Source organism: Raoultella sp. (assembly GCF_039594335.1).
Taxonomy (GTDB): domain Bacteria; phylum Pseudomonadota; class Gammaproteobacteria; order Enterobacterales; family Enterobacteriaceae; genus Klebsiella.
Genome location: NZ_JBCNNS010000031.1, coordinates 1 through 41,722, shown reverse-complemented (window position 1 = coordinate 41,722; position 41,722 = coordinate 1). Strand labels below are relative to the sequence as shown.

General features: G+C 57.4%; 39 protein-coding genes. 18 read left to right on the top strand and 21 right to left on the bottom strand.

Features of this window, described 5'->3' with window-relative positions; genetic code table 11:
* The 8 genes from ACZAHD_RS07920 to hpxU form a co-directional block, all read right to left on the bottom strand.
* Positions 1–721 (bottom strand): GGDEF domain-containing protein (locus ACZAHD_RS07920; RefSeq protein WP_462456286.1); only part of this gene is annotated, 721 nt, incomplete at its 3' end.
* A 332-nt stretch (positions 722–1,053) separates the two neighbouring features.
* Complete coding sequence (gene hpxK / locus ACZAHD_RS07915; protein ID WP_462456282.1) at positions 1,054–2,316, bottom strand: allantoate amidohydrolase; 1,263 nt, start codon at positions 2,314–2,316, stop codon at positions 1,054–1,056.
* A complete protein-coding gene (locus ACZAHD_RS07910; protein ID WP_462456281.1) occupies positions 2,313–3,554 on the bottom strand; it encodes a pyridoxal-phosphate-dependent aminotransferase family protein in 1,242 nt (413 codons plus the stop codon). Before ACZAHD_RS07910 ends, hpxK begins: the two co-directional genes overlap by 4 nt.
* A gap of 15 nt (positions 3,555–3,569) precedes the next feature.
* Complete coding sequence (locus ACZAHD_RS07905; RefSeq protein WP_462456280.1) at positions 3,570–4,307, bottom strand: amino acid ABC transporter ATP-binding protein; 738 nt, start codon at positions 4,305–4,307, stop codon at positions 3,570–3,572.
* Positions 4,288–4,944 (bottom strand): amino acid ABC transporter permease, encoded by a 657-nt coding sequence (locus ACZAHD_RS07900; protein WP_462456285.1) that lies wholly within the window; start codon positions 4,942–4,944, stop codon positions 4,288–4,290. The genes ACZAHD_RS07905 and ACZAHD_RS07900 overlap by 20 nt, the downstream gene beginning before the upstream one ends.
* Positions 4,944–5,609, bottom strand: a complete 666-nt coding sequence (locus tag ACZAHD_RS07895) for an amino acid ABC transporter permease (RefSeq protein ID WP_462456279.1) — start codon at positions 5,607–5,609, stop codon at positions 4,944–4,946. Before ACZAHD_RS07895 ends, ACZAHD_RS07900 begins: the two co-directional genes overlap by 1 nt.
* Before the next feature lie 9 nt (positions 5,610–5,618).
* Entirely contained in the window at positions 5,619–6,404 is a 786-nt protein-coding gene (locus tag ACZAHD_RS07890) for a transporter substrate-binding domain-containing protein (RefSeq protein WP_462456278.1), read from the bottom strand.
* A 214-nt stretch (positions 6,405–6,618) separates the two neighbouring features.
* Entirely contained in the window at positions 6,619–7,458 is an 840-nt protein-coding gene (gene hpxU, locus ACZAHD_RS07885) for a MurR/RpiR family transcriptional regulator HpxU (protein ID WP_462456277.1), read from the bottom strand.
* A gap of 166 nt (positions 7,459–7,624) precedes the next feature.
* On the opposite strand from hpxU, the gene hpxW reads away from it, so the two are divergent.
* Genes hpxW through hpxZ form a run of 4 tightly spaced genes read left to right on the top strand, consistent with a single transcriptional unit; the run spans position 7,625 to position 11,183 of the window.
* Entirely contained in the window at positions 7,625–9,208 is a 1,584-nt protein-coding gene (hpxW, locus tag ACZAHD_RS07880; RefSeq protein ID WP_462456276.1) for an oxamate amidohydrolase, read from the top strand.
* 9 nt (positions 9,209–9,217) lie between these two features.
* A complete protein-coding gene (gene hpxX, locus ACZAHD_RS07875) occupies positions 9,218–9,406 on the top strand; it encodes an oxalurate catabolism protein HpxX (RefSeq protein ID WP_462456275.1) in 189 nt (62 codons plus the stop codon).
* Positions 9,403–10,800, top strand: a complete 1,398-nt coding sequence (locus ACZAHD_RS07870) for an AtzE family amidohydrolase (RefSeq protein WP_462456274.1) — start codon at positions 9,403–9,405, stop codon at positions 10,798–10,800. Before hpxX ends, ACZAHD_RS07870 begins: the two co-directional genes overlap by 4 nt.
* Positions 10,797–11,183, top strand: a complete 387-nt coding sequence (gene hpxZ / locus ACZAHD_RS07865) for an oxalurate catabolism protein HpxZ (protein ID WP_462456273.1) — start codon at positions 10,797–10,799, stop codon at positions 11,181–11,183. The genes ACZAHD_RS07870 and hpxZ overlap by 4 nt, the downstream gene beginning before the upstream one ends.
* A gap of 34 nt (positions 11,184–11,217) precedes the next feature.
* Here hpxZ and puuE read toward each other — a convergent pair whose 3' ends face one another.
* From puuE to ACZAHD_RS07850, 3 genes are read right to left on the bottom strand one after another with little or no spacing between them, the layout of a single operon-like run.
* Positions 11,218–12,150 carry an allantoinase PuuE gene (puuE, locus tag ACZAHD_RS07860; protein WP_462456272.1) on the bottom strand — a complete coding sequence of 311 codons (933 nt, stop codon included), beginning with the start codon at positions 12,148–12,150 and terminating at the stop codon, positions 11,218–11,220.
* Positions 12,151–12,160: 10 nt separating this feature from the next.
* Positions 12,161–12,910, bottom strand: a complete 750-nt coding sequence (gene hpxA, locus ACZAHD_RS07855) for an allantoin racemase (RefSeq protein ID WP_462456284.1) — start codon at positions 12,908–12,910, stop codon at positions 12,161–12,163.
* Entirely contained in the window at positions 12,910–13,626 is a 717-nt protein-coding gene (locus ACZAHD_RS07850) for a GntR family transcriptional regulator (RefSeq protein ID WP_462456271.1), read from the bottom strand. Before ACZAHD_RS07850 ends, hpxA begins: the two co-directional genes overlap by 1 nt.
* Before the next feature lie 146 nt (positions 13,627–13,772).
* Here ACZAHD_RS07850 and ACZAHD_RS07845 point away from each other — a divergent pair, with 146 nt between their 5' ends.
* Together ACZAHD_RS07845 and guaD are read left to right on the top strand one after the other, a co-directional pair.
* Positions 13,773–15,269: an NCS1 family nucleobase:cation symporter-1 gene (locus ACZAHD_RS07845; protein ID WP_462456270.1), complete on the top strand. Its 1,497-nt coding sequence runs from the start codon at positions 13,773–13,775 to the stop codon at positions 15,267–15,269.
* Positions 15,270–15,378: 109 nt separating this feature from the next.
* Positions 15,379–16,695, top strand: a complete 1,317-nt coding sequence (gene guaD, locus ACZAHD_RS07840; RefSeq protein ID WP_462456269.1) for a guanine deaminase — start codon at positions 15,379–15,381, stop codon at positions 16,693–16,695.
* Between the two features lie 33 nt (positions 16,696–16,728).
* On the opposite strand, the gene uraH is transcribed toward guaD, so the two are convergent.
* Entirely contained in the window at positions 16,729–17,055 is a 327-nt protein-coding gene (gene uraH, locus ACZAHD_RS07835) for a hydroxyisourate hydrolase (protein WP_462456268.1), read from the bottom strand.
* Positions 17,052–17,552: a 2-oxo-4-hydroxy-4-carboxy-5-ureidoimidazoline decarboxylase gene (gene uraD / locus ACZAHD_RS07830; RefSeq protein ID WP_462456267.1), complete on the bottom strand. Its 501-nt coding sequence runs from the start codon at positions 17,550–17,552 to the stop codon at positions 17,052–17,054. Before uraD ends, uraH begins: the two co-directional genes overlap by 4 nt.
* A gap of 500 nt (positions 17,553–18,052) precedes the next feature.
* Between uraD and hpxO the strand changes: the two genes are divergently transcribed.
* Entirely contained in the window at positions 18,053–19,207 is a 1,155-nt protein-coding gene (gene hpxO / locus ACZAHD_RS07825; protein ID WP_462456266.1) for an FAD-dependent urate hydroxylase HpxO, read from the top strand.
* Here the strand turns inward: hpxO and hpxR are convergent.
* Positions 19,204–20,121 (bottom strand): LysR family hpxDE operon transcriptional regulator HpxR, encoded by a 918-nt coding sequence (gene hpxR, locus ACZAHD_RS07820; RefSeq protein ID WP_462456265.1) that lies wholly within the window; start codon positions 20,119–20,121, stop codon positions 19,204–19,206. The genes hpxO and hpxR overlap by 4 nt on opposite strands.
* 126 nt (positions 20,122–20,247) lie before the next feature.
* Here hpxR and hpxD point away from each other — a divergent pair, with 126 nt between their 5' ends.
* The 3 genes from hpxD (at position 20,248) to ACZAHD_RS07805 (ending at position 22,841) form a co-directional block, all read left to right on the top strand.
* A complete protein-coding gene (hpxD, locus tag ACZAHD_RS07815) occupies positions 20,248–21,285 on the top strand; it encodes a molybdenum cofactor-independent xanthine hydroxylase subunit HpxD (protein WP_462456264.1) in 1,038 nt (345 codons plus the stop codon).
* 13 nt (positions 21,286–21,298) lie between these two features.
* The gene (locus ACZAHD_RS07810; protein ID WP_462456263.1) at positions 21,299–22,270 is read left to right on the top strand and encodes a PDR/VanB family oxidoreductase; all 972 of its coding nucleotides are present in this window, start codon (positions 21,299–21,301) and stop codon (positions 22,268–22,270) included.
* A 229-nt stretch (positions 22,271–22,499) separates the two neighbouring features.
* A complete protein-coding gene (locus ACZAHD_RS07805) occupies positions 22,500–22,841 on the top strand; it encodes a hypothetical protein (protein WP_462456262.1) in 342 nt (113 codons plus the stop codon).
* A gap of 201 nt (positions 22,842–23,042) precedes the next feature.
* Here the strand turns inward: ACZAHD_RS07805 and ACZAHD_RS07800 are convergent, their stop codons facing one another.
* From ACZAHD_RS07800 to ACZAHD_RS07785, 4 genes are all read right to left on the bottom strand, one after another.
* Positions 23,043–23,378, bottom strand: a complete 336-nt coding sequence (locus ACZAHD_RS07800) for a hypothetical protein (RefSeq protein ID WP_462456261.1) — start codon at positions 23,376–23,378, stop codon at positions 23,043–23,045.
* Positions 23,379–23,545: 167 nt separating this feature from the next.
* On the bottom strand, positions 23,546–24,568 hold the full coding sequence (locus tag ACZAHD_RS07795; RefSeq protein ID WP_462456260.1) for an ABC transporter ATP-binding protein: 1,023 nt from the start codon (positions 24,566–24,568) through the stop codon (positions 23,546–23,548).
* Positions 24,569–26,143 carry an ABC transporter permease gene (locus ACZAHD_RS07790; RefSeq protein ID WP_462456259.1) on the bottom strand — a complete coding sequence of 525 codons (1,575 nt, stop codon included), beginning with the start codon at positions 26,141–26,143 and terminating at the stop codon, positions 24,569–24,571. It lies immediately after the preceding gene.
* Between the two features lie 24 nt (positions 26,144–26,167).
* Entirely contained in the window at positions 26,168–27,184 is a 1,017-nt protein-coding gene (locus ACZAHD_RS07785) for an iron ABC transporter substrate-binding protein (protein ID WP_462456258.1), read from the bottom strand.
* A gap of 475 nt (positions 27,185–27,659) precedes the next feature.
* On the opposite strand from ACZAHD_RS07785, the gene ACZAHD_RS07780 reads away from it, so the two are divergent.
* Positions 27,660–28,106: a GNAT family N-acetyltransferase gene (locus ACZAHD_RS07780; RefSeq protein ID WP_462456257.1), complete on the top strand. Its 447-nt coding sequence runs from the start codon at positions 27,660–27,662 to the stop codon at positions 28,104–28,106.
* An 817-nt stretch (positions 28,107–28,923) separates the two neighbouring features.
* On the opposite strand, the gene ACZAHD_RS07775 is transcribed toward ACZAHD_RS07780, so the two are convergent.
* Positions 28,924–29,532: a riboflavin synthase subunit alpha gene (locus tag ACZAHD_RS07775; protein ID WP_462456256.1), complete on the bottom strand. Its 609-nt coding sequence runs from the start codon at positions 29,530–29,532 to the stop codon at positions 28,924–28,926.
* A 78-nt stretch (positions 29,533–29,610) separates the two neighbouring features.
* Positions 29,611–33,126, bottom strand: coding sequence for a pyruvate:ferredoxin (flavodoxin) oxidoreductase (nifJ, locus tag ACZAHD_RS07770; protein ID WP_462456255.1), 3,516 nt, complete (start codon positions 33,124–33,126; stop codon positions 29,611–29,613).
* 403 nt (positions 33,127–33,529) lie between these two features.
* Between nifJ and nifH the strand changes: the two genes are divergently transcribed.
* Genes nifH through ACZAHD_RS07745 form a run of 5 tightly spaced genes read left to right on the top strand, consistent with a single transcriptional unit; the run spans position 33,530 to position 38,425 of the window.
* Positions 33,530–34,411: a nitrogenase iron protein gene (nifH, locus tag ACZAHD_RS07765; RefSeq protein WP_462456254.1), complete on the top strand. Its 882-nt coding sequence runs from the start codon at positions 33,530–33,532 to the stop codon at positions 34,409–34,411.
* Between the two features lie 16 nt (positions 34,412–34,427).
* Positions 34,428–35,876 (top strand): nitrogenase molybdenum-iron protein alpha chain, encoded by a 1,449-nt coding sequence (gene nifD / locus ACZAHD_RS07760; protein ID WP_462456283.1) that lies wholly within the window; start codon positions 34,428–34,430, stop codon positions 35,874–35,876.
* Between the two features lie 55 nt (positions 35,877–35,931).
* Complete coding sequence (gene nifK, locus ACZAHD_RS07755) at positions 35,932–37,494, top strand: nitrogenase molybdenum-iron protein subunit beta (protein WP_462456253.1); 1,563 nt, start codon at positions 35,932–35,934, stop codon at positions 37,492–37,494.
* 39 nt (positions 37,495–37,533) lie between these two features.
* A complete protein-coding gene (gene nifT / locus ACZAHD_RS07750; protein ID WP_462456252.1) occupies positions 37,534–37,752 on the top strand; it encodes a putative nitrogen fixation protein NifT in 219 nt (72 codons plus the stop codon).
* Between the two features lie 10 nt (positions 37,753–37,762).
* The gene (locus ACZAHD_RS07745; RefSeq protein WP_462456251.1) at positions 37,763–38,425 is read left to right on the top strand and encodes a NifB/NifX family molybdenum-iron cluster-binding protein; all 663 of its coding nucleotides are present in this window, start codon (positions 37,763–37,765) and stop codon (positions 38,423–38,425) included.
* A 263-nt stretch (positions 38,426–38,688) separates the two neighbouring features.
* Here ACZAHD_RS07745 and ACZAHD_RS07740 read toward each other — a convergent pair whose 3' ends face one another.
* Positions 38,689–39,639, bottom strand: coding sequence for a LysR family transcriptional regulator (locus tag ACZAHD_RS07740; protein ID WP_462456250.1), 951 nt, complete (start codon positions 39,637–39,639; stop codon positions 38,689–38,691).
* A 124-nt stretch (positions 39,640–39,763) separates the two neighbouring features.
* Between ACZAHD_RS07740 and ACZAHD_RS07735 the strand changes: the two genes are divergently transcribed.
* Together ACZAHD_RS07735 and ACZAHD_RS07730 are read left to right on the top strand one after the other, a co-directional pair.
* Positions 39,764–40,537, top strand: a complete 774-nt coding sequence (locus ACZAHD_RS07735) for an SDR family oxidoreductase (RefSeq protein ID WP_462456249.1) — start codon at positions 39,764–39,766, stop codon at positions 40,535–40,537.
* A gap of 321 nt (positions 40,538–40,858) precedes the next feature.
* A complete protein-coding gene (locus tag ACZAHD_RS07730; protein WP_100685031.1) occupies positions 40,859–41,161 on the top strand; it encodes a putative quinol monooxygenase in 303 nt (100 codons plus the stop codon).
* The last annotated feature ends 561 nt before the right edge of the window (positions 41,162–41,722 follow it).

The following is a 41,722-nucleotide window of genomic DNA, read 5'->3' as shown; positions in this document are numbered from 1 at the left end:
TGCGTACCTCCTCGGCCGACATTCCGTCAATAATAATGGCAAACTCTTCACCGCCAATTCGGGCGGGCAGAATTTTATCACTGGTTAATTTTGCCAGCTGTTTTCCCAACGCGAAGAGCACCTCATCGCCCACCAGATGGCCATAGGTATCATTTATCTTCTTGAAAAAATCAATATCCAGAATCATCAGCGCCAGCTGATGGCCCTGTCTTTCGCGGATAGTGTCAATGAAAAAGCGCCGGTTAGGCAGTTGAGTCAGCTCATCTTTTAACGATTGAGAACGCGCGTCCACGTACAGCACGTTAATACGTTCAATAATTTTGTAGATGCCGATGGTCGTCAACAGCATGCCGGAAAGGCGGAGCAGATCTTCGCAGTAATAGCCCATCCATTTCGGCTGGACAAATATTTCGTCCATTAAATCAAAGGTGCCGCCGGCTATCCAAAGCAACAGCCCGTAGCGCACCCTCTTTACCGCGACATGGCTCATTCTGACCTTCGCCGAAATCCATAGCATAAACACCAGGAACAATAAGGCTAACAGATCAATATACAGCCCGGCGTTAGCGAAGATGAGGTTCCAGGGACCTAATGGTTTTGAAATCACAACACACAATGTGGAAACGGCGATAATCACCAGCAATGCGGGGAAAAGGTTCATCCAGGAACGGGAGGACTGCGCTTTTATATTAATATTCTTTTCTGAATTCAGCATCGGCATGTCTCTCGTCAGCATCATGTCTTTTCACAAGGTTACATAACGACCAGACAATTTTCAGCAAGTAAAAACGATAATTATCTGAGGGTTAAAGGTGTCATTGATGCCTGACAAGAAGAACAGACTGACCCCGCGGAATAATTCCAACTGACTACCAATCCATGGTGACGAGGTCAGTGGCGCGGATGGTATAGAGTTCACCATCCGCATATTTAGCATTTTGTGCTATTTCCGGGTAAAAATCCCCCTTCATTGCCGTCAGTCTGCCGCCGGTTACCGACTCTTAGCGCGACGCCTGCACTGAGGATATCGCTTGCGCGACCGGTCGGGACAACTTAAGCATTTTCGGCCAGCGCCCGCGTTGCGCGGCGAAACGCGGCAATAGCCAACGCCACATCCTCCCGGGTAACAGACTCCGCCGGGTGGTGGCTGACGCCACCTTTGCAGCGCACAAACAGCATGCCTACCGGCCAACGTTCGGCGATGGCGATCGCATCGTGCCCGGCGCCGCTTGGCAAGGAGAGTGAGCTCCCCTGCACCTCGTTGACGGCTTGCGTCAACACCGCCTGCAGTTGCCGATCGCAGGCGGTCGCGGCGATGTGGTAGAACGCTTCGGCAGCAAAGTGCAGATGGCGACGGGCGGCTATCGCCTGCGCGGCGTCCAGCAGCGTGGTGAGCAGTGCGTCGAGCGGACCATCCTGCGGGCCGCGAATATCCAGAGTCAGCGCCACCTCGCCGGGAATGACGTTAACCGCCCCCGGGGCGCAGCGCAGCGTTCCGACCGTAGCCACCAGGTCCCCCCCGTGCTGCCGGGTTGTCGCCTCAATGAAGACCATCCATTCGGCGGCGGCGGCCAGCGCATCCCGACGCTGGCTCATCGGTACCGTTCCGGCATGACCTGCTTCACCGGTAAAACGGCAGTTCAGGCGGCGGGCGCCGTTGATGGCCTCCACTACCCCGAGCGCCAGCCCCGCTTGTTCAAGGCGAGGCCCCTGCTCAATGTGCAGCTCCAGATAGCTGGCGATATCCGCCGGCGGACGCGCCGCCAGGCTGACTCTCGCCGGATCAAGCCCGGCCTGCACCATCGCCTGCGCCACGCTTATCCCTTGCGCATCGGTCTGCGCCAGCCAGCTCTCCGGCCAGGTTCCCGTCAGGCCACGGCTGCCCAGCAACGTGATCCCGAAGCGGGTCCCTTCTTCATCGCAGAAACCGACAATCTCTATCGCTTTCGCCAGACGACGCCCCTGTTGATGCAGGTTTTCAACTACATCAATCGCCGTGAGCACCCCCAGCATACCGTCGTAGCGCCCGGCATTACGTACGGTATCCAGATGAGACCCCAGCAGAATTGCGGGTGCCCCCTCTTGCTCACCTTCATAACGTCCGCAAATGTTGCCGACGCTGTCCTGCCAGACGGTCATGCCCGCCTGCGTCATCCAGCGTGCCACCAGTTGATTGGCCTGCAAATGCTGCGGCGAGAGATACACCCGGGTCAGCCCTTCGGCCGTTTCGCTGATCGCGGCCAGCTCATCGGCGCGGGCCATCACCCGCTCTGCGGCCACCATCATCTCCGACTGCTGGCGTGCTGATTGATTCATCGCGAACTCTCGCTGTAATAGTGATCCCACGCCGCCTGCATCGCTGCCCCCTGGGTAGTCGAGAATTTCAGGTAATTCAGTACCGACTCCAGAGCGCTGAGCGTGGTCAGCACGCAATCTTTCCGCGCGTTATAGCCCATGGTACCGATACGCCACACTTTGCCATGCAGCGGGCCAAAGGAGGTGCCGATCTCAATGCCAAAATCCTCCAGCATCAGCTTGCGTACCTGGTCACCGTTGACGCCCTGCGGAATAACGACCCCGAGCACGTTGTTCATCTTATGTTTCAGGTCGCCGAAGGTCTCCAGCCCCATCGCCTGAATGCCCTTGAGCAGCGCATCGCCATGCAGCTTATGCCGGGCGATCCCCTTATCCAGCCCCTCCTGCAGGATCAGTCGCGCACATTCGCGGGCGCCGAACAGCGCCGATGTGGCTTCGGTGTGGTGATTCAGGCGCTCCGGTCCCCAGTAGTCCATCACCATACCGAGATCGAAATAGTTGGAGTAAACCATCTCATCCACGCCATCAAGATGGGCGTCGGTACGAATGCCCTCCTCCACGCATTTGCGGCGGCGAATCACCGCCTCCATGCGCGCGCTCAGAGTAATCGGCGAGGTGCCAGACGGACCGCCGAGGCATTTCTGCATCCCGGCCGAGACCGCATCCAGTCCCCAGGCATCGGTCTCCAGAGTGTTGCCAGCCAGCGAGGCGGTTGCGTCGGTGTAAAACAGCACGTCGTGACGGCGGCAGATATCACCCAGTTCCGCCAGCGGCTGGAGCATGGTGGTCGAGGTATCGCCCTGCACCGTCAGCAGCAGACGCGGGCGCACGCGTTTGATGGCGTCTTCCACCTGGTCGGGGGTGAAGACTTCGCCCCACGGTACTTCAATGGTGTGAACCTCGGCACGACAGCGGCGGGCAATTTCACACAGCAGATGGCCGAAGCGGCCAAATACCGGCACCAGCACCTTATCGCCGGGGCGAATAGCCGACACCAGAATCGCTTCGATTCCCGCGCGCGAGGTGCCATCCACCAGCATCGTCCAACGGTTTTCGGTACGGAAGACCCCGCGGTACAGCGCCATGACCTCATTCATATAGTGGGTCATCGCCGGATCGTACTGACCAATCAGTTGGCTCGACATGGCGCGCAGCACGCGTGGGTCGGCGTTAATCGGCCCTGGCCCCATCAGCAGGCGTGGCGGCGGATTGAGTTGCGAAAATTGAGCGATATCCATTTTAGAGTCCTTTGATTAATTCAGGCCGCGAACGGAGGAGATAAACTGCTTCAGTTCATTGGTCTGCGGGTTGGCAAACAGCGTTTTACTGTCGCCCTGTTCCCAGACCCGTCCCTGATGCATAAACACCACCCGATCGCCCACTTCACGGGCAAAATTCATTTCATGGGTGACGAGAATCAGCGTCATTCCCTCGGCAGCCAGTTGCTCAAGAACCTTGAGCACTTCACCCACCAGTTCCGGATCCAGCGCTGAGGTAATCTCGTCACAAAGTAAAACTTTTGGCGACATCGCCAGCGCGCGAGCAATCGCCACTCGCTGCTGCTGGCCGCCGGAGAGGCTGGAGGGATAATAGTCCAGCCGATCGCCAAGGCCGACCTTCTCCAGCATCTGCTGGGCCAGTTCCCGACATTCGGCGGCGCTTTTTTTCAGCACCCGCCGCGGCGCCAGCATCACGTTCTCCAGCGCGGTCATGTGCGGAAACAGGTTAAAACTCTGGAACACCATCCCGATGGAGCGGCTGATCTCGCGCGCCTGCGAATCGCGGTCGGTGATGGTCATGCCGCCCAGTTTGATGCTGCCGTCCTGGTAACCTTCCAGCCCGTTGATGCAACGCAGCAGTGTGCTCTTCCCCGAGCCGCTACGGCCAATGATCGAAATCACCTCGCCCATCTCGATGTCCAGATCGACACCTTTCAGTACGTGGTTGTCACCGTAGTACTTCTGCATCTGATTAATGGTGATGAGAGGCATTGAATTTAATCTCCAGATAGCGGCTGTAGCGGGACAGCGGGTAGCACAGAATGAAATAGCCCAGCGCCACCAGCGCAAAGACTTTAAACGGCTGATAGGTCACGTTGGTCAGCATCGTGCCGGCTTTGGTCAGCTCGACGAAGCCGATAATCGACGCCAGCGCGGTGCCTTTCACCACCTGCACCGCAAACCCCACGGTGGGCGCAATGGCGATACGCAGCGCCTGCGGCGCAATGACGCGAAACAGCGTCTGGGAAAAACTGAGGCCCAGGCAGCGCGACGCCTCCCACTGCCCTTTCGGCAACGCGCGGATACTGCCAAACCAGATATCAAGTAAAAAGGCGCTGGTGTATAGGGTCAGCGCCAACGATGCGGCGGTCCACGCCGAAACATCGATGCCGAACAGCGCCACGCCGAAGAAGGCCAGAAACAGCTGCATCAGTAGCGGCGTGCCCTGAAACAGTTCGATATAGCCGCGAATCAGGCGTTTGACCCGCCGCCCGCCGGTCAGGCGTAGCAGCAGCAGTGGCAACGTCACCAGCGCGCCGCCGATAAACGCCACCAGCGACAGCAGCACCGTCCAGCGCCCGGCCAACAGCAGATTGCGAATAATATCCCAGTCGGTAAAGGTGACCATCATGCCTGCACCCCCAGCCATTTTCGCCCTGCCGCCATCAGCAGTTGACGCATTGTTATCGACAACACTAAGTAGATCCCCGTCGTCACCAGATAGACCTCAAAGCTCAGAAACGTCCGCGACTGAATCAGGTTGGCGGCAAAGGTCAGCTCTTCATAAGAGACCTGTGAAACCACCGACGATCCCAGCATCACGATAATGCACTGACTGACCAGCGCCGGGTAAATCCGCTGCAGCGCCGGTGGCAACACCACCCGGATAAAGGTCTGTGTGCGGCTCAGCCCCAGCACGCGCCCGGCCTCCCACTGGCCTTTTGGCGTCACCTGGATCCCGGCGCGCACGATCTCGGTACTGTAGGCGCCAAGATTGACCACCATCGCCAGCAGCGCGGCTTCGCCCGCCGTCATCTTGAGCCCGAGGTTAGGCAGCCCAAAGACGATAAAAAACAGCTGGACTACGAACGGCGTGTTGCGAATCAGTTCGACATACCCGCCCCAAATCCGGCTGAACCACGTGGGACGCCCGCTGCGGATGGCCGCGCCGAAGATGCCTATCGTCAGGCCGCCGATCGTCGCCAGCACCGTCAGTTGAATGGTCACCCACAGCCCCGCCAGCAGCTCCGGCCAGTGCGGCCAGAGCTCAGAGAAATGAAGTTGCTCCGTCATGCCTGGACCTTATGCGCCGAGGCTGGCAGGCAGCGGCGCTTTCAGCCACTTCTCAGACAACCCGTTCAGGGTGCCGTCTTTCAGGCCCTGCTCAATCAGCGTATCCACTTTTGCCTTCAGGGCCGGCTCGTCCTTTTTCAGGCCGATAAAACACGGCGAATCCTTCAGCATAAAGCTCGGCACCGGGGCTTTGTCGGCGTTCTGCCGGGAGATAGCCGCCACTACCAGGTTACCGGTCGCCACATACTGCACCTGACCGGACAGATACGCCGACAGCGTGGTGTTGTTATCTTCGTAGCGCTTAATCTGCGCCTCTTTCGGCGCAACGCTGGTCAGCACCATGTCTTCCACCGCGCCGCGGGTCACGCCAATACTTTTACCGCTCAGCGCCGCCGGATCTTTCAGCTCTTTCCCTTTCGGGCCAAATACGCCGAGGAAGAACGGGGCGTAGGCGCGGCTGAAATCAATCACCTTCTCACGCTCGGCGTTTTTACCGAGGCTGGAGATAACCAGGTCAACCTTATCGGTTTGCAGATAAGGTACCCGGTTGGCGCTGGTCACCGGCACCAGTTGCAGCTTGAGCTTCATCTGTTTGGCAAGATAATGCGCCATATCGATGTCATAGCCCTGCGGCTGGAGATCGGTCCCTACCGAACCGAACGGCGGGAAATCCTGCGGCACCGCAATGCGAATCACGCCGCGCTTTTCAATATCCTGCAGTTGGTCAGCTTTTGCTGCTGTGATTTGCGTGAACAGACAAGCGGCCCCGGCCAGTGCGATCAGCAGTTTTTTCATGATGTTTACCCGTTACGTTAGTATGAAACAAAAGATTCTTTAAGTAAACTTCTGCAACTAATGTGCCAGATACAAAAAATGAGAGGACCACGGCGAAAAACGTAAGAAAAGGGAGAAGAAACAGGATATAGCGGAAAACAGTGAGAAAAAGGAGGTCATTCCCTCACTGTTTAATTGCACTAAAAAAGGGCAAAAGCACCAGCACGAGGCCCCATTATCGTTGTTCAAGCTCATCCAACTGCTGATAAAGGGTGGCAATATCGTGGATGCGCGGACGGCCTTTATCGAGAATTTCGTGCAAAAACGCATTCGCCAGCAGGTTGATCAAACTGTTTACCGAGCTGTAGCTGTCATAGGCCGAGACGCTATCCAGGGGGGCACACAGCTGCCAGCGGGCCAGCGGAAAGAGGCTGTATGCCTGCGGTTCGCAAATCAGCAGTACCGGAATACCGCGCAACTGGAGCTGCTGCAGCAGCGGGCGAATGATGCGCGGACGGCGGCGAAAGGCCATGACCACCACCAGATCGTCCTCGGTCAGATCCACCAGTTCCTCGCTTAAGCTCTGCCCCGGCTGTGGCAGAACCTGCACCTGCCCGCGCGCCTGCAGCAGCTGCTGGCGCAGATGCAGCGCCACCGGCCAGGAGTTGCGCATGCCGATAATCGCAATACGCCGGGCGTTGACCATCCCGCTGATCGCATCGGCAAACTGCTGCGCATCGAGTGCATTGACCCACTGCGTCAGATTCGCCATTTCCTGCTTATAGTGCCGCGCCAGCAGCGTATTCCCCTGCACCGCATCGCGATGATCGGTCAGCGGCATCCCGCTCTGGCGTAATGTGCGCAGCTCATCGCGCATATCCTTATATTTTTCGTAGCCCAGCCGCTTAAACAGACGGCTCACCGTGGCTTTTGACACCCCGCTCAGTTGCGCCAGCTCGGCGCTGTTATAGCTAATCAGGTCGTCGAAGTGATCGAAAATAAAATCCGCCACCCGCTGTTCCTGAGGCGACAGTGAGGCATATTGCCCTTTCAAGCGTTCATCCAGTTGTTCCATACAGCCTCTGTAACTTTTGTTTCATCAAACTATACATGATGTGAGCCCTTTCATAATGCATGCCAGTTTAAGCAAAAGGGCCGTCCCCCCGACGAATGAAACTTTACGCTCAAAGTGGAACAGCTTTTGCAGCGCTGACATCACGTTTGGATCATGAGGACAACCCATGCAGAGTAATGTATCCGCCCACGGGATGGCGGTCGCCCCGCACCATCTGGCCAGCCAAAGTGCGGTTGCCGTGCTGCGAGAAGGCGGCAGCGCGATAGAAGCCATGGTCGCCGCGGCGGCCACCATTGCGGTGGTTTACCCACATATGAACGGCCTGGGCGGCGATGGCTTCTGGCTTATCGTCCCGCCAGAGGGCGAACCGATAGCCATTGATGCCAGCGGCGCGGCAGGTTCGCTGGCCACGCCGGAAGCCTACGCCGGGCTGGCGCAAATTCCGCACCGCGGGCCGCAAGCGGCGCTGACCGTCGCCGGGACCGTCAGCGGCTGGGATGAAGCGCTCAAGGTATCGCAGACGCTGACCGGAAAAGCGCTGCCGCTGGCGCGCCTGCTGGAGGATGCGATTCGCTATGCCTCTGACGGTACGCCGGTGACCGCCTCCCAGTCCAGCGCCAGCGCCGGAAAACTTGCCGAACTCCATGACCTGCCAGGGTTCGCGGAGACCTTTCTGGTCAATGGACAGCCACCTGCCGCCGGCAGCCGGTTTCGTCAGCCCGCGCTGGCATCAACGCTTCAGCAGTTGGTCGACGATGGCCTCGACAGTTTTTATCGCGGCCCGCTGGCACAGCGTCTGGCTGCGGGGATGGCGGCCTGTGGCCTGCCCATTACCCTTGCAGACCTGCAACAGCATCGCGCCCGTCGCCCTGTGCCGCTGAGGCTTCAGCACCAGCACGGCGAACTGTGGAACCTGGCGCCACCAACGCAGGGGTTGGTCTCACTGGCGATCCTCGGAATTACCGACCGGCTGGCGATGCACGATGCCGATGACGCGCAGACCGTGCACCGTATCGTCGAGGCCACCAAGCAGGCTTTTGGCTTACGCGATGCCCACATTACCGACCCTCGCCACCTCGATGTGGATATTCAAAGCCTGCTCGACCCGCAGGCGCTCCAGCAGTTGGCTGACAACATCGACGATCGACAGGCCGCTCCGTGGGGGGCAGGAAAAGGTCCCGGCGATACCGTCTGGATGGGGGTGATGGACAGCAGCGGGCTGGCGGTCTCCTTTATTCAAAGTCTTTATCATGAATTTGGCAGCGGCGTCGTACTACCGGATAGTGGGATCGTCTGGCAAAACCGCGGGGCCTCGTTCAGTCTCGACCCCGCACATCTGCTGGCGCTGGCGCCAGGCAAACAGCCGTTTCATACCCTCAACCCCGCCGCCGCGCGCCTCAACGATGGCCGGGTCATGGTTTACGGTTCGATGGGAGGAGATGGTCAACCGCAAACTCAGGCGGCCATTTTTACCCGCTACATCCTCCAGGGCATACCGCTGCAGGAGAGTATTTCGCGACCACGCTGGCTGCTGGGCCGAACCTGGGGACAAACCTCTGATTCACTGAAACTGGAAGGCCGCTTCGCGCCGGAGAGTATCGCCCGTCTGCGGGCACTGGGTCATGACGTGGAAGTGCTGGCCGATTATAGCGAAGCCATGGGCCACGCTGGCGCCATCGTCCGCCATCCCAACGGCCTGTTTGAAGGGGCGTCCGATCCACGCAGCAACGGCTCCGCCGCCGGTTATTAGGAGACGAAGATGAAAGAGAGTGTAAACGACTGGCACGCTTATCTGGCGCAAATGGAACACCTGCTGGCGCTGGAACTGGACGACACTCGTCGCAGCGAACTTCAGCTACAGTTCAGTCGCATTGCCGCCATGGCCGGGCCGCTGATGGCCTTTCCCCTCGATGAACGTCTGGAGATTGCCGGAGTATACAAAGCATGACACTGACTGAGATGACGATTGCTGATATTCAGCGCGCGCTGGCCAATGGCGAGTTGAGCGCCAGAGAGATTGCCCGCCGCACCCTGGACGACATAGCGCAGGTTAACCCGCGAATTAATGCCTGGACGCAGATCACCGAAAGCCGGATGCTTGCCGAAGCTGACCAGATTGATGCGCTGCGTCGAACCCGTCAGCCGTTACCGGCGCTGGCCGGGGTCCCCTACGCGGTAAAAAATCTGTTCGATGTTGCCGGGGAAACGACCCTCGCTGGCGCCCAACTGTTCAGCGACCGCCCGCCTGCCGCCAACGACGGTTGGGCGGTGCGACAGATCTGCGCGGCAGGCGGCCTGCTAAGCGGAATGGTCAATATGGATGCCTACGCCTACGGGTTCACCACGGAAAACAGCCACTACGGCGCCACCCATAATCCGCACGATCTGCAGCGCATCGCCGGCGGCTCTTCCGGCGGGTCGGCAGCGGCGGTAGCCGCCGGGCTGGTGCACTTCTCTCTGGGCAGCGATACCAACGGCTCGATCCGCGTCCCGGCCTCCCTGTGCGGCATTTTTGGTCTGAAACCGACGTTTGGCCGCCTGTCGCGCGCAGGCAGCCATCCATTCGTCGCCAGCCTCGATCACATTGGCCCGTTTGCCCGTTACGTCGACGATCTGGCAGCGGTGTACGATGCCTTACAAGGACATGACCCCGGCGATGACGCCCAGGCGGACGAAGCCGTTGCCCCCACTCGCCAGCGGCTGGAACGCGGGGCGAATGGTCTGCGCTGCGCAGTGCTTGGCGGCTATTTCAGCGACTGGTGTGATAACGATGCGCGTGCCGCCGTGGCACGCGTGGCGCAGGCCCTTGAGGCGCGCGAAGAGCATGTTTTCCCCGAGGCGGAGCTTGCCCGTTCGGCGGCGTTTATCATCAGCGCCTCCGAAGGGGGGAATCAATATCTGCCGGCGCTGCGGCGTGAACCGGCACGCTTTGAACCGAACTCGCGGGAGCGTCTGCTGGCCGGGGCGATGATCCCGTCGGCCTGGTATCTTCAGGCGCAGCGTTTTCGCCGCCATGCCCGGGAAGCCATAAAATCGCTGTTTCACCATGTCGATGTGCTCATCGCCCCGGCGACGCCGTGCAGCGCAACCCCGATCGGCCAGCAGACAATGACGATCAATGGCGAGAATCTGCCCGTTCGCGCCAGTATGGGCATGCTCACCCAACCCATCTCGTTCCTCGGCCTGCCGGTGGTCACGGTCCCGCTGAGAACGGTATCCAACCAGCCCATTGGCGTGCAGTTGATTGCCGCGCCGTTTAATGAACTGGCCTGTCTGCGCGCCGCGCGCGCCCTGGAATATGCGGGCATCACTGAGGCCCGCCCTGCGGAGAAAGCAGTATGATCAATCAGGATAATATTAACCGGCCGCGCGTGCTGGCCGAGGTCACGGCCGCCTTTTACCGCTACGAAGAGGCGCTGATCAGCAACAACATTGCGGTGCTCGATGAGCTCTTCTGGCACGATAAACGAACGGTCCGCCTGGGGGCTGGCGAGAATCTCTACGGTATTGACGAAATTCGCGCCTTTCGCGCTGCCCGTCCCTCGGCGGGATTACAGCGCGAATTACGCCACACCGAGATCGTCACCTTCGGCGAGGATTACGCGATATGCAGCACCGAGTTCACCCGCGAAGGGAGTGAGCGGATCGGTCGCCAGCAGCAAACCTGGGTCCGTTTTCCCTACGGCTGGCGAATTGTCGCCGCGCAGGTCAGCCTGATGAGCTAACCCGGCGCTGAGCCGGGTTAGCGGGGAACACAAACTATTCCCGGAACGGATGGACTTCGCGCCAGTGCCCGGCTATCTGCTGGCGCGTACAGACCCAGACCCGCTCGTGCTGCTGCACATAATCGAGAAAACGCTGCAAGGCGCGAAAGCGACCCGGCCGGCCCAGCAGGCGGCAGTGCATGCCAATCGACATCATCTTCGGTGCATATTCCCCCTCTTCATACAGCACATCGAAGCTATCTTTGAGGTAGGTATAAAACTGCTCGGCGGTGTTGAAGCCCTGCGCGGTGGCAAAGCGCATGTCATTGGCGTCGAGGGTATAGGGGACGATCAGATGCGGCTTGCACGAACCGTCGCCGCACTGCACCTTAGTCCAGAAGGGTAAATCATCGCCATAGTAGTCGCTGTCGTAATCGAAACCGCCGTGTTCTACCACCAGCCGGCGCGTGTTGGGGCTGTCCCGTCCGGTGTACCAGCCGGTTGGCGGCTTGCCGAACAGGTCGGTTAAGACGTGCACCGCCTTGTGCAGATGCTCGCGCTCCATGTCGATATCCATATTCTGATAGTGGATCCAACGCCAGCCGTGACTGACCACATCGTAGTCGGCAGCTTTGATCGCCGCGACGATATCGGGGTGGCGCGCGAGGGCCATCGCCACGCCGAACACCGTCAGCGGCAGACCGCGCCGGCTGAACTCCTGATGGATGCGCCAGAACCCGGCGCGGCTGCCGTACTCATACAGCGAGTCCATCGACATATGCCGGTCCGGGTAGCTGGCGGCACCGATAATATCGGAGAGAAACTGCTCGGAACCGGCGTCGCCATGCAGAACGTGGTTTTCCGCCCCCTCTTCATAATTGAGGACGAACTGCACGGCAATGCGCGCCTGGTTCGGCCACTGCGCATGCGGCGGCTGACCGGCGTATCCTCGCAGGTCGCGAGGGTAATTCTGTGCTGCTGACGTCATCTCCCACCCCTTAAAGTGAAAATGTATTGAATGTCTGAAATTTACCGCTCAGATTTTTGGCTTCCGGGAACGCTAAATCCCCGCGTTTGCTGGTCGACAGACCCAGCGCCACCAGAGACTCCACCATTTTCACCGCCGCGCTGACGCCATCAATGACCGGCACCTGCAGTTCACGAGTCAGCTCCTGGGCCAGGGTGGCCATTCCGCCGCAGCCCAGCACGATGGCGCCGCAGCCGTCCTCTTTTAATGCCTGGATACAGCGCGCGCGCACCTTCTCCTGCGCCACACCGCTGCCGTCTTCCAGCGCCAGCACCGGTAGATCAATAGCGTGCAACCCGGCGCAGTGATCGTAAAAGCCATACTGATGCAACAGATGGCGAGCGATAATCAGGGTACGCGGCAGCGTAGTCACTATCGAAAAGCGCGTGGCCACCAGCGTGGCCATATGCATCGCCGCTTCGGCAATGCCAATCACCGGTCCCTGCGCCAACTCGCGGGCCGCCAGCAACCCCGGATCGCCAAAACAGGCGATCACGTGGCCGGAAACGCCCTGCTGTCGGCCGGCCTGAATCTGCTCCAGCACGCCGACGGCGGCAATGGCTTCATCAAAATGGCCTTCGATGGAAGGCACGCCTTCCCGTGCCGAGACCGCCACGATATCGGTCCCCGGCGCTGCCGCCATGCGGGCGGCGGTCGCAATGGTGTCGGTCATCCCGGCATTGGTATTGGGATTAATCACTTGTATACAAATAGCGGCCATCATAGCTCCTTGTCACCGGCAAAAAGCCGGGCAAAATCAGGCAGGCATTCACCAGCCCGCTCAAAGCAGAGGCTGGCAACAATATGTTCAAAATGGTGCGTTAACGCCGCACTCAGGGGCGACAACGCTTTTTCCCGTAGCAGTTGGACAAGCTGTTCGTGATCGTCGCAGCGGCAGCCCTGGCGCCACGGCGCGCCCCATGCGGCTATCACTAATGAAGAGCGCTGGCTCAGGCGAGTCACCATTTCGGTAAGGACCTGATTCGCGGAAATGGCCTGTAGCTGAATATGAAATTCGGCGGAAAAGCGAATCGCCGCCGGGCCATCGTAGGCTTCATGCGCCTGCTGCTCCTGGCGAATAATCGCCTCCAGCGCCGCCAGATGCGGTGGCTGACAGTGGGCAATCACATCGGGCAGATTCGCCACCTCGAGCAGCGCGCGAGTGCGGAAGATCTCCCTCGCCTCTTCCACCGTCGGGCTGGCGACCTGTGCACCACGTTTGGGCGTTAATGTGACCATTTGCACAGTATTGAGTCGTTGTAGCACCTTGCGGATCCCGGTGCGACTCACGCCGAAGACCTCTGCCAGAGCCTCCTCAGGCAACTTGCTGCCCGGCGGCAACTGATGTTCCACGATGGCGGTCATCAGGGCCTGATAGATAGATTCATCCTTGTCATGCAGCGCTGCTGCGGCCTGCAGACGGTTTTCATTACGCATTCATCCACTCCGGATTTTACTTTTCGATAGCCAATCGTATACACAAAATAAATTTATTGTATACAAGATTAACGATTTTGGCCTGAATCCTGCAACAGTCCCAACCAGTAACGTAAAAAGGTTTTTCATTCAGAGGAGCAGGTTTCATGCCAAACAGACAACATACCCATCAGGTTAAGGACGCTGACTCCACCGTCGGCTACAGTCCACGGCTGTGTAATGAGGATCTGGCGCCGACGCGCGACCAGAACTGGAGCTGGTACAACATCTTTTCTTTCTGGATGTCGGACGTCCATAGCATGGGAGGCTACGTGGTGGCGGCGAGCTTCTTTACTCTTGGACTGGCCAGCTGGCAGGTACTTCTCTGCCTGCTGGTGGGCATTTGTATCGTCCAGCTGTGCGCCAACCTGGTCGCAAAGCCGAGCCAGATGGCTGGCGTGCCCTATGCGGTCATCTGTCGTCAGGCATTTGGCGTCTTTGGCGCCAATATACCGGCGGTGATCCGCGGTCTTATCGCCTTCGCCTGGTACGGTATTCAGACCTATCTGGCGGCTAACGCGCTGATGCTGGTGTTGCTGAAGTTCTGGCCTTCGCTGGCGACATTCACCGAAGCCACCTTCCTTGGCCTGTCGCACCTCGGATGGCTCTGTTTCGCCACCATGTGGCTGCTACAGGCGATGGTCTTCTGGCACGGGATGAGCGCCATTAAGCGCTTTATTGATATCGCCGGTCCGGCGGTCTACGTGGTGATGCTGGCGCTGGCGGGCTGGATTGTATACAAAACCGGCTTTGACGGTATTTCCTTTACCCTGGCCAGCAAATCGCTGACCACAGGCGAACAGACCTGGCAGATGATCACCGCCACCGCGCTGGTGGTCTCCTACTTCTCCGGCCCGCTGCTGAACTTCGGCGACTTCTCGCGCTATGGCAAAAGCATGGGCGAAATCCGTCGCGGTAATCGCTGGGGTCTGCCGTTTAACTTCCTGCTGTTCTCAATCGTTACCGTGGTGATTGTCTCCGGCACCCAGTCGCTGTTCGGCCGTATGATCACCGACCCGATTGAAACCGTCAGCCGCGTGGGGAATGATCTGGCGGTCGCCATTGGCCTGCTGACGATGATTACTGCCACCATCGGGATCAATATTGTCGCCAACTTTGTCTCACCGGCGTTTGACTTCTCCAACTGCTCACCGCAAAAAATCAGCTTCCGTACTGGCGGCATGATCGCCGCGGTCGGTTCCATTCTGCTCACGCCGTGGAACCTGTTTAACTCACCGGAGTTGATTCACTATACGCTGGATGTTTTGGGCGCCTTTATCGGCCCGCTGTTTGGCATTCTGATTGTCGACTTCTACCTGATTAAGCGCGGCCAGGTGTCCGTCGACGACTTGTTTGATGACACTCCGCAGGGCCAGTACTGGTATCGCAACGGCTTTAACCCGAAAGCCATCGCGGCGCTGATCCCTTCGGTGGCGATCGGTCTGGTGATTAGCTTTATCCCGGCCCTGCATGAAGTGGCGAACTTTAGCTGGTTTATCGGCGTCTTCCTGAGCGGCGCGGCCTATCGCTGGATCGCTCGTGACGATCGCGCCCCTGCCGCCGCATCGCGTTTCGCCTCCCGCCCGATGACTCAGAAAGAGTAGCGTCCTCTCTTTTGCCGCGGCATCGCGCCGCGGCATGTCCCGTCCGCCAAACTGGCATTAAATTTGCTCGATATACCTGCCCTTATCTGGAACAAAGAAGGTTGTCTTGATGATTGAGTACCATACCGCCGTTCGCGGCGCCTTTTTCGATATCGCCACCCTCGCCGACAGCGCCGACGATATCGCTCGCCATGCGCGCTACCTTGATGATGGCGTGTTGTTTATCCAGCAGGGAAAAATTCAGGCGCTGCTGCCGTGGCGGGAGGGCGAGCAGTACCTGGATCCGCAAAAAGGCTACCTCGATCTGCGTGGGCAGCTGTTACTCCCCGGTTTTGTCGATGCCCACGTGCATTATCCGCAAACTGAGATGATTGGTGCCTTCGGCGAGCAGTTGCTGGAGTGGCTAACCACTTACACGTTTCCGGTGGAGAGTCAGTTTTGCGATGAAGAATATGCCGCAGAGATCGCGCAGTTCTTTATCAACCAGCTGCTGAGCCATGGCACCACTACCGCACTGGTATTTTGTACCCTGCATCCCGAATCTGTCGATGCGCTGTTTACCGAAGCCCTGCGGCTGAATATGCGCCTGCTCGCCGGTAAGGTGATGATGGACCGCCACACCCCGGACTATCTGAGTGAAACGGCGGAGCAGAGCTACTGGCAAACCCGGGAGCTCATTCAACGCTGGCACCATCAGGGCCGCCTCGGCTACGCCATCACGCCGCGGTTTGCCCCCACGTCGACGCCGGAGCTGCTGACAGCGGTTCAGCGCCTGCGGGAAGAGTTCCCGGACACCTGGCTGCATACCCACCTCAGCGAAAACCTCAATGAGATAGCGTGGGTGAAAAGCCTGTGGCCGGAGCATGAGCACTATCTTGATGTGTATCACCACTATCGCTTGACCGGCGAACGCAGTGTATTTGCCCACGGCATCCACCTGGCCGACGCGGAGTGGCAATGCCTGCACGAGACCGGCTCGGCGCTCGCCTTCTGCCCAACCTCAAACCTGTTTCTCGGCAGCGGCCTGTTCCGCCTGCCCACCAGTTGGCAGCGGAAGGTTCGTATCGGCATCGGCAGCGACGTCGGCGCGGGGACGACTTTCAGCATGCTCCGTACACTGGGTGAAGCCTATAAAGTGGCACAGTTGCAAAGCTATCGTCTGCGCGCCAGCGAAGCCTTTTACCATGCCACGCTGGGCGGCGCCCGCGCGCTGTGTCTTGATGAGAACATAGGCAACTTCCAGCCGGGAAAAGAGGCCGACTTTGTCGCCATCACCCCGGGGGTAACGCCGTTGCAGCGGCTGCGCCTCTCCCGCTGTCAGGATATTTATGAACAGCTGTTTGTCCTGATGACGCTGGGCGACGAACGCAATATTCATCAGACCTGGGTCAACGGCGAGTGCGTCTGGCAAAGAGAGGCGGAGTAAGCAAGCCCGGCAAGATGCCGGGCGTCGGTGCGCTCAGCTTCCCCGATAGGTTGACCAGCCGCCCGGAGCAATCAAGAACGGCAGATGGAAATGCTCATCTGCCTCCTCGGCAATCGCAAAATCAATCTGCGCGCACAGATACAGCGTCTCAAGGCCGCCGCGTGTGAACCAGTCGCCCGTCTCCGCCACCAGCCGATAGCGACCGGCGGCCAGCTTGCCCGCCGCCAGCGACGCGATACGGCCATTTTCATCCGTGATACCGCTGGCGATAGATTGCCCTCCCCGCAGCAGGTTGACCGCCACTCCCTGTGCAGGCTTTCCGCTGGAAATATCCAGAATATGGGTACTTAACGTATTCATTCGCCAATGGCTCCCGTTAGTCGTAATAAGGTAATTTCACGTAACTGCGCCAGCGCAAACTCTACCTCTTGCGCCGGGCTGTGGTTCAACCGTTGCGTCAGCGCCTGCAATATTTCCTCCCCGCTACGTCCTTTGGCGCGTATCAGGAATACCCGACCGAAGCGCGCTTCGTAGCGGGCGTTGCCCTCCGTTAACGCCTGGATGAGCGAGGCGTCGCGATCGTTGACCGCCGCCTGTTCCTGTCGCGACAGCGCGGCATGCCCGTCCCGGGCCGCGGGTTTTTCGCCAATGCGCGGATGCGCGCTCAGCGCCAGGTCCAGCTCTGGCTCGCCCCACGTCAGTGATTTCTCCTGCGCCACGGCGATCAGTGCTGCAAGGTTCGGATAGGGCCGGGCTTGCACCAGTGCCGTCACCCAGCCGTCTATCGCCACGCACGGTTCCAGCAGACGCGCCGCCTCGTCGGGAGGCAGTTGATTAAAATGGGTAAGCGGAATCATCGTCCCTCCTTGCCGCTGCCGGGCGTTGCCCGCGCGATATCGCGCTGCACAGGGTGGTCGCCAGTTGTTGGTCACGCAGGTGAAGTCCAGCGCGATTGCGCACTGTCCGGGCCGCAAACTGACGGTTGTTCTTGTTTTGCAATATCATCATTCCCCCGTTTCGCATAAACGTTGTCTGCACAGTGCACAAAGCAGGCCAGAGTGATGCCGTGGGTCGCGTACCAAGTGCGTAGTTTAATAACTAACTGTTTATTAAAGATAATCACCTCATATCGTCATCACGTGCCCGCTCAGGTGTTGTATGCTGCCGATGAAACATTCGATTCCACCATCCTCTATAAGAAATTTTTAGTTCATAAAAATGGCAGTTGCCACCCTTTGATGCACCGGATAGGTGCAAAATATCGCCAAATTGTCGCCGCAACGCCGATTTTGGTGCTTTGAGCAAGCTGGTACGCAAATTGCTCAACTCCTTCACGACGTAATATAAGGAGAACAGCATGAAAGCATTAGTGATTGGCGCCGGTATCGGCGGCCTGAGCGCGGCGGTGGCCCTGAAGAAGGTGGGAATCACCTGCGAGGTGTTTGAGGCGGTGAAAGAGATTAAACCGGTCGGCGCGGCGATCTCTATCTGGCCAAATGGCGTGAAGTGTATGAAAAATCTCGGTATGGGAGAGATCATCGAAACCTATGGTGGCCAGATGCACTTTTTAGCCTATAAAGAGCATCAGCACGGAGAAACCCTGACCCGGTTTAGCCTTGCTCCGCTGGTCGAACGCACCGGTGGCCGCCCCTGCCCGGTGTCACGCAGCGAGTTGCAAAGAGAGATGCTCGATTTTTGGGGGCGCGAGGCGGTACAGTTTGGCAAACGGGTGACCCATGCGGAAGAAAACGCCGACGGCGTCACCGTCTGGTTTACCGACGGGACCTCGGCCCAAGGTGATTTTCTGATCGCCGCCGACGGTAGCCACTCGGCACTGCGCCCCTACGTACTTGGCCATAAACCCGAACGCCGCTATGCCGGTTACGTCAACTGGAACGGACTGGTGGATATCGATGAGAGTATTGCGCCAGCGGATCAGTGGACCACCTTCGTCGGCGAAGGCAAGCGCGTCTCACTGATGCCGGTGGCGCATGGCCGTTTCTATTTCTTCTTTGATGTTCCGCTGCCCGCCGGTCTGGCCGAAGATCGGCATACCCTGCGCGACGATCTCAGCCGCTACTTCAGCGGCTGGGCGCCCGCGGTACAAAAACTGATTGCCGCCCTCGATCCGCAGACAACCAATCGCGTGGAAATCCATGACATTGAGCCCTTCGATACCCTGGTTCGCGGCAAGGTCGCACTGCTCGGCGACGCCGGACACAGCACGACTCCGGACATCGGTCAGGGCGGCTGCGCGGCGATGGAGGATGCGGTCGTGCTGGGCGATATTTTCCGTGAAAATCGCGAGATTGTTTCCGCGCTGCGGCAGTACGAAGCGAAGCGCTGCGCGCGCGTACGCGACCTGATCCTCAAGGCACGCAAGCGCTGCGATATCACACACGGGAAAGATATGGCCCTGACCCAGGCGTGGTATCAGGAGCTCAAAGAGGAGACTGGGGAGCGCATTATCAATGGCCTGTGCGAAACCATCCAGGGCGGTCCACTGGGCTAACCTCCCCCGACGGTCTGCATCTCCTCCATCACTGCGGTCAATTTTTGAATCGCCATTTGCGCCGGGCGGGACAGCTGGCGCGATGGCGCCGTACACAGCGCCAGCGTCAACGGCCGCAGCAGCTTATTGCGCAGCGGAATAAACGTCAGCTGGCCGCTTTTCACCTCATCCAGCACATCCAGCAGGCTCAGAATGGTCACGCCGCTGCCTTTCAGCACCAGCGATTTAATCAGCCGTATATCGTTACAGCTGATGCTGTTGGCCGGACTAAAATCATAATGGCGATAGAGCATGCCAACACGTTCGTGAACAATCAACGGCGCGCCTGGGACGATATGGCGCTGCTGGCTGAGCTCTCCCAAGGAGAGCGCGGCGGCATCAGCCAGGGGATTATCCGGGCGCATGATAACGCCCATTTCCAGTTCAACAAACGCCAGTACGCTCAGCCCCGCCTGGCCTTCCGGGTCAAGAATCAGGCCGAAATCGAGATCGGCCTGGCGGACTTTTTCACTGACCGTATGGCTGTCGGCCACCTGTAAAACCAGCTCCAGCCAGTCCCAGGTGCTGATGATATCGGCCAGCGCCGCCGCAAAGCTGCCCTCCACCAGCGCCTGCACCATGCCGACACTGACCGTTCCTCGCTTAAGTCCCTGCAGCTCATCAAACTTTTGCCGGGTCAGGCGAAACTCTTTTTGCCAGCGCAGCAGATTGTCATACAACAACTCGCCAGCCGTCGTCATCCGCAGCCCTTCTGGTAGACGTTCGAACAGCGGCGTCCCAAATGCCTCTTCGGCCTGCAGGATCTGACGATTAATCGCCGAAGCCGAAATATGCAGCTTTTCAGCGGCCCGACGCAGGCTGCCGCTGCGGGCGACTTCAGCAAAATAGAGCGCAAAACGCGAAAACGGACTCATACCTACCCTGTCCTCTTTTTTGCAACGGGTTAGTGAATTAATGCTGATGGATGTCAACACCCTAATATGACAACAATAAACTCACAACAATTAAACAAATGTATTTTGTGAGCAGGAAGGAAAATCATGAACAGAGCTACGCCAACGCCCCCCGCCCATTGCACTTTCGATCCTGAAGACTGGCTACGCCTGGCCCGCTGCTGGCATCCGATCGCCCGCTCCGAAGATATTGGTGCCGCGCCGGTAAAAGCCGTGCTGCTGGATGAACAGTTGGTTATCTATCGCATCAAAGGCCAGGTCGTGGTCGCACGCGACGTCTGCCCGCACCGCGGCGTGCCGCTGACACTGGGCTTCCATGATGAAGAAGGGATCGTTTGCCCCTATCATGGCCTGCGCTTCGGGGAAGATGGTCTCTGCAATCGCATACCCTCAAGCCCCGATCGACCGGTGCCAGCGAAGCTTAATCTCACCAGCTACGCGGTCGAAGAGCGCTACGGGCTCATCTGGACCTGCCTGGCTTTCGATGCGGAAAACCCGATGCCGTTGCCCACCATGCCCCACTGGGACGATGAGGGCTTTCAGCAGATCAACTGCCCGGCCTTTGAAGTCAACGGCTTTGCCGGTCGCCAGGTCGAGGGATTTCTCGATGTTGCCCACTTCGCCTGGATCCATACCGACACCTTTGCGGATCCTGATAATCAGGTAGTTCCCGACTATACCCCGCAGGAGACGCCTTTTGGCTTCATCGCCGATTACTGGAGTTCGGTCGGCAATTACCCGGCCAGCTCTGAATTTCGTGCGCCGGACGGCTTCCAGTGGTTGCGTCATTTTGAGATGCACCTGCCCTTTACGGCGACTCTGACGATCCATTTCCCCGGCGATGCCCGGCTGGTCATCATGAATGCCGCGTCGCCGGTATCATCGCGGGTGACCCGAATGTTTGCCCCCATTGCGCGCAATTTTGACCTGCATGTGCCGGTTGAAGAGGTGCATGCCTTCAACCTTCGCGTGTTCGAAGAGGACCGTCTGATGGTGGAGACCCAGCGTCCAGAAAGGTTGCCGCTGGACTTAACGCTTGAAGCGCATATTCCCGCCGATCGCAGTTCAATCGCCTATCGTCGTAGCCTGAAAAAAATGGGCTTTGGTGAGTTTTTCCTGGTGTAAGGGGAGAAGAAAGATGAGTGACGTACTGAAGGTCGTTGTCGATGGCCTGTGGCGCGAGGGGGACAAAAGTCTCGCCATCAGATTGTTAGCCCAAGACGGCAAACCGCTTCCCGGCTGGCTGCCGGGGGCGCATATTGACGTTCACCTGCCCTGCGGAATAATTCGCCAGTATTCGCTTACCGGTCCCCACGGTGAAGCGGGCGCCGACGCTTATCTGATCTGCGTTAGCCGGGAGAACGCTTCCCGCGGCGGGTCACGGTATATCCATGAGACGCTGCGCCCGGGCCAGACGCTGCTTATCTCCCCGCCGCGCAATCTGTTTGCCCTGCGGCCTGCGCAACGGGTAACGCTCCTGGCCGCCGGCATTGGCATCACGCCGCTGTACACCATGGCGCTGCATCTCGAAGCGGCGGGTACGCCATTTGAGCTGCATTATTACGTTAAACGTCGGGAAAATGCGGCCTTTGTGGGCGAAATGGCAAAAATCATCAGTCGTGGTACCTGCGTGGTCCATTGTTCAGACGAAGGACAAAGTCCGCGTGCGTCGTTAGCCGATACGCTGGGTGATGCGTGCGCCGACCACCATCTGTATCTCTGCGGCCCGTCGGGTTTTATGGATACCGCCCGGCGGATCGCGGTGGAGAAAAACTGGCCCGAGGTGCAGATTCACAGCGAAGCATTCCAGCCCCTGAAGGCCACCACGACCGCCCATCAGGATACGTTTACCGTCACCCTGGCGTCATCGGGCGAGACGTGGCCGGTGCCGGGCGATAAAACCATTGCCCAGGTGCTTCAGGAAAATGGCGTCGCCGTGCCGCTCTCCTGTGAAATGGGGATGTGCGGCGCCTGCCTGACACCGCTGATGGCCGGTCAGGCCGATCATCGTGATACGGTTCAGTCTGAGGCCGAGAAATCCGCTGCCGTGCAACAGATAGCCCTGTGCTGTTCCCGCAGTCGCTCGGCAAACTTACTGATTGATTTGTAATTGTTGACCTCTCCGGGGTCTGATGATCGCGCGCAGCAGGATCTCAGACGCCGGAACTTTCCCTCCCCCGCGCATATCACTTTCAAATAAAACTCATTACAATCAATAAGATCTTTGATTATGCCATTCATCCATAATTAAGATAAAAATTATTCATTTCCTTTCTGAATCAATCATTGCCATATTTGTATGACAAATAACACCACAGCGAACGAGCCGCGACGATATCATGGCAGCGACACTACAAGAGAAACAGATTCAGGCGCAAAATCTGCAGGAGCGGGGATTATTGCGCCGGGCCTTAGCTCTCTGGAACGAAATAGCGCGAGACGGCGACAGCGAGCTGACGCCGGTAGCCCGACACAAACAACAGGAGATTGCCGCCTTGCTGGAGCAGCAAAAAGTTGAGAAAGAGGCCGCGAAATATCACTGCCGATCACATATCGACGCCGATCGGGAATGCATTCTGGCGCATCTGCGTAACGGTATGAAACCGCGGGAAATTGAAGGGTTAACGCTGCGTTCCAGCGCGTTTATCTACAGCTGCAAAAAACTGCTGTCCGGAAAATAACCACACGTGGCGACGATAGTTGACCAGCTTTCTGGATATTGCAGCCTCTGCCGCCGTTTCCAGACAGGTGTTCAGGATCCCCCGAAACACCAATCATAATATGGAGTTGTATCCGAAATTTTGCCAGCCAGCTATTGGCTGGCTTTTTTCGCCTCCCCATGCGGCCGTTGCGGCTGACTTTCCCGGACATTTTTCATTTAGCTACCGGGCGTATCTGGCCTTGTTATCTTCGTACAGCGCGTTAAAAACTGGCTCCATTCCCGCCAGCATCGTCTCACGTTTTTCCTGCCGCTGGATACGCTCCTGCACCGACTGCAATGCCCGCGTCTCCGTCAGGTTACGGTGAAACGTTTCGCGCTGGGCGACGGCATCGCCTCCACCTCTTTTTTCACCGCCTGCAGACATGCGCAGTAGTCGCACTTCACCGATAGCAAAGAGGAAGTGAGTGGTATCTGATGCATATTTTTTCAGTTGTTCAGTGGCCCCGGGTAACGTGTAAAGGATGGGTGAATGACGGCTCACATTAAGAGAACTCAAGGACTAACGCCAGCATGCCGGCGCGGAAGCGCGGCGAGAATAGCGGGTATGAATCCGGAAAGCGCATTCCTGGCCGCCTGAGCGTGCGCCCCGAGATGATTTCATCCCCGTCACGGTCGCCAGTAGAATAAATGACGCCAGAAACATCCTGGCGTCATTTCCGTGTATTAAGGCATGAATACCCGCCCTTTGCCGCTGACCTCAATATGTACCCGCCGACCTGGCGTCCAGTCCGCCCGACTGACGGTTTTCAGGGTCAACGTCTGCTGCGCGATCGCCAGCGTTAAGGTCGACAGATGGCCGGAAAAATCGACGTCGACGATAGTGACGGCACTCTCCTCATTCTGGCACGGCGTAATCATCAACTGTTCCGGGCGCAGCATGACCCGCCCCTGCCCCGTGGCGTCGTCATTATCGGTAAGCAGCACGCCAATCGCGCACTGCGCCCGTCCGCCCTCAAGCTCGGCGGGCAGCACCAGCGCATCGCCAAGAAACAGCGCCGTGGTTTCATCGGCGGGCCGCGAATAGACCTCAAACGGGGTACCCACTTGGGTAAAGCGCCCCTGACGCATAACCGCGACCTGGCTGGCAAACGACAGCGCTTCATGTTGATCGTGGGTCACCAGAATCGAGGCGACGCCAGCCTGAGCAAGCAGGTCTGCCGTCGCCTTTCGCGTGGCGGCGCGCAGGCCGGTGTCAAGAGCGGAAAAGGGTTCATCCAGCAGCATCAGCGATGGCTGCTGCGCCAGCGCCCTGGCAAGGGCCACGCGCTGCTGCTGGCCGCCGGAAATTTCATGCGGCCAGTGCGCGGCCAGTTGGCCATCCAGTGACACCATCTCCATCAATGCCGCAACCCGATGCCGCTTCTCCTGCCGGGAACAATCCAGGCCCCAGGCAATATTGTCGGCGACGTTAAGGTGCGGGAACAAGGCCCCTTCCTGCGGGACAAAACCGATGCCGCGCTGATGGGCGGGAATAAAAACCCCCTCATCAAACAGCGTTTTGCCCTGCATCACGATGCGCCCGGCATCCGGCGTTTCAAACCCGGCAAGAATACGCAGCAGCGTTGTTTTTCCCGAGCCGGATGGCCCTACGATGGCCGTACGGCTGCCGGGGGCCACCGACAGACAAAGGTTATCCAGCACCTGAATATCGGCAAAAGATTTTGCGATAGCGGTTAATTCCAGCATTTACAAACCTGCAATTTTTTTCGACTGGTGATAGAGCACACCGGTCAACGGTAGAGAAATCGCGATCATCAGCATCGCGTAGGGCGCCGCAGCGACATAATCTATCTCGCTGGTTAAGGCCCAAAAGCCGGTGGCCAGCGTGCGGGTTCCCAATGGTGAAAGCAGCAGCGTCGCGGTCAGTTCGTTGCTGACACCGAGAAAGACCAGAGCGGCCCCGGCCGTCGCGCCCGGCGCGGCGAGACGCAGTGTGATGCTCCACAGCGCTCGCACCGGACTTCTTCCCAGACTCCGCGCAACGTTTTCCAGTTCCACCGGCGCCTGAGCGATTCCCGCGCGAAGGTTGATCAGCGCGCGAGGCATAAACATCAATAGGTAGGCCGCAAACAGCGTCACTTCGGTCTGATAGATGGGCCGGGCGTAGTGAATGGTCACCGTGACCAACGCCAGTGCGGTCACGATTCCCGGCAGCGAGCTGGTTATGTAATTGCACCCTTCAAGCAGGCGAAACAGACGATGCGGATAGCGAATCCCCAGCCAGGCGATGGGGATTCCGCAAGCGGTCGTCAGCAACGCCCCGCTGGCCCCCAGCATGACCGTCTGGCGAAGTGAGAGCCACAGATCGGCGTTCATCCAGTTCCCGAGTCCCCCCAACCAAAGCCAGCGGCACAGCACCATCAGCGGTACCCCCAGCGCCAGCAGCACCAGCACGCACAGCAGCGACTGCGCAGCGAGAGTCGCCATCACGTTCATGTGTTTGCGTTTTTGCTCGCGCGCGGCCCCGGCACCAATACGGGCATAACGCGCTTTCCCCCGTGTGATGCTCTCCAGCAGCAGAAAAGCCAGGCAGCACAGCGCCAGCACGCCGGCCAGCATATTGGCCGCCGGACCGCTGAACGTGGACTGGAACTGGTCATAGATAGCGGTCGTAAAGGTGTCGAAACGGATCATCGCGTACAGGCCGTATTCCGCCAGCAGGTGCAGCGCCACCAGCAGCGCGCCGCCGCAAATGGCCAGCTTCAGCTGCGGTAACACTACGCGGAAAAAAACCTTCCACGGCGGCGTGCCCAGCGAGGCGGCAACGTCTTCCAACGTCGGATCCAGGCGGCGAAGCACCGCCGCTACCGGCATATAGATAAAAGGATAGTAGGCAAGCACCGAGAGGAACACGCCTGAGGAGAGGCCGTGCATCGATGGCACCGCGCTGACCCAGGCATAACTCTGGACAAACGCTGGAATCGCCAACGGGGCAACCGCCAGCGCTGACCAGACCTGCCGTCCCGCCAGGGTCGTGCGTTCGGTCAACCACGCGACCACCACGCCGAGCGCAATACACGCCGGGACGGTCAGGGCACTGAGCCACAACGTATTACTGAGCAGTTCCCCGACGCGCGGACGGAATACCAGCGCCTTAATCGTCGCCCATCCGGTATCAATACCCACGGCAATCACAAAACCCGGCGGGAGGAGCGCTAATAATGAAAACAATACCGCTAGTGCAACCATCGGAAATGCAGGACGCCTGCGCTCAGGCAGGCGTCGTACTTTTTTTCCGAGTGTAAGACTCAGACCAGACATAAGGTATTCACTTCACCGGAGGGATCACAGCAGGCCAGCTTGCGTCATCAGTTCGATAACTTTTTTGCTGTTCAGCGAAGATGGCTCGACTTTCGGCGCATCCAGCGCCTTCAGCGGCGTCAGTTTCGGGTTAGAGGCAGCATCAACGCCCACGGCATATTCAAATGCGTTATTGGTTCTCAGTTCATCCTGACCCTGTTTGCCGGTGATCCACTTGATGAAGGCCTGAGCCTGCTCCTGATGTTTGCTGGAGGCCAGCACGCCACCGCCGGAGATGCTGACGAAGGCACCCGGATCCTGATGTTTGAAGTAATACAGTTTGGTGTTTTTGCTGTTCTCACCGGTTTTGGCCTGATCGACAAAGCGGTAGTAATGGTAAATCACCCCGCCATCAATTTGCCCGGCATTGACCGCCTTCATCACGGTGCTGTTGCCTTTATAGGCCACGAAGTTGGTTTTCATCGCTTTGAGCCAGTCTAGCGTAGCTTTCTCGCCCTTCAGCGCCAGCATCGCGCTGACAATGGCCTGGAAATCAGCGCCCGATGGCGAAGCGGCCCAGCGCCCTTTCCATTCCGGTTTCGCCAGATCCATCAGAGAATGCGGCAGTTGAGATTCGCTGATCTTTTCCGGGTTATAGACAAAAACGGTGCTGCGCGCAGCGATGCCAATCCAGCGACCGTGCTCAGGGCGGAATTCCGGTGCCACCTGGCTTAAGGTGTCGGCGTTAAGCGGCGCGAATAATTTCGCATTATCGACCAGGACCATTGACGGGGAATTTTCCGTCAGGAAAACGTCAGCCGGCGAAGCCGCGCCTTCCTGCACCAGCTGATTTCCCAGCTCGCTGTCGCCGCCGTTACGCAGAGTCACTTTGATACCGGTTTCTTTGGTAAAGCCATCCACCCATGACTTGACCAGATTTTCATGCTGTGCGTTATAGACAACAATGCCTTCACCGCTTTCGGCCGCCAGGACCTGAGGGGCAAGGAACACAGAAGCTGCGACGAGTGCGGCGGAGCAGTAAGACGACAGGCGAAAATTCATGTGCTAATCCTTAGTATTGATGGACAAATGGCCGCCGATAGTCTGGCCGGAAAGGATTAAAGCACAGAGAAATGGTAATGATAATGAAAACAATTCCCATAAAACAAAAACAGTTAAAAACACTGCCTTTCAAAGTTTTCTTATCTTAAAATGCTTTATTTAAATAAACTTAAAATGAAAGTTTAAAATAACCTTAAGAAATTCTCATTATTTCGCTGAAAATATGAAAAATTTGATCTCGATTACGTTTTTTGCGCCGGACAAAAATCCTGCGCCATCAGTTCACAGGACGCCAGCGAACGCGAAAATATGTGCCACCATCGCAGCAGGTCCTGGTACGGACGGCATGATGCTCCCCCCAAACAGACACTGATCGCTGTACGTGAAATGATCACTATTTTGTTTCCCCACCAGACGGGGATTTACAGTGGGATTATTCGGCATACAATAATGGGTCTTTGTCACGAGGTTTAATATGAATATTTATCAGGCGCAGCCCAAGGATGTGGATAAAATCCTGCCCCTGTTTCTTGCCTATCGCGAATTTTATCAGGTCGGGACGCAGCGCGAGCAGGCGCGTGATTTTATTCTGCAACGCTTACAGCTTAATGAATCGACTATTTTCTTTGCTCAAATTGCCGACCAGGTCGTGGGATTTACTCAACTGTATCCGCTGTTTTGCTCATTAGAAATGAAGCGTATCTGGTTACTGTATGACTTATTTGTTGATCCTTCGTCCCGTAAACAGGGGGTTGCTGAAGCGCTTATCGCCCGTGCCGGGCAGTTAGCCGAAGAGTCCGACTCGGCTTTTATTATGCTCAGTACCGCAACGAATAATACACAAGCCCAAGCGCTGTATGAGAAAAATGGCTTCGTGCGCGACACGGATTTCTACGTCTATAATAAGCTGTTAAATAAATAACCGCTCTCGCGGCCCCGATAATATATCGGGGTTCCGCAGCTCCGTTATCTCACTCCCTGCCGAAAACAAATTTCGCTACGATATTCAGTCAGTCAACACGGAGTGGCTTATGGCGCTAAGATTGCGGCGATAAAACAAGACTCCCCGTTCTTCAGCGCGAGGAGACGGTTAATCTTTTTAGCCTGACGGTGCAATCGCATCCGCCACAGATCGTAGCGCGCCGATCCCGGTTTGACCTTTCCCGCAGAGTGTCCATTGAGTCTGTTTGAGGTCAATACCAGATTCCCATCCGGCCGGATGGCTGGCATATCTGGCCTGCGAACGTCCGAACTGAAGGCAACCAACGTCATCGACTGGTTTTGGGGGATATTTGACGATGCCGTTATGGGTGACAGCTGTGATGCAGAGACAGGCCGTCGCGCGCCATGGGGATTTCGTGATGGCGGCCGCGATGTCGACTGGCTTCCCGTTTCCTATATTCACATGTCAGATGATGTGCTCGCAGTGGTATCACTGGCTGAGCAGGGTATTGGCATTTGCCAGAGCGATGAGTTCATCGTCCATGACCGGATACCACGTGGGCAGTTAAACGCGGTACTTCCACAACTTCGTGAGCGAACCCGGCCTTTCTCCATGATCTCTCCCCCATCGATACCAATCGACAGCCACACGAATCATGGTTGACCTTCTGACATCGGGAAAAATGACGCCCCTCCCCTCCGGACTCAGTAAAGAAAACAGAAGCGCCCCCTGTATCAGACCGTTATCCCCCGCAAGACGGGGGATAACCTATTTCCCCAACGCCGCTTCGCGTCGGTTATTTCATGGCCAGAACACGTTCCACCGTATCGACTACCGCCTGAGTCTGCGGATCAATTTCAATATTTACCCGGTCGCCCCTTTTTTTAGAATTCAGCGTAGTGCGCTGTAGCGTCTCCGGAATCAAATGCACCCAAAAACCTTCCGGCATAACCTCCCCAACGGTGAGACTCACCCCATCCACGCCAATATATCCTTTGTAAAGGATATATTTCATCGCCATCGGGTCCTGAACGTTAAGGCAGACCTGATGATTATTTGCCGATGTCAGAATGTGCGCCACTTCTGCGGTGGTCATAATGTGGCCCGACATCAGATGGCCACCTATTTCATCGTTGAATTTAGCGGCACGCTCGACGTTTACGTGTTCACCCTCCCGAAGGTTTCCCAGATTAGTCACGCGCAGTGTCTCTTGCATTAAGTCAAAACTGACTCTCTCCCCATCGATGCTGGTAACGGTCAGGCAACAACCGTTGTGTGCCACCGATCCTCCGGCTTCCAGCCCAGGAAGCAGTTGTGCAGGGAACTTCAGCACATGAGTACGAAAATTGTCTTTTTCGTCGATAGACAAGACCTCAGCGGTGCCTCTTACAATACCGGTAAACATATTTTGCTCCTGTCATCATTCGTGAGCGCATCATGACCATTTGACAATGAGGCACCCTCATCTGGCCCTCTGCTGAGGTTATTCCTCACCGGCCAGCCGCCGATACTGCGCAAAGCGGACACGCGCATCCTCCTCCGTTCTGCTAAAAAGCGCATCCGCAAGATGCGGCGTCGTTTTGTGCAACGAGGCGTAGCGCACTTCGCCAAGCAAGAAGTCACGGAAGCTCTCTTCCGGCTCTTCGGAATCCAGCATAAACGGCGTCTTGCCTTCCGCTTCCCGCTGCGGATGATAGCGCCACAGATGCCAGTATCCCGCTTCAACCGCCCGTTTCGCCTCGCGTTGGCTACAGCGCATCCCGGCCTTCAGCCCGTGGTTAATGCAGGCGGCGTAGGCTATCACCAGCGACGGTCCCGGCCAGGCTTCGGCCTCGGCGATCGCCCGCAGGGTCTGATCTTTATCGGCGCCCATGGCAACCTGGGCCACGTAAACATTGCCGTAGCTCATCGCCATCATGCCGAGGTCTTTTTTCCGCGTGCGTTTGCCCTGGGCGGCAAACTTAGCGATCGCCGCCACCGGAGTCGATTTAGACGACTGTCCGCCGGTATTGGAGTAAACCTCGGTATCAAACACCAGAATATTGACGTCCTCGCCACTCGCCAGCACGTGATCGAGGCCGCCGAAGCCAATATCGTAAGCCCAGCCGTCACCGCCGAAAATCCACTGCGAACGGCGAACAAAATAGTCGCGGTTCTGCCACAACTGCTCCAGTAGTGGAAAGCCCTGTTTTTCCACCGCCAGCAATTCACTGAGCCGGTCCGCGCGCTCCCGGGTTCCCTCGCCTTCGTCCTGCTGCGCCAGCCACTGGCGCATCGCGTCGATCAGTGCCTCACTCACCGGCAGCGTCAGCGCAGCGGTCATATCATCGGCGATTTGTTGCCGCACCGCCTGACCGCCAAGCATCATGCCGAGGCCAAACTCCGCGTTATCCTCAAACAGTGAGTTCGCCCATGCCGGGCCGTGGCCGCGGTGGTTAGTGGTATAGGGAATCGACGGCGCGCTGGCCCCCCAGATAGAAGAGCAGCCGGTAGCATTAGCGATCAGCATCCGGTCGCCAAACAGTTGGGTTATCAGCCGGGCATAAGGCGTTTCTCCGCAGCCCGCGCAGGCGCCGGAAAACTCCAGCAGCGGGGTTTCAAACTGGCTGCCTTTGACCGTCGTTTTACTAAAAGGATTGTTCTTCGGCGTCAGCGCCAGCGCATAGTCCCAGACCGGCGCCATCTGGCGCTGGCTATCGAGAGGCTGCATTTTTAGCGCCTTGCCGCGTGAAGGACAGATATCCACGCAGTTGCCGCAGCCGGAACAATCCAGCGGCGAGACAGCCAGATGGTAGTGATACTCCTTCGCTCCCTGCGCGGGTTTGCTCAACAGCCCGGCCGGCGCGGCGTCCTGTTCTTCGCGATTAAGCAACGCCGGGCGGATCGCCGCGTGCGGGCAGATAAAGGCGCATTGGTTACACTGCGTGCAGCCCTCGGGCTGCCAGACCGGCACTTCCAGCGCGATCCCGCGTTTCTCCCAGGCGGCGGTTCCCGAAGGAAAGGTTCCGTCCTCCATACCGACAAACGCGCTCACCGGCAGTTGGTCGCCGCACTGGCGATTCATCGGCTGTAAAATATCGCGGATAAAATCCGGCATCATGGCTGAAGCCTGCGCCACGGGTTCATCCAGCGTCGCCCAGTGGGCCGGAATCGTCACCTGATGCAGCGAAGCCATGCCCAGTTCAATCGCCCGCTGGTTCATCTCGATCACCCCCGCCCCTTTGCTACCGTAGCTTTTTTCGACCGCCTGCTTGAGGTAATCCGCGGCAGTCTGCGGGTCGATAATCGCCGCCAGCTTAAAGAACGCCGCCTGCATCAGCATATTAAAGCGCCCGCCCAGCCCGAGCTCACGGGCGATATCCACGGCGTTCAGGGTATAAAAATGGATATTTTCCCGCGCCAGATAGCGTTTGAAGCTGACCGGCAGATGCTGCTCCAGTTCCGCATCAGACCAGCTGCAGTTGAGTAAAAAGGTCCCGCCCGGTTTTAACCCATCCAGCAGGTCATAGCGCTCCACGTAGGACTGCTGCGAGCAGGAGATAAAATCGGCCTGATGGATCAGGTAGGGTGAATTGATGGGCCGGTCGCCGAAGCGCAAATGTGAGACGGTAATGCCGCCGGATTTTTTCGAATCATAAGAAAAGTAGGCCTGCGCGTAGAGCGGCGTTTTGTCACCGATAATTTTAATCGCGCTTTTATTGGCCCCGACGGTGCCGTCTGAGCCCATACCCCAAAATTTACAGGCGGTGATGCCGGCATGAGAAACCGCCAGCGTCTCCTGACGCGGCGGTAACGAGGTAAAGGTCACATCATCGACGATCCCGAGGGTGAATCCGTCCATCGGCAGCGGTTTGTTGAGATTGTCAAACACGGCAGCAATATCGTCGGGCAGAACATCCTTGCCGCCCAGCGCATAGCGGCCGCCGACAATCAGCGGCGCATCATCGTGATGGTAGAAGGCGTTTTTAACATCCAGGCACAGCGGTTCCGCCTGAGCGCCAGGCTCTTTGGTACGGTCGAGGACCGCAATACGCTGTACGGTTTTCGGCAGTTGAGCAAAGAAGTGGGCCAGCGAAAAAGGACGAAACAGATGCACGCTGAGTAGCCCGACCTTCTCTCCCGCCGCGTTCAGCGTATCCACCACTTCCTGGATGGTATCGCAGACCGACCCCATGGCGATAATCACCCGTTCGGCATCGGCCGCGCCGCTGTAGTTAAACAGATGGTATTCCCGACCGGTGAGCGCGCTGATTTGCGCCATATAGCCTTCGACAATGTCCGGCAGCGCCTGATAAAAACGGTTGCCCGCCTCCCGTTCCTGAAAGTAGATATCCGGGTTTTGCGCCGTTCCGCGAATAACCGGATGATCCGGATGCAACGCGTTACGGCGGAAACTGTCGAGCGCGGGCCGATCCAGCAGCGTCGCCAGCTGGTCATATTCCAGCACTTCGATTTTTTGAATTTCGTGCGAGGTGCGAAAACCGTCGAAGAAGTTAACAAACGGGATGCGTCCCTTAATCGCCGCCAGATGCGCCACCGCCGACAAATCCATCACCTGCTGGACGTTGTTCTCCGCCAGCATCGCGCAGCCGGTCTGGCGCACCGCCATCACGTCCTGGTGATCGCCAAAAATATTCAGCGAATTGGTCGCCAGCGCCCGCGCACTGACGTGAAAGACGCCCGGCAGCAGCTCTCCGGCGATTTTGTACATGTTGGGGATCATCAACAGCAGCCCCTGCGAGGCCGTATAGGTAGTGGTGAGCGCCCCGGCCTGCAGCGCGCCATGTACCGCGCCTGCCGCCCCGGCTTCCGATTGCATCTCCATTAAGCGCACCGGCTGGCCAAACAGGTTCTTTTTCCCCTGTGCCGCCCACTCATCGACGTTTTCCGCCATCGGCGTGGAAGGGGTAATGGGGTAAATAGCCGCGACCTCGGTAAAGGCATAAGAGATCCAGGCCGCCGCGGCGTTGCCATCCATTGTTTTCATTGTTCCGGACATTGTTCAATCCTCGAAGGTGAGAGGCATCTTCGCCGCCACAAAAAGCGGCAAACCCAGTTGTTGCCTCAAGCACAGCCTGTGCCAGCTCGCGGATTACAAAATAGTTAACGCAAATTCAACACGTTATGAAGACAGGCGCCGCGCAGGGCACAGAGAGATTGCGTGGAATAAGACACAGGGCGCGACAAGCTGTTGAACAGGCGACAAAGCGCCACAATGGCCGCGACAGGCAGAATTGTTCTGTTTCCCACATTTGGTCGCCTTATTGTGCTGTTTTGTTTTACGCCTGTCGCAGCAGGTCAGGTTTAATCAAATATAAATCAATAATTTAAATAAAATGGCACGGCTGGTATGTTCCCTGCACTTCTCTGCTGGCAAACACTCAACAACAGGAGAAGTCACCATGACCATGCGTCAATGCGCTATTTACGGTAAAGGCGGTATCGGCAAATCCACCACCACGCAGAACCTCGTCGCCGCGCTGGCGGAGATGGGTAAGAAAGTGATGATCGTCGGCTGCGATCCGAAGGCGGACTCCACCCGCCTGATCCTGCACGCTAAAGCACAGAACACCATTATGGAGATGGCAGCGGAGGTCGGTTCGGTCGAGGACCTCGAACTTGAAGACGTTCTGCAAATTGGCTACGGCGACGTGCGCTGCGCCGAATCCGGCGGCCCGGAGCCAGGTGTCGGCTGTGCAGGGCGCGGCGTTATCACGGCGATCAACTTTCTTGAAGAAGAAGGTGCCTACGAAGACGATCTCGACTTCGTCTTCTATGACGTGCTCGGCGACGTGGTCTGCGGCGGTTTCGCCATGCCGATCCGCGAAAACAAAGCCCAGGAGATCTACATCGTCTGCTCCGGCGAAATGATGGCGATGTATGCCGCCAACAATATCTCCAAAGGGATCGTTAAATACGCCAAATCCGGCAAGGTGCGCCTCGGTGGCCTGATCTGTAACTCACGCCAGACCGACCGCGAAGACGAGTTGATTATGGCGCTGGCGGAAAAACTCGGTACCCAGATGATTCACTTTGTGCCTCGCGACAACATCGTGCAGCGTGCAGAGATCCGTCGGATGACGGTTATCGAATACGACCCTACCTGCCAGCAGGCTAATGAGTACCGCACCCTGGCGCAGAAGATCGTCAACAACACCATGAAGATGGTACCGACCCCCTGCACCATGGATGAACTGGAGTCGCTGCTGATGGAGTTCGGCATCATGGAAGAGGAAGACACCAGCATCATTGGTAAAACCGCCGCCGAAGAAAACGCGGCCTGAGCACAGGACAATTATGATGACCAACGCAACAGGCGAACGTAATCTGGCGCTAATCCAGGAAGTCCTGGAGGTGTTCCCGGAAACCGCGCGAAAAGAGCGCAGAAAGCACATGATGGTCAGCGATCCGCAAATGGAGAGCGTCGGCAAGTGCATTATCTCTAACCGCAAATCACAACCCGGCGTAATGACCGTGCGCGGCTGCGCCTATGCCGGTTCCAAAGGGGTGGTATTTGGGCCGATCAAGGATATGGCCCACATCTCGCACGGACCGATCGGCTGTGGCCAGTATTCGCGCGCCGGACGACGCAACTACTACACCGGCGTCAGCGGTGTCGATAGCTTCGGCACCCTGAACTTCACCTCTGATTTTCAGGAGCGCGATATCGTCTTCGGCGGCGATAAAAAACTCAGCAAACTGATTGAGGAGATGGAGCTGCTGTTCCCACTCACCAAAGGGATCACCATTCAGTCGGAATGTCCGGTGGGACTGATTGGCGATGATATCAGCGCGGTGGCGAATGCCAGCAGCAAAGCGCTGGATAAACCGGTGATCCCGGTACGCTGCGAAGGCTTTCGCGGCGTGTCGCAGTCGCTGGGACATCATATCGCCAACGACGTGGTCCGCGACTGGATCCTTAACAATCGCGACGGACAACCGTTTGAAACCACCCCTTACGATGTGGCAATCATCGGCGACTACAACATCGGCGGCGACGCCTGGGCCTCGCGTATTCTGCTTGAAGAAATGGGGCTGCGGGTGGTCGCGCAGTGGTCCGGCGACGGCACGCTGGTGGAGATGGAAAACACCCCCTTCGTGAAGCTGAACCTGGTCCACTGCTACCGTTCGATGAACTATATCGCCCGTCACATGGAGGAGAAACATCAGATTCCGTGGATGGAGTATAACTTCTTCGGGCCGACCAAAATCGCCGAATCGTTGCGCAAAATCGCCGACCAGTTCGACGATACCATTCGCGCTAACGCCGAAGCGGTGATCGCCAGGTATGAGGTGCAGATGGCGGCGATTATCGCCAAATATCGTCCGCGCCTGGAGGGGCGTAAGGTGCTGCTCTATATGGGCGGCCTGCGACCACGCCACGTTATTGGTGCCTATGAAGATCTCGGCATGGAGATCATCGCCGCCGGGTACGAATTTGCCCATAACGATGATTACGACCGCACCCTGCCGGATCTGAAAGAGGGTACGCTGCTGTTCGATGACGCCAGCAGCTACGAGCTGGAGGCGTTCGTCAAAGCGCTGAAGCCCGACCTTATCGGCTCCGGCATCAAGGAAAAATATATCTTCCAGAAAATGGGCGTGCCGTTCCGCCAGATGCACTCGTGGGACTATTCCGGCCCGTACCACGGCTACGATGGTTTCGCCATTTTCGCCCGCGATATGGATATGACCCTGAACAACCCGGCGTGGAGCGAACTGACCGCTCCGTGGCTGAAGTCTGCGTGATTGCCTACTCACTGTCCCGTCTGTCCACCGATTTGTGGCGCGGGAGGAGAACACCATGAGCCAAACGATTGATAAAATTAATAGCTGTTATCCGCTATTCGAACAGGATGAGTACCAGGAGCTGTTCCGTAATAAACGGCAGCTGGAAGAAGCACACGATGCAGAGCGCGTGCAGGAGGTCTTTGCGTGGACCACCACCGCCGAGTATGAAGCGCTGAATTTCCAGCGTGAGGCGCTGACCGTTGACCCGGCGAAAGCCTGTCAACCGCTTGGCGCGGTGCTTTGCTCGCTGGGATTTGCCAACACCCTGCCGTATGTTCACGGCTCCCAGGGGTGCGTGGCCTACTTCCGCACCTATTTCAACCGCCATTTCAAAGAGCCGATCGCCTGCGTCTCCGACTCGATGACCGAAGACGCGGCGGTCTTCGGCGGCAACAACAATATGAATCTGGGCCTGCAGAACGCCAGCGCGCTGTACAAGCCGGAGATCATCGCGGTGTCCACCACCTGCATGGCGGAAGTCATCGGTGATGACCTGCAGGCGTTTATCGCCAACGCCAAAAAAGATGGTTTTGTCGACAGCAGCATCGCCGTGCCGCACGCCCATACGCCAAGCTTTATCGGCAGCCACGTCACCGGCTGGGACAACATGTTTGAAGGCTTCGCCAAAACCTTCACCGCCGACTACCAGGGACAACCGGGCAAACTGCAAAAGCTTAATCTGGTCACCGGCTTTGAAACCTATCTCGGCAACTTCCGCGTATTAAAGCGGATGATGGAACAGATGGCGGTACCGTGCAGCCTGCTCTCGGATCCGTCAGAGGTTCTCGACACCCCCGCCGATGGCCATTATCGGATGTATTCAGGCGGCACAACGCAACAGGAGATGAAAGAGGCCCCTGACGCCATCGATACGCTGCTCCTGCAGCCATGGCAGCTGCAGAAGAGTAAAAAAGTGGTGCAGGAGATGTGGAACCAGCCCGCCACCGAGGTCGCAATTCCGCTGGGTCTGGCCGCCACCGATGAACTGCTGATGACCGTCAGCCAACTCAGCGGCAAGCCGATCGCCGACGCCCTTACGCTTGAACGCGGCCGGCTGGTTGACATGATGCTCGACTCTCACACCTGGCTGCATGGCAAGAAATTTGGCCTGTACGGCGACCCGGATTTCGTGATGGGTCTGACCCGCTTCCTGCTGGAGCTGGGCTGTGAGCCGACGGTGATCCTGAGCCATAACGCCAACAAGCGCTGGCAAAAAGCAATGAAGAAGATGCTTGATGCCTCGCCGTACGGGCGCGAAAGCGAAGTGTTTATCAACTGCGATTTGTGGCACTTCCGTTCGCTGATGTTCACCCGTCAGCCGGACTTTATGATCGGCAACTCCTACGGCAAGTTTATCCAGCGCGACACCCTGGCAAAGGGCAAAGCCTTTGAAGTACCGCTTATTCGCCTCGGCTTTCCGCTGTTCGACCGCCACCATCTGCACCGCCAGACAACCTGGGGTTATGAAGGGGCGATGAACATTGTGACGACGCTGGTGAACGCCGTGCTGGAGAAACTGGATAGCGATACCAGCCAGCTTGGCAAAACCGATTACAGCTTCGATCTCGTCCGTTAACCATCAGGTGCCCCGCGTCATGCGGGGCCAGGAGGGAGTATGCCCATCGTGATTTTCCGTGAGCGCGGCACGGACCTGTATGCCTATATCGCCAAACAGGATCTGGAAGCGCGAGTGATCCAGATTGAGCATAACGATGCTGAACGCTGGGGCGGCGAAATTTCGCTGGAAGGAGGACGCCGCTACTATGTGAATCCGCAGCCGGGGCGGCCCGTCTTCCCGATAAGCCTGCGCGCGACGCGCAACACGCTGATATAAGGAGCAGGAGATGTCCGACAACGATACCCTTTTCTGGCGCCTGCTGGCGCTGTTTCAGTCCCTGCCGGACCTGCAGCCGGCGCAAATCTTAGACTGGCTGGCGCAGGAGAGCGGCGAGACTCTGACCCCGGCGCGGCTGTCTACCCTGACGCAGTCCCAGTTGGCCGCCAGCTTTCCCTCGACGACGGCAGTCATGTCACCCGCCCGCTGGTCGCGGGCGATGGCGAGCCTGCAAGGCGTGCTGCCAGGCCATTTACGCATCGTTCGCCCCGCCCAGCGGACTCCGCAACTGCTGGCGGCATTTTGCTCCCAGGATGGCCTGGCGATTAACGGCCATTTTGGCCAGGGGCGGCTGTTTTTTATCTATGCATTCGATGAGCAAGGCGGGTGGCTGTACGATCTGCGTCGCTATCCGTCCGCGCCCCAACCGCAGGAGGCTAACGAGGTGCGTGCCCGGCTTATTGAGGATTGTCAGCTGCTGTTCTGCCAGGAGATCGGCGGGCCCGCCGCCGCCCGGCTGATTCGTCATCGGATCCACCCGATGAAAGCGCAACCCGGTACCACCATTCAGGCCCAGTGCGAGGCTCTCAATACGCTGCTTGCCGGACGTTTGCCACCGTGGCTGGCAAAGCGGCTTAACAGGGATAACCCTCTGGAGGAACGCGTTTGTTAATCCCTGTTTTATGCCTGTTGCCCGCTGACCCCGCGGGCTTTTTTATAGGCCCAACACCGGTTACGCCACATCGGGCTGCACTGACTCCGATATTTCCTTGCGCTGACCTGACCCCGGAGAGGAAGCAATACAAGGTGAGTCGCCCGTACAACGTTGTTTTATTCAGTGAAAACCGTTGCAAAAGTTCGGCCAGACGGAAGACTTGCTGGTGGGATAGCACAGTATCAAGAAGCACCAGGGCTCTCTCTACTGACTGAATGTATTTACGCTGACTCACGGCTTGATGTCCTGAGCAGACCCCCCTCAAGAGACATGAGTTGCATTTTTTCCTGTAGCATAGGCATCAGCCAGCCAATAAATAACTGCAGCGGACGAGAGTGATGCCGTCGGTGAGGATACAGAACATTGACAGGCAGCGCCCGTGGCAGAAAATCGGGCATGACTTCCAATAAGGTACCTGCAGTCAACTGTTCATGTACATCATATTCGGGGATCTGAATCAGTCCCATGCCTGTCATGCAGGCCGCAATATATGCCTCGACGCTGTTGACGGTCAGCAGGGTATTGACCTCAGTGTTGAATATCTCGCCATCGCCTTCCCACTCCCATCGTTCCCGGCGACCTGTCGTGGGGGATGAATATCCCACGACAAGATGCTTAGCCAGCTCCGGCGGCGATAATGGAATCCCGTAACCGGAGAGATATCCCGGAGACGCCACGTTAATGACTCTAAGGTAACCTGCCATTCGGGCTACCATACCAGAATCACTGAGCATGCCGACGCGAATGGCGCAGTCCGTGCCCTCTTGGGCAAGATTGACACTGCGGTCTGTCACACCCAGCTCTATCTGAATGCCCGGGTAGCGGGAAAAAAAGTCCGGCAGTGCAGGAATAATGATGCACCTCCCGACCCGGGCGGGTACATCGACCTTAATTTTTCCCGTCACCTGATCGCTGGCTTGTCTGAACAGATTTTCCGCCTCCTCCACATCCTGAACCACAGCCTGGCAGCGCGTATAAAACGCCTCTCCGTCCGAGGTCAGCGATACCCGACGAGTAGTCCGGTGAAACAGGCGGGCGCCGAGCCGGGATTCCAGTTCGCGGATAGAGGCAGAGATGGTCGATGCCGGACGGTTCATGGTTTCAGCCGCCCGGATAAAACTGCCGTTTTCCGCCACCCGAATAAATATACGGAACAGATCAATCGTATCCATACGCCCTCATTATTCGTGATTTATGCACAGAGCATTCATGTTTCGCCTCTTTATACATGACGCCTACACATTAAGCTATCCGTAACGGGGTATCCCGGCCAATCGATGCAACAGGAGCTGAACCATGACAGACCATGCTATCAAAGGAAAAACCGTCCTTATCGCTGGCGGAGCGAAAAATCTGGGAGGGCTGATCGCCCGTGACTTCGCGCAGCATGGCGCGCGCGCTATTGCTATTCATTACAATAGCAACGCCACGCGTCAGGATGCAGAGGCCACAGTCGCGGCCGTGAAAGCCGCTGGCGCAGAAGCCGCAGCGTTTCAGGCTGACCTGACCTCGGCAGCCGCTATGGAAAAACTGTTTGCTGACGTGGTGGCATCACTCGGACAACCGGATATTGCCATTAATACTGTCGGTAAGGTGCTGAAGAAACCCATGGCAGATATCTCTGAGGCAGAATTTGACGAAATGAGCGCGGTGAATGCCAAATCCGCGTTTTTCTTCCTGAAGGAAGCGGGCAAACACGTCAGGGATAACGGGAAAATCTGTACTCTGGTGACATCGCTTCTTGGCGCCTATACGCCCTTTTACGCCGCATATGCCGGCATGAAGGCACCGGTGGAGCATTTCACGCGCGCGGCGTCAAAAGAACTGGGCGCACGTGGCATTTCCGTAACAGCCATCGGCCCCGGTCCGATGGACACGCCGTTCTTCTATCCGGCAGAGGGGGCAGACGCAGTGGCCTACCACAAAACAGCCGCGGCGCTTTCCCCGTTCAGTAAAACCGGTCTGACAGACATTGACGATATTGTGCCCTGGATCCGCTTCCTGGTGAGTGAGGGATGGTGGATGACCGGGCAGACAATTCTGGTCAACGGTGGCTACACCACTAAATAATGTGTGGGAATGTCTGCGAGCCGGTGCCGGATCTGCTGCTGAAAGAGCCGGGTTAACCCGATCAGGGGAGACCGCGTCACCGGCCCTGTCTCTCCTCTCTTTCAATACCTGTCCCAGAGAACCGCCTGCTGTTCTGGCGTGGAGTCAATGCGCGTTTTGGCTTCCTTGCACAGTTCCCCCTCGTTTGAGGATAAGGTGACATCGACCCATTGGACTCGCCGTGAAAAGCGGACGTCATGCCTGTACACTAATTATCCGATGATGTTGAAGAAAGGGATGCTGATTTTACGGGAAATTTTTTTCTTTTGCCTGGAGGCAGGAGTGTTAAAAGTTATTGCTGAAGATTTTATAAAACCGGATTGTGTTGAGAAAGTGATGCCTCTGTATCGTGAGCTACTATCGGCCACAAGAAAGGAACCCCTGTGCATCGCTTATGAACTGTATATTGATGAAAAAGACCCGGGCCATTTTATTTTTATAGAGGAATGGCCGGACCGCGCAGCGCTCGAATTACATTGTGAAAGTGAGCATTTCAGACGGCTTGTCCCATTGATTGATCAGCACAAACGCCAGGATCCGCAATACATTTTGATGAATAGCCTTGTCAAGCTTGATGCTTCGTAAGCTATTGGCTGTTTAAACCGATTGATTAAAATATGACTTGCTCAGCTGTTGCACGGTCCCGGTCGCAGCCCTTCGGCTTGCGGTCGGAACTTATGATATCGGTTGCTGGCACGAAGTGGGCAGTATAGGTCCGCTCTGAGCAAGGAGCGGACATTCGCAAGGCATTCCTGACATCAGTGTATATTGCTCACCGAGGAGCAGGTCAGTCCCAGAGTGAAAAACAGGGTAATGATAACACCCACGATATTAATCTCTTACTTCGCCCCTCTTCCCAATATATCGACGTCAATGCCCCGGTAACGAACCATATTTTCCAGTTTCTTCTGGTCTGAATAGCCAGGATTACCAGAAAAAACAGTTCAAAATCATTCCCAGTGACATACCGATCTCTATGGTTAGTGCTACCCGCGACCTATTCTCTGTTAATGAATCCAGATTGACCACCGTGAGGGTCATCTTCACTTTCTCACCACAAGCATAGAATTTAGCACGGTGGCTCCATTGTCCGATTGTTGGCTTTGTCGCAAAGATAACAATACTTTTCCTTTAAATATCAAGGCT

Excerpts from the sequence above, each read along its gene's own strand:
- hpxD (WP_462456264.1), top strand. The coding sequence starts at position 20,248 with ATGAACAGAGCTACGCCAACGCCCCCCGCCCATTGCACTTTCGATCCT.
- nifK (WP_462456253.1), top strand. The coding sequence starts at position 35,932 with ATGAGCCAAACGATTGATAAAATTAATAGCTGTTATCCGCTATTCGAA.
- ACZAHD_RS07790 (WP_462456259.1), bottom strand. The coding sequence starts at position 26,143 with ATGTCTGGTCTGAGTCTTACACTCGGAAAAAAAGTACGACGCCTGCCT.
- uraD (WP_462456267.1), bottom strand. The coding sequence starts at position 17,552 with ATGATTCCGCTTACCCATTTTAATCAACTGCCTCCCGACGAGGCGGCG.
- ACZAHD_RS07735 (WP_462456249.1), top strand. The coding sequence starts at position 39,764 with ATGACAGACCATGCTATCAAAGGAAAAACCGTCCTTATCGCTGGCGGA.
- hpxR (WP_462456265.1), bottom strand. The coding sequence starts at position 20,121 with ATGAGTCCGTTTTCGCGTTTTGCGCTCTATTTTGCTGAAGTCGCCCGC.
- hpxZ (WP_462456273.1), top strand. The coding sequence starts at position 10,797 with ATGATCAATCAGGATAATATTAACCGGCCGCGCGTGCTGGCCGAGGTC.
- ACZAHD_RS07845 (WP_462456270.1), top strand. The coding sequence starts at position 13,773 with ATGCCAAACAGACAACATACCCATCAGGTTAAGGACGCTGACTCCACC.
- ACZAHD_RS07780 (WP_462456257.1), top strand. The coding sequence starts at position 27,660 with ATGAATATTTATCAGGCGCAGCCCAAGGATGTGGATAAAATCCTGCCC.
- nifT (WP_462456252.1), top strand. The coding sequence starts at position 37,534 with ATGCCCATCGTGATTTTCCGTGAGCGCGGCACGGACCTGTATGCCTAT.
- ACZAHD_RS07785 (WP_462456258.1), bottom strand. The coding sequence starts at position 27,184 with ATGAATTTTCGCCTGTCGTCTTACTGCTCCGCCGCACTCGTCGCAGCT.
- hpxU (WP_462456277.1), bottom strand. The coding sequence starts at position 7,458 with ATGGAACAACTGGATGAACGCTTGAAAGGGCAATATGCCTCACTGTCG.
- uraH (WP_462456268.1), bottom strand. The coding sequence starts at position 17,055 with ATGAATACGTTAAGTACCCATATTCTGGATATTTCCAGCGGAAAGCCT.
- ACZAHD_RS07870 (WP_462456274.1), top strand. The coding sequence starts at position 9,403 with ATGACACTGACTGAGATGACGATTGCTGATATTCAGCGCGCGCTGGCC.
- ACZAHD_RS07910 (WP_462456281.1), bottom strand. The coding sequence starts at position 3,554 with ATGGATATCGCTCAATTTTCGCAACTCAATCCGCCGCCACGCCTGCTG.
- ACZAHD_RS07895 (WP_462456279.1), bottom strand. The coding sequence starts at position 5,609 with ATGACGGAGCAACTTCATTTCTCTGAGCTCTGGCCGCACTGGCCGGAG.
- hpxX (WP_462456275.1), top strand. The coding sequence starts at position 9,218 with ATGAAAGAGAGTGTAAACGACTGGCACGCTTATCTGGCGCAAATGGAA.
- ACZAHD_RS07775 (WP_462456256.1), bottom strand. The coding sequence starts at position 29,532 with ATGTTTACCGGTATTGTAAGAGGCACCGCTGAGGTCTTGTCTATCGAC.
- ACZAHD_RS07805 (WP_462456262.1), top strand. The coding sequence starts at position 22,500 with ATGGCAGCGACACTACAAGAGAAACAGATTCAGGCGCAAAATCTGCAG.
- nifH (WP_462456254.1), top strand. The coding sequence starts at position 33,530 with ATGACCATGCGTCAATGCGCTATTTACGGTAAAGGCGGTATCGGCAAA.
- ACZAHD_RS07900 (WP_462456285.1), bottom strand. The coding sequence starts at position 4,944 with ATGGTCACCTTTACCGACTGGGATATTATTCGCAATCTGCTGTTGGCC.
- nifD (WP_462456283.1), top strand. The coding sequence starts at position 34,428 with ATGACCAACGCAACAGGCGAACGTAATCTGGCGCTAATCCAGGAAGTC.
- ACZAHD_RS07745 (WP_462456251.1), top strand. The coding sequence starts at position 37,763 with ATGTCCGACAACGATACCCTTTTCTGGCGCCTGCTGGCGCTGTTTCAG.
- ACZAHD_RS07810 (WP_462456263.1), top strand. The coding sequence starts at position 21,299 with ATGAGTGACGTACTGAAGGTCGTTGTCGATGGCCTGTGGCGCGAGGGG.
- hpxK (WP_462456282.1), bottom strand. The coding sequence starts at position 2,316 with ATGAATCAATCAGCACGCCAGCAGTCGGAGATGATGGTGGCCGCAGAG.
- hpxW (WP_462456276.1), top strand. The coding sequence starts at position 7,625 with ATGCAGAGTAATGTATCCGCCCACGGGATGGCGGTCGCCCCGCACCAT.
- nifJ (WP_462456255.1), bottom strand. The coding sequence starts at position 33,126 with ATGTCCGGAACAATGAAAACAATGGATGGCAACGCCGCGGCGGCCTGG.
- ACZAHD_RS07740 (WP_462456250.1), bottom strand. The coding sequence starts at position 39,639 with ATGGATACGATTGATCTGTTCCGTATATTTATTCGGGTGGCGGAAAAC.
- hpxO (WP_462456266.1), top strand. The coding sequence starts at position 18,053 with ATGAAAGCATTAGTGATTGGCGCCGGTATCGGCGGCCTGAGCGCGGCG.
- guaD (WP_462456269.1), top strand. The coding sequence starts at position 15,379 with ATGATTGAGTACCATACCGCCGTTCGCGGCGCCTTTTTCGATATCGCC.
- ACZAHD_RS07905 (WP_462456280.1), bottom strand. The coding sequence starts at position 4,307 with ATGCCTCTCATCACCATTAATCAGATGCAGAAGTACTACGGTGACAAC.
- puuE (WP_462456272.1), bottom strand. The coding sequence starts at position 12,150 with ATGACGTCAGCAGCACAGAATTACCCTCGCGACCTGCGAGGATACGCC.
- ACZAHD_RS07890 (WP_462456278.1), bottom strand. The coding sequence starts at position 6,404 with ATGAAAAAACTGCTGATCGCACTGGCCGGGGCCGCTTGTCTGTTCACG.
- ACZAHD_RS07795 (WP_462456260.1), bottom strand. The coding sequence starts at position 24,568 with ATGCTGGAATTAACCGCTATCGCAAAATCTTTTGCCGATATTCAGGTG.
- ACZAHD_RS07850 (WP_462456271.1), bottom strand. The coding sequence starts at position 13,626 with ATGCGTAATGAAAACCGTCTGCAGGCCGCAGCAGCGCTGCATGACAAG.
- hpxA (WP_462456284.1), bottom strand. The coding sequence starts at position 12,910 with ATGGCCGCTATTTGTATACAAGTGATTAATCCCAATACCAATGCCGGG.